General features: G+C 62.4%; 44 protein-coding genes. 15 read left to right on the plus strand and 29 right to left on the minus strand.

Translation table 11 applies throughout. The features are described from left to right. Nucleotides 1–87: 87 nt before the first annotated feature. The 17 genes from ACFWU5_RS24665 to ACFWU5_RS24745 all read right to left on the minus strand — a co-directional run bounded on the left by ACFWU5_RS24665 (nt 88) and on the right by ACFWU5_RS24745 (nt 15,368). Entirely contained in the window at nt 88–1,029 is a 942-nt protein-coding gene (locus tag ACFWU5_RS24665) for a hypothetical protein (protein ID WP_379247289.1), read from the minus strand. Between the two features lie 94 nt (nt 1,030–1,123). Further along, nucleotides 1,124–1,519, minus strand: a complete 396-nt coding sequence (locus ACFWU5_RS24670; RefSeq protein ID WP_379247287.1) for a hypothetical protein — start codon at nt 1,517–1,519, stop codon at nt 1,124–1,126. Between the two features lie 41 nt (nt 1,520–1,560). Further along, complete coding sequence (locus ACFWU5_RS24675) at nt 1,561–1,692, minus strand: hypothetical protein (protein WP_379247286.1); 132 nt, start codon at nt 1,690–1,692, stop codon at nt 1,561–1,563. A 431-nt stretch (nt 1,693–2,123) separates the two neighbouring features. Continuing rightward, entirely contained in the window at nt 2,124–2,420 is a 297-nt protein-coding gene (locus tag ACFWU5_RS24680; RefSeq protein WP_379247284.1) for a hypothetical protein, read from the minus strand. After that, nucleotides 2,398–2,628 carry a hypothetical protein gene (locus ACFWU5_RS24685; RefSeq protein ID WP_379247282.1) on the minus strand — a complete coding sequence of 77 codons (231 nt, stop codon included), beginning with the start codon at nt 2,626–2,628 and terminating at the stop codon, nt 2,398–2,400. The genes ACFWU5_RS24680 and ACFWU5_RS24685 overlap by 23 nt, the downstream gene beginning before the upstream one ends. Nucleotides 2,629–2,662: 34 nt before the next feature. After that, the gene (locus tag ACFWU5_RS24690; protein ID WP_379247280.1) at nt 2,663–3,370 is read right to left on the minus strand and encodes a PE-PPE domain-containing protein; all 708 of its coding nucleotides are present in this window, start codon (nt 3,368–3,370) and stop codon (nt 2,663–2,665) included. A 518-nt stretch (nt 3,371–3,888) separates the two neighbouring features. After that, the gene (locus ACFWU5_RS24695; protein WP_379247278.1) at nt 3,889–4,671 is read right to left on the minus strand and encodes an N-acetylmuramoyl-L-alanine amidase; all 783 of its coding nucleotides are present in this window, start codon (nt 4,669–4,671) and stop codon (nt 3,889–3,891) included. A 630-nt stretch (nt 4,672–5,301) separates the two neighbouring features. Then, nucleotides 5,302–5,448: a hypothetical protein gene (locus ACFWU5_RS24700; RefSeq protein ID WP_379247276.1), complete on the minus strand. Its 147-nt coding sequence runs from the start codon at nt 5,446–5,448 to the stop codon at nt 5,302–5,304. Between the two features lie 52 nt (nt 5,449–5,500). Next, nucleotides 5,501–7,528 carry a hypothetical protein gene (locus tag ACFWU5_RS24705; protein ID WP_379269136.1) on the minus strand — a complete coding sequence of 676 codons (2,028 nt, stop codon included), beginning with the start codon at nt 7,526–7,528 and terminating at the stop codon, nt 5,501–5,503. 324 nt (nt 7,529–7,852) lie between these two features. Then, nucleotides 7,853–8,098 (minus strand): transposase, encoded by a 246-nt coding sequence (locus ACFWU5_RS24710; protein ID WP_379269152.1) that lies wholly within the window; start codon nt 8,096–8,098, stop codon nt 7,853–7,855. Nucleotides 8,099–8,861: 763 nt separating this feature from the next. Further along, complete coding sequence (locus tag ACFWU5_RS24715) at nt 8,862–9,362, minus strand: DUF6301 family protein (protein WP_379247271.1); 501 nt, start codon at nt 9,360–9,362, stop codon at nt 8,862–8,864. Between the two features lie 100 nt (nt 9,363–9,462). Further along, nucleotides 9,463–9,723, minus strand: a complete 261-nt coding sequence (locus tag ACFWU5_RS24720) for a hypothetical protein (RefSeq protein WP_379269138.1) — start codon at nt 9,721–9,723, stop codon at nt 9,463–9,465. A gap of 406 nt (nt 9,724–10,129) precedes the next feature. Further along, on the minus strand, nt 10,130–11,752 hold the full coding sequence (locus ACFWU5_RS24725; RefSeq protein ID WP_379247267.1) for a fatty acyl-AMP ligase: 1,623 nt from the start codon (nt 11,750–11,752) through the stop codon (nt 10,130–10,132). A 33-nt stretch (nt 11,753–11,785) separates the two neighbouring features. Beyond that, nucleotides 11,786–12,019 carry an acyl carrier protein gene (locus ACFWU5_RS24730; RefSeq protein WP_379247265.1) on the minus strand — a complete coding sequence of 78 codons (234 nt, stop codon included), beginning with the start codon at nt 12,017–12,019 and terminating at the stop codon, nt 11,786–11,788. Between the two features lie 88 nt (nt 12,020–12,107). Further along, entirely contained in the window at nt 12,108–12,920 is an 813-nt protein-coding gene (locus ACFWU5_RS24735; protein WP_379269139.1) for a BTAD domain-containing putative transcriptional regulator, read from the minus strand. A gap of 633 nt (nt 12,921–13,553) precedes the next feature. Beyond that, nucleotides 13,554–14,318: a helix-turn-helix domain-containing protein gene (locus ACFWU5_RS24740; RefSeq protein ID WP_379247261.1), complete on the minus strand. Its 765-nt coding sequence runs from the start codon at nt 14,316–14,318 to the stop codon at nt 13,554–13,556. 237 nt (nt 14,319–14,555) lie between these two features. Further along, nucleotides 14,556–15,368: a hypothetical protein gene (locus ACFWU5_RS24745; protein WP_379247259.1), complete on the minus strand. Its 813-nt coding sequence runs from the start codon at nt 15,366–15,368 to the stop codon at nt 14,556–14,558. 253 nt (nt 15,369–15,621) lie between these two features. On the opposite strand from ACFWU5_RS24745, the gene ACFWU5_RS24750 reads away from it, so the two are divergent. Beyond that, entirely contained in the window at nt 15,622–25,575 is a 9,954-nt protein-coding gene (locus tag ACFWU5_RS24750) for an amino acid adenylation domain-containing protein (protein ID WP_379269141.1), read from the plus strand. An 89-nt stretch (nt 25,576–25,664) separates the two neighbouring features. On the opposite strand, the gene ACFWU5_RS24755 is transcribed toward ACFWU5_RS24750, so the two are convergent. Both ACFWU5_RS24755 and ACFWU5_RS24760 read right to left on the minus strand, forming a co-directional pair. Next, complete coding sequence (locus ACFWU5_RS24755) at nt 25,665–27,590, minus strand: AAA family ATPase (RefSeq protein ID WP_379247255.1); 1,926 nt, start codon at nt 27,588–27,590, stop codon at nt 25,665–25,667. A gap of 3 nt (nt 27,591–27,593) precedes the next feature. Beyond that, complete coding sequence (locus ACFWU5_RS24760; protein ID WP_379247254.1) at nt 27,594–28,076, minus strand: DNA-directed RNA polymerase subunit beta; 483 nt, start codon at nt 28,074–28,076, stop codon at nt 27,594–27,596. 430 nt (nt 28,077–28,506) lie between these two features. Here ACFWU5_RS24760 and ACFWU5_RS24765 point away from each other — a divergent pair, with 430 nt between their 5' ends. Continuing rightward, nucleotides 28,507–29,787 (plus strand): hypothetical protein, encoded by a 1,281-nt coding sequence (locus ACFWU5_RS24765; protein WP_379269143.1) that lies wholly within the window; start codon nt 28,507–28,509, stop codon nt 29,785–29,787. On the opposite strand, the gene ACFWU5_RS24770 is transcribed toward ACFWU5_RS24765, so the two are convergent. Continuing rightward, complete coding sequence (locus ACFWU5_RS24770; RefSeq protein ID WP_379247250.1) at nt 29,784–30,431, minus strand: HAD family hydrolase; 648 nt, start codon at nt 30,429–30,431, stop codon at nt 29,784–29,786. The genes ACFWU5_RS24765 and ACFWU5_RS24770 overlap by 4 nt on opposite strands. 50 nt (nt 30,432–30,481) lie before the next feature. Beyond that, the gene (locus ACFWU5_RS24775) at nt 30,482–31,126 is read right to left on the minus strand and encodes a hypothetical protein (protein WP_379247248.1); all 645 of its coding nucleotides are present in this window, start codon (nt 31,124–31,126) and stop codon (nt 30,482–30,484) included. A gap of 235 nt (nt 31,127–31,361) precedes the next feature. On the opposite strand from ACFWU5_RS24775, the gene ACFWU5_RS24780 reads away from it, so the two are divergent. After that, nucleotides 31,362–31,712, plus strand: a complete 351-nt coding sequence (locus ACFWU5_RS24780; RefSeq protein WP_379247246.1) for an Lsr2 family protein — start codon at nt 31,362–31,364, stop codon at nt 31,710–31,712. Nucleotides 31,713–31,788: 76 nt separating this feature from the next. Here ACFWU5_RS24780 and ACFWU5_RS24785 read toward each other — a convergent pair whose 3' ends face one another. From ACFWU5_RS24785 to ACFWU5_RS24795, 3 genes are all read right to left on the minus strand, one after another. Further along, on the minus strand, nt 31,789–32,634 hold the full coding sequence (locus ACFWU5_RS24785; RefSeq protein ID WP_379247245.1) for a helix-turn-helix domain-containing protein: 846 nt from the start codon (nt 32,632–32,634) through the stop codon (nt 31,789–31,791). Between the two features lie 43 nt (nt 32,635–32,677). Continuing rightward, the gene (locus tag ACFWU5_RS24790; RefSeq protein WP_379269145.1) at nt 32,678–33,151 is read right to left on the minus strand and encodes a hypothetical protein; all 474 of its coding nucleotides are present in this window, start codon (nt 33,149–33,151) and stop codon (nt 32,678–32,680) included. A gap of 187 nt (nt 33,152–33,338) precedes the next feature. Beyond that, entirely contained in the window at nt 33,339–33,734 is a 396-nt protein-coding gene (locus ACFWU5_RS24795) for a hypothetical protein (RefSeq protein WP_379247241.1), read from the minus strand. A gap of 150 nt (nt 33,735–33,884) precedes the next feature. Between ACFWU5_RS24795 and ACFWU5_RS24800 the strand changes: the two genes are divergently transcribed. Next, a complete protein-coding gene (locus tag ACFWU5_RS24800; RefSeq protein WP_379247239.1) occupies nt 33,885–34,307 on the plus strand; it encodes a hypothetical protein in 423 nt (140 codons plus the stop codon). Next, nucleotides 34,304–35,140 (plus strand): helix-turn-helix domain-containing protein, encoded by an 837-nt coding sequence (locus ACFWU5_RS24805; RefSeq protein WP_379247237.1) that lies wholly within the window; start codon nt 34,304–34,306, stop codon nt 35,138–35,140. Before ACFWU5_RS24800 ends, ACFWU5_RS24805 begins: the two co-directional genes overlap by 4 nt. A 34-nt stretch (nt 35,141–35,174) precedes the next feature. Here the strand turns inward: ACFWU5_RS24805 and ACFWU5_RS24810 are convergent, their stop codons facing one another. Further along, nucleotides 35,175–35,684 carry a flavoprotein gene (locus tag ACFWU5_RS24810; protein WP_379247235.1) on the minus strand — a complete coding sequence of 170 codons (510 nt, stop codon included), beginning with the start codon at nt 35,682–35,684 and terminating at the stop codon, nt 35,175–35,177. 39 nt (nt 35,685–35,723) lie between these two features. Further along, nucleotides 35,724–37,064 (minus strand): hypothetical protein, encoded by a 1,341-nt coding sequence (locus ACFWU5_RS24815; RefSeq protein ID WP_379269147.1) that lies wholly within the window; start codon nt 37,062–37,064, stop codon nt 35,724–35,726. Between the two features lie 605 nt (nt 37,065–37,669). Between ACFWU5_RS24815 and ACFWU5_RS24820 the strand changes: the two genes are divergently transcribed. The 10 genes from ACFWU5_RS24820 (at nt 37,670) to ACFWU5_RS24865 (ending at nt 46,511) form a co-directional block, all read left to right on the plus strand. Next, nucleotides 37,670–38,278, plus strand: coding sequence for a DUF5753 domain-containing protein (locus tag ACFWU5_RS24820; RefSeq protein WP_379247231.1), 609 nt, complete (start codon nt 37,670–37,672; stop codon nt 38,276–38,278). A 39-nt stretch (nt 38,279–38,317) separates the two neighbouring features. Next, nucleotides 38,318–38,995, plus strand: a complete 678-nt coding sequence (pgl, locus tag ACFWU5_RS24825; protein WP_379269154.1) for a 6-phosphogluconolactonase — start codon at nt 38,318–38,320, stop codon at nt 38,993–38,995. Between the two features lies 1 nt (nt 38,996). Then, nucleotides 38,997–40,070: an ROK family protein gene (locus ACFWU5_RS24830; RefSeq protein WP_379247227.1), complete on the plus strand. Its 1,074-nt coding sequence runs from the start codon at nt 38,997–38,999 to the stop codon at nt 40,068–40,070. Nucleotide 40,071: 1 nt separating this feature from the next. After that, nucleotides 40,072–41,199: a sedoheptulose 7-phosphate cyclase gene (locus ACFWU5_RS24835; protein ID WP_379247225.1), complete on the plus strand. Its 1,128-nt coding sequence runs from the start codon at nt 40,072–40,074 to the stop codon at nt 41,197–41,199. Further along, nucleotides 41,196–42,302, plus strand: a complete 1,107-nt coding sequence (locus ACFWU5_RS24840; RefSeq protein ID WP_379247223.1) for a hypothetical protein — start codon at nt 41,196–41,198, stop codon at nt 42,300–42,302. Before ACFWU5_RS24835 ends, ACFWU5_RS24840 begins: the two co-directional genes overlap by 4 nt. Then, nucleotides 42,299–43,375 (plus strand): hypothetical protein, encoded by a 1,077-nt coding sequence (locus tag ACFWU5_RS24845; RefSeq protein WP_379247221.1) that lies wholly within the window; start codon nt 42,299–42,301, stop codon nt 43,373–43,375. Before ACFWU5_RS24840 ends, ACFWU5_RS24845 begins: the two co-directional genes overlap by 4 nt. Then, on the plus strand, nt 43,372–44,490 hold the full coding sequence (locus ACFWU5_RS24850) for a DegT/DnrJ/EryC1/StrS family aminotransferase (RefSeq protein WP_379247219.1): 1,119 nt from the start codon (nt 43,372–43,374) through the stop codon (nt 44,488–44,490). The genes ACFWU5_RS24845 and ACFWU5_RS24850 overlap by 4 nt, the downstream gene beginning before the upstream one ends. Next, nucleotides 44,487–45,170 carry a ribulose-phosphate 3-epimerase gene (locus ACFWU5_RS24855; protein WP_379247217.1) on the plus strand — a complete coding sequence of 228 codons (684 nt, stop codon included), beginning with the start codon at nt 44,487–44,489 and terminating at the stop codon, nt 45,168–45,170. Before ACFWU5_RS24850 ends, ACFWU5_RS24855 begins: the two co-directional genes overlap by 4 nt. A gap of 208 nt (nt 45,171–45,378) precedes the next feature. Beyond that, nucleotides 45,379–45,825, plus strand: a complete 447-nt coding sequence (locus ACFWU5_RS24860; RefSeq protein ID WP_379247215.1) for a GNAT family N-acetyltransferase — start codon at nt 45,379–45,381, stop codon at nt 45,823–45,825. A gap of 41 nt (nt 45,826–45,866) precedes the next feature. Further along, nucleotides 45,867–46,511 carry an NUDIX hydrolase N-terminal domain-containing protein gene (locus ACFWU5_RS24865; RefSeq protein ID WP_379247213.1) on the plus strand — a complete coding sequence of 215 codons (645 nt, stop codon included), beginning with the start codon at nt 45,867–45,869 and terminating at the stop codon, nt 46,509–46,511. Between the two features lie 49 nt (nt 46,512–46,560). On the opposite strand, the gene ACFWU5_RS24870 is transcribed toward ACFWU5_RS24865, so the two are convergent. From ACFWU5_RS24870 to ACFWU5_RS24880, 3 genes are all read right to left on the minus strand, one after another. Then, nucleotides 46,561–47,127: a DUF6083 domain-containing protein gene (locus ACFWU5_RS24870; protein ID WP_379269149.1), complete on the minus strand. Its 567-nt coding sequence runs from the start codon at nt 47,125–47,127 to the stop codon at nt 46,561–46,563. A gap of 367 nt (nt 47,128–47,494) precedes the next feature. Continuing rightward, entirely contained in the window at nt 47,495–49,039 is a 1,545-nt protein-coding gene (locus tag ACFWU5_RS24875) for a DUF6119 family protein (RefSeq protein WP_379247211.1), read from the minus strand. Nucleotides 49,040–49,598: 559 nt separating this feature from the next. Beyond that, the coding region (locus tag ACFWU5_RS24880) for a tetratricopeptide repeat protein (protein WP_379247209.1) at nt 49,599–50,514 on the minus strand (916 nt) is incomplete at its 5' end.

Below are 50,514 nucleotides of genomic sequence, written 5' to 3' on the forward strand. Positions count from 1 at the left end.
CCCTCTTCCCCACCGACTCTGTCCATGTCGGGGGCGCGTCCCGTCCCCTCAGACCCCCGCCCCGCCACCACGTTGTAGGGCCGTCGACTAGGAAACAGTGACGACGCAGTTGACCGAGGCCATCGCGGTGCCACCGGTGGGGGTGTACACCACACCGATGGTGGTGTTGCCCAAGGTGGCGTTCGCGGCCGCGGTAACGAAGCCGGCCGCCGACACGGTCACGTTGGTACCCGCCACCGGAGTGAAGGCACAGTTGGCGTTGGGCAGCACGCCACCGAACTGGTCGGTCACCACGATCGGTGCGGAGGTAGTGGAGCCGCGAGTCACGCTGATCGGCGCAGGCACCACCGAGGAGACGGCGTACTTGAAGCCGGTCGTGGACAGCATCTTCTGCCAGCCGGTGCCACCGAAGCCGTGGGCGACGGCGTAACCGAGGTGGTCGTCCTTGAACGCGGTCAGGGTCAGCTTCTCGCCCATCAGATTGGTGGGGGTCCACTGCTCGCCGCCCCACTTGGTGACGGCGACCTTCGGCATGATCTTGAAGATGTAGATCGGGTTGGCGTCGGAGCCGTCCTTGCCGATCACGACCGCGGAGTAGTAGTTGATCTGCGGGGTCGCGGGCTGCCAGAAGCCGACCTCGCCGTTGGCCGCGGCCTGGGTCGAGGCCAGGTTGGCATTGCTGGTCAGGGCCAGGTTCAGCAGGTTGGTCTGCTGCGGCTCGAACTCGATGGTGGTGATGTCGCTGGTGATGTCATCGCGCACCGGCTGCATCTCGCCGTAGGCCTCGATCGGCGAAGCCGTCACAGCGCGGGCGAAGTTGATGCCGGCCTTCTTGTCGATCAGGCCGACGGAGTGGTACGACGCGGGCAGCGGCAGCAGATTGCCGGTGGCGTCGGTCATGCTGCCGGGGGTCACCGGGGTCGAGTTCGGCCACGGGGCCAGGAACACCGCGGCGTCCAGCGGCTTGAGCAGCAGCTGACGCTGGGCGGCCTTCAGGGTGGTCAACGGGGTGGACGAGATGGGAGGCAAGACAATCTCCATTCATGTGCCCGGTGTACCGGGCTGGACAAGGAATAGGCACGCACGCGATCGGGACGATGCGGGAGTGCCGGTGATATGCCGTCTACTGACGGCGGGCGTCGATGGTGAAGGCGAGCTCGACCATCTGGTGCAGCGGGTCGAGGTCTGGGAACTCGCTCGTCCCGCGGCTGCGACGCAGATTCGGGGCGCTGAAGCGCGGTTCAGCAGCTGCGATTTCCTCTACGTAATCGACCAGCACGCCGTTGAAGCGTGCGGCCGGGGCGTTCAGAAAGGCATCGCGCACCTGAATCGCCATGGTCTGCGCCTGTTGCCTGCTGCTGTGAAAAACGACCGCCTGCACCTTCGCCTGGTAGGTGATCGCGTTGACATCGAGCGTGCCGCCCGTGGTGCGAACCCAGATCAGCGGCAACGCGAGCTGGCTCGCCTGCGCAGGCAAAAAGCTCACGGTCGGCGCGATCGGTGTGAGCAGCCCGATCATGAACTGCTCGAAATCCGGGAAAGCACCCGCATATGGACTTGTCATGCCGCGTCACCGTCATGTGCGTAGCTGACCTCAACCTGCACGCGTAGTTCGCCAAATGCCGACTCCGGCGGTTCAGGCGAAACGAGGTCGGCGTCGGTAGTGGTGATGGACATCGTCGAATCAGTCATAGGGACTCCAGTTGGGGAACAAGTAGTGCTGTGCCATAACCACATTCGCCAACCAGGACCGCGGGCGAACAGTGCCCCGGCATCAGCTTCAGAGGCCGAGCAAGGGCAGGACAACGGGCGCGAGCGCGATGGCCAGCTGAAGCAGCTCAATCAGGACAGGGAGCATGGAGTTCACCTCCTCTCAGTCATAGGCGAAAACTCCCCAAGTGAGGAAGCTGGTAGTCCCGCCCCCAGCGAGCGAGGGGCGACGCCGGGGGCGGGACCTACGACCCTTGGACACAGCGACGACATCTCAACCGCAGACCACCTGCGGGAAACGGGCGCATCTCAAGGGGCGCAGCATGCGGCAGACTCGAAACCCGCACCGTATCGAGTGTTCTCCGGGGGCCGACCGCATGCAGTTCGGGAACGCCTCACCGAGTCGGTGGGCGTCAGAGTTCTTCTTGAAGATTCGCGGGGATCTTGTATCGGGCCGACGGAGGTTCCTCGCCGGGGACATGTTGGCGTAAGAATGCGAGCAACTCGTCGATGTGACGCTGCAACTCTCGGATCAGGCGGATCGCGTCGCGGAAGCGCCGCTGATCATCGACTGCTTGGTTCTCCAGCGCGACGACCCGCTCCCGCAACTTGGCAACTTCACGGGCTTGCCAAGCCGTGATCGCGCCAATTACGGTCGCGACGGCAATGCCGACTGCCTGAACAAATTCAGGGCTGAGCCAACTCGACACCAACCTCACCCGCCGATCCGGCCAAAGGGATAACCGCCGGCCTGATCAACACACCCGCGATGACAGGTGTGGCCAGTCCGTACAGCGTGAGCAGCGTTTCGATCCACGCCACATCGACCTGACAGCCAAGGGCATAGCCGATCACGCCGGTGACAGCTACGAGAACCGATCGAACAAGTGCTGGCTCGGGGACTTTACCACTTCGCATATTCGATTCCTTTCTGCAATTTCAGAGATTCGAATTATTCAAACGCATTGATTACCGCGGCCAAGCGATAGCAATATCCGGCTTCGCGATACACGGCGTTATGCTGCCCGCCGCGAACATAACCATCGATCAAAGTCGCGGCCGTACTCCACTGCCGCCACTCCCGCAGCGGACCCCGCGACCACGCGTGCAGGGTCAACTGCCACCGATTCGCTCGGAACCGTTCGGCCAGCCCACTCGTCCAGCCACCCAACTCAGCGAAACTGAACGCCGAGACTCCATCGGCAAGCGCACGTAACGGCGAATCCGCTGGACAACAGGTGATCCCATCGGCCGCGTGCGCTACCTCCCAGGTACGAACATCGCTGGGCCACGGCCCGTGCTCGCCGTTGATCCCGAAACCGCCCGGGTCGCCGAGCAGCGAATCACCGCACCTGCGTAGCGGGTTCGCGATGTTGGCTGCCCACAGCACGTCGCACTCAGGAAATTCCCCTCGCGCCTTGGCTTCGAGAAACCGCGAGACAACGATGGCGCCGAGGCTGTAGCCGAGTAAACCAACCGGATACTTGGCCGCCCGCACCGCAGTCGCGAGAGCATCGACGCCAGCCGCGACTGAGAAGTCTTCCGAGCACCCATCGATCCTCTTTTGAGGATTCATCGGTCCGATACTGGCGGGATAGTCCACATCGGCACCGATTTCATAGCGCGACTGATCAAGATGCCGCGTGACCTGAGCCAACATATTGTTGCTCGATCCGTAAGGTTCGCCTGTGCCTCGACAGGTCAAGACTGTAATCAATGACAGGCCTTTCAGAAACTTGGGAGATGGCAGCCTCGTCCACACACACAATTTGGGTGCGGACGAGGCCGCCGGCGCCCCGTCGTCCAGCCAGCTACACCGCGCTATCGAGCTGCGGGAGACATGCCGGGCAGGGCGTGACTGAGAACGCTTTGGTTGGACGTGTCGAACCCACGCCCACGGTGCGGGTTCGACACGATTATCCGGCCAGTACTTCACCAACACTCCGACTGGGACTGTCAGGAGATATACCCGGATTGCGGAATGCGGCGAAGCTCGAAATTCGCGATAGAAACACTTGATCGGAGGTCTGCCGCAAAGAATAGCGAAGGCAGCGAAACCGCCCTCAGCCTAAAGACATTCAGTGCCGAAGTGGCATGTTGTGTCTGGATTTATCGTATCGCACTGCGTGTGACAGGTCGAGCGGAAGTGACCAACATATTCGAGTCACACGCACAGACTCACGGTTTGACAGCTGTGTGCTGCTGTTGTTCGATCCGGTCGAGTCGAACCAGGATCTCGGCGAGCGCATCGACTGCTGTACGGCCCCCAAGCTGCGCCCAACCCCCGTACTCACCAACGTCACGCTGACGCTCGCCGCACAGTTGCTCGCGAATATCTTTGACATCACTGCCAATCGGGCCGCAGAAGCCAGCGATGAAGTCTTGGATCTGCTTGATGTCAGTCATAGCCACTGGCGCGTCCTTCTGGTTGATGATGGCCTGGACATCGGCACGGAATTCGTCCATGTCAATGCCAGCAGGGTCGATTTTTCCTTCGCGGCTGTATTCGCGGTGCGCGACACAGTCATCAGCATCTCGGCCGATGTGTTTCAGGATCGCGGCACACCCGCGCTTATAAGCATCGATCTGCACATCGGTCCAGTCCGACCCGTCGCCCCGCGACACTGCTTCGATACCGATCGTGTGAAAGTTGGCGTTGTCAGTGGGCCATCCGTGCCAGCTGCCTCGGCCAGCATGCCAGCACACGCCCGCGGCGATGACTCGGAAGCTGCCATCGCGTTCTAGGACCAGTTGTGCCAGCGGACCTTCCAAATCCGGTCGGCCGTATTGCACAATTCGCCAGTCATTGGTACCGCCGCCGGCGGTGTGGTGACAGAGAACGCCGAGAATCTCGCCGAAATCGCCGTGTCCGCGGTCTCGCCAACCATCATGCTCAATGACCGTGAGACCAGCGTCGCGCAGGATATCGGCCAACCAAAGGGGGTCGCCGCTGAGAGACATAGTTGTCCTTCCACGGCCATTAATTGGCCGTCGCAAGAGGATTGATGATGAGAATGCGCCGGTTCTCCAGCGACTGCGGCTAGGCCCGAATGAGCGCCGATTCGTTTGTCTAGCGCGTTGTTCATACCACCGCTGCACTAATACTATCGGGACCGGTGTGACAGTCCAGCCAAAGTGACCAACAGGCGCCGTCGCGTTACCAGCGAAGGCCTGTCATTGAATTCTCGCACCGGCAGTTGCTTCTACTTCGTCACGATTCAGGCCCGGCAGAGCCAGGCCCGGTAGGGCTTGTGTAACCCCAGGCTGGCCATCACGTGGGCCGATACGATCCGGGCCCAGCTGGTGTAGCCGACGAATCCCGACGGCTGTCGCGAGGACGGTGTCGCGAGGAACATGCCCATCGGCTAGCACAGCCCGGACCGATCACGAGGGTGTGAGAACTTCATCGTTACCCACCGTGCGCCGGCGGCTTCGGCGGAGCACCATGCTTCGGCTCGTCGGTCTTACGCGACCGAATCGGCTTCTTCGGTGTCCGAGCCGTGGCCGTGTACCCCCTGGGATGATCGTCAGCCCTGGGCGGATTCGCCTGTTGCAGTGTGGGTTTGGATGCAGACGACCGGCGCGAAGGACTCATGCGGGGCTCTTTCTTATCTTGCGCCGCAACCTTTTCAGCTTCTGATCCGGTACATCGCCGAGCCCGTCCAAAGAGGCCGGATGGATCTCGATGTTGAAGCCAGCCAACGGATCCGGATCACCCTGCGGTTTCGAATCACTCATCGTTTCCAACCTTTCCGATCTCTTGTGAATTTCCGCTGTCTACCTCTGCTGGCTACACGCCAACCGGGCTGAACCGCGCATCCTGCACGGCCTGCAACATCCGGATCTGCGCGAACGCCGCGTCGACATCAGCGACCCGCACATCAAATGTGCGCGGACCAGGCCCGTTATCCGTACGAGGCAACGCACCGTCGTGCAGGAACGGCGGCCGATACGCGTACCCGATCTTGCGTTCCTCAGCCTGGGCGGCACGCAACACCGACCGATCGATCACAGCCATCACCTCGATGCCGGACCCCCTACGCGGCGCGGGCCGGCCTTGCCCACCCACCAAACCACCGTCAGCCAACCGCTCAGAAGCCCAAGCCACCATCGCATCACCGACACTCCTCAACCCGAACGACTTGTTGACCGGGAATCCGATATTGATCTCGAGCCGCTGGAAAATCTCACCAATCGCCTTCACAATCCCCGCGACCGTCGACCGCACCGCACCAACCGCACCACCAACAACCCCACCCATCCCATTGAACCCAGCCATCACCGCATCAAAAGCCAAACGATACGGCGTAACATAAACCTTGAACGCCGTCATAAAGAACTCAGCCACCGGCGTCAAAACATTCTTCAACACCCAATCAAACGCAGCCCGAACCTCGTCCCAATGCTCAACAATCAACTGAACAATCGGCACAGCCGCAGAAATAGCCGCAGCTACCGTCCCCACCGGCGAAAACAACATCGCAATATTCAGCAACTCCTGCGCAAAAGCCCAGTCATCCGAGACTTTATCGATAATCGCCTGCGCCCCCGCTGAATCAATAACATCGGTCACAAACCCCGACGCCGCCGCGACAGCACCTCCAACCATTACCGCCAAATCATTCAGACCATTCTGAACGTAGCTAGTAAATGAAGTCGCCATTCGCGAAAACTCGGCGATAGTCGCCTTCAATCCGGACAAGACACCGTCATCAGTGGATGTCCGGACTGAACCACTCAAGTTCATGCCGCTATATGCCTCTAAACCTGGCGACGCTGATTCACCACTGGCATTCCCAGCACTTGCGACTGACACACCTGCGGCAACCACAGCAGCGGCCCCAACGACGCCGGCCGCTCGACCTCGTGGCGCACGACTAGTTTTGCCAGGCCAGGCGATCTGCTCCCGCTTTACCTGCGCCCGCATAGCATCGCGAGTTGCCTTGTCGGGCCTGGGGTCGCCGCCAGTCATCGGCTCAAGCGGACCAATTCCCGCTTCTCCAATATCGAAGCGATAGCCGGTGACGGTAAGTCGATCGGGACCTCGCTGCGGTAACCCCCTCTTGATTTTCAAGCCCCGTTGAACCCGAGCCTGAACCACCGAGTAAGTAATATCGGCACTACCAGACTGTAGCTGGTCCAGAATATGCAGTTCGTCGCTCAAATGCCCAAAGGTCATCTTGTGCAGCGTCAACTGATACCGTAGCTCTTCATCCACCCGCAATAGGTCACGAAGATACATCCGCGACCCTTGACGAACAATGTGCCACTTACCATGCTCGTCTTTGACCAGGCGCGTCCCCAGCTTCGGCCATTTCGACTCACCCCCCTTCGCTTCGACTACAACCAACTTCCCATTCACGATCGCGACGATATCGAGAGTGTCCCCACCTCGTCGCCCAGTCACCAGTATGCCATCTCCTGGTTTGTTCCCAGCATCGCGAATCTGTTGCTCTAGATCACGCTCGGCAACTTTGAGTCCGATGTCCTCAGTTAATTGATTCGGCGCGGCTCGAATCCTCCTTGTATGCTCAAAGAGCTTTTGGAACCGACTAACTCGCGCCTGATTCGAATCGCCACCAGCAAGTTCGTCATCTAACTCCGCCTGCGCTGCTAGATCATCAAAGTGTTCCTCGCGATCTTGCCGATGCCTCGGAATTTTCGATACATCGACACCATACCGCGAGACCTCGTTTTCATATTTCACATTCCTAACAGCTCGTCGGAACAGCGAGATCTTTCGGCGGCGTATAAGTGGATCCACCTCCAGCCGAGTAGCATCGTCAACCGAAATCGTCGACGGGTCCACTGGGGTCACAGAAAATTCATTTACTGACATTTAACACCTACATAATTAGCGGAGCGTGATTATTGTCCTGCAAATCGGTTCATGCAAATAGACACGCGCCTCGTCCACGCCAATGGGACCGACTAGGACCGGTTAGCATTTGGCGAACATTCGTGCCATCGGATAAGTCACCGAGGCAGCGGCGAATACTCACGAGTCGGCGGCTGTCAGAGCTAAGAGTTTCTACATTTCAGTGAACGAGAGAACATTCCGTAATGCTGCGAGCACCCATAAATCTTCAAAGCCCTTGATTGCGCCCAGAGGGGTACGCATAACTGTCAATTCCCACATGATTTAGATGGAACTGGTCAGGTTATGCGGGCAGTCAAGGACGGCCCACAACCAGTTGGATGAGGGCGTCGATATTCCGGGTGCTCTGTTTCGCCGCGGTCGACATGTAACTGCGTAACGCGGCGAAATGTTGCGCACCGTCATCGACCGTAGGCACCCCGACACCTTCTGCCGGAGTTTGACCATCCGGATATCATGTTCGGCTCCATTGTTATCCGCCGGGACCAGCGGATTCGTAGTGAACCGCAGGTAGTCATCATGGCGGCCTCATAACCGGCGAGCCAGGCGCGTTATGTTTGCGAGCGAGTTGGTCGCCACGACCGGAGATTGCCGCGCCCCTCGAGCACTGCTGCGAACCGGAACCGACCGACGCGCTCGGCGAGATCGCCCGCGTCGATCTCGGCACCGGCAGCGGGCGGCCCAGGTGAGCACACCGACAGTTGGTGTCGACCCGGAACCCGGTCTCCTCGAACCCGCCACGGGGACTGCGGCGATCTGGTCTGCCACACGGGCGAGGAATCCGTCGAGGTCTTCGACGGCGCGGCGGCTGATCGCTGAGATCGTGGCCTGCGACATCGCGAGCCCGAACTTTCGGCAGGGTGTGGCAGCACGCTGTTTCGACAGGAACTGCCCGGAGTACAGAAACACCGCGGCTGCGGTGGGTGCCGGGCCGTATTGCACCGACACCGCGACCCCCGGCTGGGTGTCCGCGCCGCACGGGCAGCGGGTGGGCGCGGAGTCGCTGTTCGGTGGCGCTGGCTTTGATCTCCGGCAGGTCCACGACCTGTCGGCGAGTGGTGCCGGACTATACACAACAGCACCCAGGCATACCATCGCGTTTGCGCAACACGGTCAGCGACGAATAACCCGATCCATCCGAATATACGGGCGATTACAATCAGGATGCCCTACGTGAATATTAAGCAACGACTAACAATCCGTCCCCCACCGATTCCCAGGCGAATCTTCCGACGCTCTATATTTTTACAACTCCATGTAGAATTTTTCCATACTACTCTGCATCAAGATCCTGGACTTCCATCCAGTATCGAGGGTTTAGGATCTCTAGTAGGATATATGTTCCACGCTGCAGCAGACTAATGACGCAGTCATGGTCGATCCAGCGAATCCGCTTGGGCTCCAGGTCGACGATAGTAGGCTCGCCGAATTCTATAGTCAGCTCTGCCACCATCGAGTTCATACACTCCGAAAGAGACGCTGCGACTGTCTTATTCTTAACACGAGAAATGTCGGTGACATACACAGTTATCCGCTCTAGCGATTCGTCGCGCCCACTAGGACCTCTGATATATTGCCTATTGCAGAAGACATTGGCTTTTTTAATATTGACCCGCAGGTTCGTTACCAAGAACGAAGCGCCATCGGCTCCCTGATCGGGGTACACCCAACTATTCTCTGCACAAAACCGCTCGAGGTCGCGCTGCGCCCAAGTCCATTCGAAAGAGCGCGCTATCTTCGCGACACGAACTGCACCTTCGATATCCCCCTGCATATTTTATCCTTTCATCGTCAAAGCATTAACACGGAGTCCTGCGGGGTCACTTAACCCGAAGTGATGGCAAAGCACTATAATCGCCCTGTCCACCATCAATTCATGTTACGTTTACATAGAGTTGCATGACGCTGTGCGGAGAAGAGCCCTTTCTTGAAACCAGTCCTTTCGAAGACAGTACGAACCCGGCCGACGGGTCCACCGTCAACATCGATTTGAGTATCACCCGATCAGGCACTTCATGATCGACCTGTAATTGTGCAACGCGACAGAAGGCATCAGAATTCTCGTTGGTCCACTGCCAGTCGAAATCCGCTGCCAGTTGGCCAATTCGAAGTGCCCCGTCGATGTCTGCGTGCATGCTCGGATACTACTGCCTGAGTGAAGTGATCGTTGGCCAGGTGTTGCGGGTCATGATGTTACTGACTCTGGCGAAGGGGTGAGCTGAAGCGGACGGGCCTCTGGAGTACAGGAACACCACCGACACTGCGCAGCCGAGGGAGCGCAAATCAGCCTGCGGGAAACGTGGTTCAGCGGCAGGATGAAGAGGCTGACTGCAGCGACACCCCGAAATCCCTCGCGGCCAACACAATTCAACTAACAGCAGCCAACTCGGCCACGATCAGTCAGATTCGGGCGGCCTCGTTGTTGTCGGCCCAGTCGAGCACACATCTGGTTGTATAACGGCATTTTCACGCCGCCGCTGCACTAATACTATCGACTGCGGTGTGACAGTCCAGGGAGGATGTCCAACAGCCAGCTTCGCGCTACGAGCGTGGGCCCGCCAGGAGGTCCCTGACTCGACCACGCTGCAGCTTGCCCGACGTTGTCTTCGGCACTGAACCAGCCGGGGCGACCAGAATACGTGCGGGTGCCACGCCAAGGGTTCGCAGAACCGCGGTGGCGATCGCGCGACGGAGTTGTTCCGCATCGTGGTCACTTACAGCAGTGGTCGTTTCGGCCATGACCGCGAAACGTTCGTTCGCAGTTCCGGCGTTGAGCGACACAGCAGCCACGTTTCCGCGGCGAACGCCCTCGACAGTTTCGACGGCGCGTTCGATGTCGGTGGGAAAGATGTTTCGTCCGGAGACGATGATGACGTCTTTGCGGCGGCCGCAGATCACTACTTCGCCGTGCTCAGTGAGGTAGCCGAGGTCGCCGGTGGACAACCAGCCCTGCGCGTCCTGGGCGTGCACTAGACCGTCGATCGTTATGTACTGTGCGGCAACGGATTCCCCGCGGATCTGGAACTCGCCCAGTTGTCTACAGTCGAGTTCGATGGCAGCCACGGTGCCAACGACGCGGACTTCGGTTCCGTCGACTGGCCCGCTGAGCAGCGCAAGACGCCGCCCGCTGGGATCGGGTACGGCGACAGCGTTGCGTTCGAGCGTGTCAGGATCGACTGTCTCAGAGGTGAGGCCAACGTGCCGCGGTGGCGCCGAGATGGTCAGGGTCGCTTCGGCCATGCCATACGCGCCGACGAGGGCCGTGTCGGGCCAGCCAAATCGGTCGGCTTCGGCTTGGAAACAGTCCATCGCCACACAATCCACGGGCTCGGCGCCGTTGACCGCGTAGCGCATGGACGAGAGGTCGTAGGCGGAGTCTTCCACCCGCGATAGTCGTTGGCCGAGCAGGGAATAGGCGAAGTTCGGTGCGGCGGTGAAGGTTCCGCGATGGCGGCTGATGAGCTCGGCCCACAACAACGGGCGAACAAGAAAGTCGGTGGGAGTGACGCTGATCAGGTCCATCCCCGTCATCATCGGCAGTGCCAGGAACGCGACCATTCCCATGTCGTGGTAGAGCGGCAGCCAGGAGACAGCTACCTGGTCGGGCTGGTCGAGGTCGAATCGCGCGACCATGGCCTTGATATTCGCGTGCAGGTTTTGGTGGGTGATAACTATCGCTTTAGGGGTGCCAGTCGACCCTGAAGAGAGCTGGAGCAACGCGGGGGCGGCGTCGTCGGGGTCCAACGGGTCAACCGCGGTGCCACTCGAGAGATCGCCGACACGCAGGACGCGAACGCCGTCGAACGGATCCTGATTGGAGTCGTCGACGACAACGCATTGGGCATCCAGCATCGACAACGTTGCCCCGGTCTGCTCTGCCCACTGCGCCTCGTTCGCGCGACTAGTCGGCGGTTGCAGCATGGTGAAGGCGGCTCGTCGCATCCACACCGCTTGAATCAGGGGTGCCACGTCGACGGGCGAGCTGACCAGGATTGCCACGCGCGACCCCGGACCCACACCTTCGAGAGCGAGGGCACCGGCAATAGCGCACGCCCGGTGCCGGATCTCGGCCCACGACCTACGCGTGGGCGAATTCGGTTCGCCCGTAACCATTCCCGTGTCGGTCGAGGCAGAATGGGCAAGAGCTTCGGTGAACCTACTCACGGTCTTGGGTGTAGTCCTCTATCGAGCTCGGCGTCAGCGAAGCGTGGTTTGCGCGAACTCGATCAGGCTGCCCAAGGTTTCGCACGCGCGTACCTGCTCATCAGGTAGTCGCGTACCAAGTCTCGCCTCGAATGCGGACTGCACGATGCGGTAGGCCAGTGAATCGAATCCCAGGTCCGCTACCAGATGCGAGTCTCGCGTGAACTGGTCGCGCGGGATTCGAAGGTCTTCGACAAGGACAAGGATCATCTGTTCTTCGATCTGCACGTCAATGGTTCTATCATGAGTCGGTTAAGCCAGACTGAAACATTATTAACCGTGATGACAATGTATTCATGCGCACTGGCGCATGGGCCTACATGGGCAGTACGCTCTCGAATTCCACCTGCGACCCTGCTACCGCATCCATAAATACTTCGGTTGTCGTGGCGCTGGGTGGTACCTCAAATTTTTCCCACAGCCGGGACCTGCAGAGTTCGTACCAGTATTTGACCTGGTCCAGCTCACGTCTGCGCGCATGGGTAACCATCATCGCGACGAAGGCACGCTCATCGGTGGGATCGAGCTCGAGCATCCTGCGGCCGTAATACATGACATCGGCTGCGTCATGGAGGCGGCAGGCGTCGCCGAGTAGGACCTCGAGAGCGTGCATTGCTTTGGAGCGCAACCACTCCCGATGTTCCTCCGCCCATGCTTCCGACCGACCTGGGATGAAATCGCCCTGGTAGGTGGACATCGCGTGGCGAAACATTGCCAGCGCGTCGTCGCGTGATCCCCGCCACGCCGCATCGCTTCCCTTGCGCCAAGTGCGTTCGAACTCTGAGGAATCGACCCTGACATCGCCGTCGTTGCGCAGAACGTACCCCCGAGCGCCGCCTTCAATAAGAAAGACCGTCCGATTCGCACCGAAATCGCGCGTGAGGTACTTGCGCAACGTATGGACCGCGACTTTTACCGATGAGGGACCAACCGATTTTCCGACGCTCAGCCACAACATTTCCTCGAGTTGAGTTTTCGAAATGTGTTTTCCTTCATTAGTCAAGAGGAGCGCTAAAAGTGAGGCAGACTGCGTCGATGTCCACGAAATTCCATGACCACTCGGCATTCGGAACTGATATTTCCCCAAGAGTTCGACAGATACTGCGTCCGAAACTGAAGCCGCGTGCATGGATTGGTCCCTTTTTCGTCAGAAATCGCACGACGACTGACTGTAGTGGCGTGCGGGCGGAGAGCCGCCGGGCCAATGGTAGCTACCAACCAGCACACCAGCGGTGTCACCGGTCACGCTGAGCGCCGCCACGAACGATGACACGCAGTACATCGGCCATTCGACTCGTGCACAACGTGACCATCCTTACGGCGGCGACGCGTGCAGAGGGGACGAGAACACCCCACGCAGGCGCGCGCACCGATCGGTTTGGCGGCGCCGGCCGCGATCACGTCGCGCAGTTCCTCGATCGTCGCGGCATCGCCGCGACAGACGACTCCGGCCATAATCACGCCGTCCGCTACGGCACCCTGATCTTCATTCCCGTGCGACGCCCCGGCATGCAGTGCCGCGCGCGCACAGGCCAGGAGTGTTTGGCGCGGGCATAGGTCATTACAGACCATCCGCGCGGCGACTGCGTCGGGATATTGGTACCACTGCCGGAGTTCTCCGACTTGGATAAATCCCGGTCGGCCTACGCAGGGTGGGGCCGTGGGCGCGAAGATTTCTGATGTATTCAATTGCGTACTCCAGTGAGAAGTCGAGCGCACTCAGCCCTACATGAGGTACTGAGCCAAGCAACGAGAATGGCGATTATGCGGCAGTGGTCACCGGAGGCTGCGGGAACGCGAGCGCGAGATGAACCATGTCGGGTCGCTCGGTCACCGGCCGGAACTGCATCACGACCTTCATCGGTCCCGAGGCCGTCCGAACATAGATCGGAGACTCAGCGGTGCGGTCGTAGGCCACACCTCGCTCGCGCCACAACCGATCGAAGTCTGCGTCGTCACCGAGCTCGGAGATCAAGACCCTGCCCCACTCGGGGTTGTCGAAATGCGCCATCAGACCGCGCATGAGAGCGGCGACCTGCGCCGCTTCGTCTTCCCAGTCGACCACGGTGCGACGGCCGGCATCGCTGAACAGCCAGCGCGCGACGTTACCTACGGTGCCGATGCCAGGGAAAAGCTCCTCGTAGCGCGGGGTCGACCCAAGGATGTCCCATCGCTCGTTCAAAAACGCTGCCGCGATGCCGCTCAGCTCCCGAAGTTGTTCCTGCTCGGCGGCGGTCAGGGACGCGGCGACTTCGCTCTTCGACCACGGCTTGGGGATGTGCATGCGGTTGAGGTCGCTGAGGTAGCGCCACTGAGTAGCTCCCGTCAGGGCGAGTCCGCTCGCGAGCGATCGCAGCGTCTGCTCGCTCGTATTCTTCTTTTCGCCGCTTTCAAGCTTGCGAATTAGGCTCACGCTGACATTGGCTCGCAAATCGAGCGCTGGGGCGGTCAGGCCTGCACGCTCCCGCGCCCAGGTCAGATGGTTGGCCAGCGTGGGCGCGTACAGTCCGATATCTTTTTTCGACATTCGATCTCCCAGGTGAGACAAGTTGAATGGGTTCTGATTTGATACGCCCGGAAGGGGCTCTGCGCCCGCGCCAATCACTTCCACGCCACAGATGCTCACAAGTGCTGGTGACAACCAATTTTCGCCAGCATGGCAAGTCGCAGGTAGACCTTGGTTATCTTAGCCACCCGAAACTTTCCAAGCAATTACCAAAATGTTGTATGCGGCAGCGGAATCATGGCCCGAGTCGAGCGCCGACTAGACCCCGAGAAGAGTCAGTACGTCGCGGAGGCGATAGCGCGCGGGTCCCGGCGACGGGGCTGAGATCGGTTCGAGTTTGCCCCGAGCCACCCACTGCCGCAACGTGGCAGGCTTCACCGTGGCACCGACGAAGCGAGGAAGTAGCTCAACGATCTCAGGGATCGAAGCTACGACCTCCGCCACTGTCGTCGCCAACGTCGACCGGCCGTTGTCGTACGGACGAGATCGACCACAGCGCGCGCAAATGACTGTTGACGTGCGGATATCGATGGCAAGAGGCTCACCGCACGGACAGGTGCCGACGCGGCGCTGGTCGCCTGGACTGTCGATGGCCGCCGTCGCCGCCAAGATCGCCTCGACCGCCAGAGTTAGCATTTCCGTGGGGATTTCGGGACAGTCGGGTACCGCGAGCAGTCGCCCACGTATGTAGATGGCCTGGGCAGCTGGCCCACGAGGGGCGAGGTCTGCAGACGCAGTTTCGACCGCAGACGCACATTGGTTCAAGATGTCGCAAAGATCGCGGGTCGCGTCCGACGCCAACACATTGAAAGGCAATGAGTTTTCGTTGGCGCCTGCCCGGATACGAACTCCGTAGCGCGCGCCGAAAGAATCTGACCGCGACAGCGTTGTGTCGAGTTCGGTGAGCAGCGCGGGAACCGAGTCGAGGCCGCGAACAGCGGCGGCAACGAGCTCCTGACGGAGTATGGGTGCGGGATCGCTTTCGTCCCCTGAAGGACGACTATGCGGCGACGTGGATGCCGCCGGAGTCTCGGTGAGAATTCTTCCCGACAAACCTGCGGGATGATGCATGTTCAAGTGGGTCCTTATTGACGCAGACCGGAGATCTTAGGTGGAGCCGTGCTCCCCGTGAAGTAAATATCTTCATCAAACCGTAAAGCAAGCGCCGAGCTGCCCACAAAGAGTGGCAGTTTTCGACTTGACAGCACCACAAACTAGTGATAACTGGCCATTAACCACCGGCTAACCCAGTGATGACTGGCTGTCGCTAGCGTGCGGCTGATCGGCCACCCTGCCGGTCTCCACGCATCTAGGAGCACGGCCGGTGTCTACCCCCAATCAGGCTGCATACGCGGCAGAGCCCATCGCCATTATCGGAACGGGTTGTCGCTACGGAGGTGGCGTGAACACCATCGACGCGATGTGGCGTTTCATGGTCGACGGTGCCGATGCCACCGTCGCGCTACCAACCAATCGAGGTTGGGATATCGCTCGGCTGATCGGCGACGCACGCCGACGGGGCACGGTCGCTACCGAGTTCGGCAGCTTCCTGGCCGATGCTGATGCCTTTGACGCCGACTTCTTCGGCATCAGTCCGCGCGAAGCGCTCGCGATGGACCCCCAGCAACGCCTGCTGCTGGAGACGTCATGGGAAGCGATCGAGGGGGCCGGAGTCTCCGCGGACGCGCTGGTGGGATCTGACACCGGCGTCTACTTCGGGGTCATTCAGCAGGAATACGGTCCGCGCCTGGCCGATCTCGAACTCTGTCGCGGCTATCTCGACACCGGCACGACTGCCAGTGTCGCGAGTGGTCGGGTCGCCTACGCACTCGGGCTGCGCGGACCTGCTCTCAGCATTGACACGGCCTGCTCCTCCTCGCTGGTCGCGATTCATACAGCCGCCCAAGCGCTGCGCGCGGGCGAGTGCAACTTGGCTCTAGCCGGAGGCGCGACCGTGCACGCCTCCCCCAGCATCATGGTCGGGTTCTCGCTGATGCGCGTGCTTGCCGATGACGGCCGCACTCGCCCGTTCTCCGCGGGTGCGGCCGGGTTCGGGCTCGGCGAGGGCGCCGGTGTTGTTCTCATGGCGCGACTGTCGGACGCGATCCGCGATCGCCGCCCTGTCCTCGCTGTCCTGCGCGGCAGTGCCGTTGTCTCCGACGGGGCGTCGGCAACGCTGACGATGCCCAGCCAGGCTGCACAGGAAACCGCCATCGCCCGCGCCCTGCGCGGCGCCGGGCTGACCGCCGCCGACATCGATGCTGTGGAAGCGCACGGCACCGGAACTGTGACCGGCGACCCGATCGAGATCGCCGCACTCGCGCGGGCATACGGAGTCCACCGCGAGCCCGGACACCCGCTGTTGATCGGGTCACTGAAGGGCAACTTCGGCCATACCCAGGCCGCGTCCGGGGTCGCTGGGGTGATCAAGATGGTCGAGTCCATCCGTCGCGGCATGCTCCCACCGACGGCACATTTCCGCCAGGGCAGCGCGATCACGCATCCAGACAGTCTGCGGGTCCTCGACACCGTCACCCCATGGCCAAGTGGTGCGAACCCGCGCAGGGGCGGTGTGTCGGCCAACGGGATCTCTGGGGTGAACTGCCATCTCATCCTCGAGCAGGCGCCCTCCGCACTCCCTTCACCTGGGATCGGTCGTCCGGTGCCGATCGTCGTCACCGGCAAAACCGATGCCGCAATGCGCGCGAACGCGGCCCGTCTGGCGGCCCACTTGCGTGCCAAGCCTGATGTGGCGCCGACGGACGTCGCGCACACGATGACGTTCGGCCGCTCGCAATTCCAGCATCGAGCTGTCGTGGTCGGCCGCGACACTGTTCAACTCGCCCAACGCCTCGATCTCATCGCCGACGACGTACTCGGCCAACAGGCCACGATGCCCAGGACATCCGGCGCCGTCCTTGTCTTTCCCGGCCAGGGATCGCAGTGGGCGTCCATGGCGCAAGAGCTGCTCGCAACCTCGCCGATCTTCTACGATGCGGTCAAGGAGTGCTCGAACGCTTTCGCTGAATTCCTTGACTGGTCGGTGCTGGACGTTCTACGTGAACAGCCGGACGCGGCAGACCTCGACCGGGTCGAGGTCACCCAACCGGTGCTGTTCACGGTCATGGTCGGGCTGGCTCGGGTGTGGGAGTCACTGGGCGTCACGCCGAGTGCGGTGATCGGACATTCCCAGGGCGAAGTCGCCGCAGCGCATATCGCGGGAATTCTCGATCTACGCGACGCCACAATGACGATCGCGCGCCGCGGTGCGGTGATGTCGGCGATCACCGGCCGCGGTGCGATGGTCTCGCTGCCTTTGTCACTCACTGCGGCGACAGCTTTGGTGACACCCTATGGCTTGGGCATCGCGTGCGTGAATGGGCCAGAGTCCACCGTTGTCTCAGGGTCAAGCGCCGCTATCGAGGCCTTGCTGGCCGAATGCGCGGACAAACACATCGACGCACGGGTTGTGCCGGTGCCGATGCCGTCGCATTCAACACACGTCGACGAACTCATTGACCCGATCCGCGCTGCACTCGCCTCGCTCTCACCGCGCGACTCGACTATCACCTATTTCTCGCCTGTGACCGGAAATGCTGTCGCCGGCAGTGACCTGGTCGCCGATTACTGGTTCGCCAACGCGCGGCAGACGGTGCGCTTCGACCTCGCGGTCGCCGCCGCGTACCGCGCCGGACATCGCGTGTTCATAGAAGTGAGCCCCCACCCCGTCCTGGCCGCAGGGATCAACGAGATCATCAACGCCGACGCCGACGCCGAGCCAGTGCTCGCCATCGGCACGCTCAAACGCGATCACGGCGGCATCGACAAAATGCTCCTCAGCGCCGCCGAGCTCTACCGCGCAGGCGTGGACATCGACTGGGCCGACTACCTGACCCACTGCGGTGGCTCGGCTGTCATACTTCCGACGTATCCCTTTGATCGCAAACGCTTTTGGATGATGCCCGATGACGGTGTCGCCAGGCTCAATGTCCGCTCCTGGGACGGTAGCTCTCGGCATGTACCGGCAGCCGAGTACACCGTCGTGGAGCGGCCGTCGGATCACACGACCCTGAACCAGGTGCGTTCGGTGGTCGCGCAGATTCTGGGTTATACCCCGGCGGCGACACTCGATGTCGACCGTTCCTTCAAGTCCCTCGGTGTCGATTCCCTAGCGGCAGTCAATATCCGGACGCGGCTGCGCGCCGCACTCGGTGTCGAGGTGCGCGTTCGCGACATGAGCGAGTACCCCACGCCCACTGCGCTGGCGACCTACCTCGATTCGGCGAATGCCAACCCGGTACACCACGTCGGAAAGGCAAATGCGGCGCCGACGCCACAGGACTGGCCGCTGATGCCCTACCAAACAGACCTGGTGGCTGCCGGTGCGCTGCTTCCTGACCGTCCGGTTGTGCAGTCGTTGCAGCACCTACGCATCATCGGCGCGACCGACGTCGATCGCCTCGCGTCGGGAATCCGCGACCTCTATCGCCGCCACGACGCGCTCCGAATCGAACTCACCGACACCGTCGCACCGAGGCAACGCTTGCGGACGGTTCCTGAACACATCGAGTTCGTCGACTTCACCGACCACCCACATCCTCGAGCGGCATTCGCAGCCTGGATCGGCGACCTCGCCGAAGCTGCGTTGCCAGCCGATGGACCGCTCACCGAATTCGCCATCGCGCGGGACCGTAGCGACTCACTCGTCGTGGTGCTCCGGTTCCACCATGCGGCACTCGACGGATGGTCAGTTTCCCTAGTGGTTAGCGAGTTGATCGGCGGCTACTTCGGCACCACGCACGGACTCACACCCACAACAAGCTATCTGGCAGCCATCGATGACTGGCAGGCCTACCGTGAATCTGCCGCCTATCACAGCGATCTCGAAGCTTTGACCACTCGGTTCGCTGCCCTCTCCCCCGCGCTGTTCACGCGCAAGACCCTGGCGCCCCGGTCTGCGATCGGTCGACACAATCTGCGTTTGAGCGCGAATGACGTGGCACCGACGCTGCGGGCCGGGTCACTCGTCGCACGCGTTGTCACCGCGATCGGGGTCTACCTCAACCGCGTGCATCCGGTCGGCGACAGCATCGTGGGTGTCACCCTGCTCAACCGTGACTCCGCCGCAACGCTGACAACGGTTGGCGAATTCGCCAATATTCTGCCCGTTCACATCGCACTTGCCTCATTCGCGACGGTCGGCGACCTCGTTGACGATGTCGCTCACCAATTACACGATCTGCAAGATCGACAACGGCTTCCCTATGGAGACCTCGCTCGCGCAGTGCGGACCGCCTCGCCCGAGACGACAGCGCTGTTCGATGTGCGACTGACCTATAACAAATTCCCCACCGACCAGCACTTCGCGGCCATCCGTGACGACGTCACCACGGTGACCGCAGGCTACGCGATGGACGCGGTAAACATCATCGTCAACGAGTACGCATACGACGGCACCGTCGACGTCGACGTATTTTACGCCGGCGACGTTTTCGACACCCACCTGTCGATCACAGACGCCGTCGGCGCGGTCCTGTCCACCATCGCCACCACTATCAGCACTCCCCACGCTCCTGTCACCGTACTGGGCGCACCGAACCGCCGGGATACCCATGCGCTCAACATGTTCGAACAAGGAACGGTAGTCGGACTCGCCCCCAACGACACTCTCGCAAGCCTGACCGATCAGGCAGTGCGTACCTATTCCGAACGCACCGCGCTTCGCACGATGTCGGCCGCGGGAGAACCTGAGCAGTGCAGTTACGCCGAGTTCGGGCGTCGAGTACACAACCTCGCCGCCACTCTGCAGGAAAAAGGTGTAGCAGCAGGAGAATTCGTTGTGGTCGTGCTGCGTCGAACTGCGGAGCTCGTCGTCGCCGTCCACGCGGTACAGGCCGCGGGCTGTGCCTACGTGCCGATCTCACCCGACTATCCCGTCGCACGAATCAAGCAATTGATCACTGACAGCGGTGCACGATTCGTCATCACCGACGCTGCCCTCGTCACCGACGTGAATGAAATAGCTGAGGTGGTCTCACCCTCGCCCACCCGAGACCGGGCGCATCTCCCATCAGTTGCGGTCGAACCCGACGACCTCGCCTACATGATCTACACCTCGGGAACGACCGGACGCCCCAAAGGCGTCATGGTCGAACACCGAGCCGCCGTCAACCGGCTGCAGTGGATGCAACGCCGATACCAGCTGACCCGCGATGATGTTGTCTTGCACAAGACTCCATTCACCTTTGACGTGTCGGTATGGGAGCTGATATGGCCGCTGCACGCCGGAGCGCAAATGTCTATTCTGCCCGACAACGCCCACACTGACCCGCGCAAAATTGTCGACACCATTGCTCGCGACGGGGTCACCGTCCTCCATTTCGTGCCATCGATGTTCGATGCCTTCCTCGATGAAGTAGCACGTCACCGAACCCCCATACTGCGTTCGCTACGCCTGATCGTGTGCAGCGGCGAGGCGCTGCAAGCTGCCTCAGTCCGCAGATTCGGTGAGCTGTTCAGCCAGTTAGGGCTAGGAAAGACACTGCTCGCTAACCTGTACGGACCTACCGAGGCCACCGTCGACGTGTCCTCCTTCGAGGTCACCGCTGACATGGCGACATCGATCGACGTCGTTCCGATCGGCACGCCGATCGACAACATCGAACTCCTCGTCCTGGATCGGACCGGACGACGAGCCCCGCTCGGCGCACCGGGAGAGCTCAACATCGTCGGCGTCGGTCTGGCGCGCGGCTACCACGAGCGCCCCATCGAATCCGCTGCTGCCTTCGTTGACGACGACACCGTTGCCGGCGGCCGCCGATACCGGACCGGCGACTGGGTTCGCTGGCGCGCTGACGGAAATCTCGAGTATCTCGGCCGGTTCGACGACCAAGTCAAGATTCGTGGCAATCGCATCGCCCTGGGTGAGGTCCGCGCCGTACTCGCCGCAGCGCCAGACGTGAGCGCTGCGGCCGTGTTCAACGAACCGAATGCCAACGGGGACAACGGCCTGGTCGGCTACTACCGAGGCTCAGCAAATACTGCTGCGGTCGAACAGTTCTTGCGCGACCGTCTTCCCGCGTTCGCTATCCCGGTTCTGGTGCCCGTGACGTCTATCCCCGTCACCCACAACGGCAAAGCTGACCGTGCAGCACTATCGCGGCTCCGACGCGACCTGCCTCCGCTGCGTCAAATGACCGCGCCCACCACCGAGACCGAGGTCCTGCTGGCCGACGCCTGGCACGAGGTGATGGGTGCGCGACCTTCCGACCTCGACACTGACTTCTTCGGTGCCGGCGGAGATTCACTTCAGATCTTGCGACTGCGCGCCGCGATCGAAAGCCGTCACTTGTCCATCGATCTCGAGCAACTCGCTGATCAACCAACGATTCGGCACTGGGCCCGTCTCGTCGAACACCAGACTGTCACCGCTCCGGCAGCTGCGTTGCCGACGCGACTTGGCCTCGTTCCGATCACTGATCGCGCGATCCTCGCCCACTCCGAGGACGCGTTCCCAGCATCGTCGATGCAACTGGGAATGCTGTATCACGCTCTGCAAGAACGCCATTCGAGCAAGTACAAGGACGTCTTCCGCTACCAGCTGACGATGCCATGGAAGCCGGAAGCCTTCGCCGAGGCCACCGAAAGCATCACTGCGCGCCATCCGGCGCTGCGATCGAGTTTTGATCTGGTCAGCTATAGCCAGCCCGTGCAGATCGTGCGTCGACAAGTCCCGACGCCGTTAGTGATTGTCGATGAGCTCGTCGACGATCACGCCGAGACAATGCGGACCTACCCCTACGACATCACCGCAGCTCCGCTGTGGCGACTCCGTGTATGCCCCGGCGCTGGCGACGCCGTATCCATCACGTTCAGCTTCCACCACGCGATCCTCGATGGGTGGAGCGCGGCCACCGTGATCTCCGAGCTCCTCCAGACCTACCTGTACGAAATCGGCCAAGTCCCCGCGCCTTCCGACCTGACACCCTCTCCCACGACACCCCTCTCGGAATTCGTTCGCGCTCAGCAGGACTGCATCGCCGACGGCGCGGCGCAACGGTATTGGCGCTCGTACCTCACCGGCGCCGTCCCGTCGAGGCTCGAGTCGGCGCTGGCGCATGAGCCCGTTCGGGCTACCGGGACAACCACCACGACAGCGACCTTGCCGCGCTGGTTCGCCGACGGCCTGTTCGCAGTCACCGCGCAACGCGGCATTCCAGCGAAGAGCGTGCTGCTGACCGCGCACTGCTGGGCCATGGGTCACCTCACGGGCACCGACGAACTGGTCACCGGCATGGTGACCCACGCGCGCCCGGCCATGCCGGGGATCGAGTCCGTCGCGGGAATGTTCCTCAACACCGTTCCCGTCCGGTTCACGCGGTCGGTGACCACGTGGGACCAGGCAGTCCACCAGGTTCGCACTGCGGAGGCCACCGCTCGGCCACATCGGCGATACCCGCTGCAGGCGATCCTCGATCAGCACGGCGACCTATTCGACACTGCCTTCAACTACGTCAACTACCGGCAAGTCAGCGAACTACTTGACACTGACGCGATCACGTTGGACGCGTTCACTGCCTACGAGGAGACCAGCTTCGCGCTGATGGTGACCGCCGCGGTCCACCCCGCCAGTCACCAACTTCAGCTCAATCTCGGCGCGGCGCCTAATGGGGTGACCGAGCGGCAACGCCACGACTACGTCCGCGCCTTCACTCACGCATTAGGGACCATTCTGCGGGAACCAGGTTGCGCACCAACCAATTTCGCGACTACCAACGTGATGGAGCGTTTCGACCATGCGTGCGCGCTCTTCCCTGACGCCGTCGCATTGGCTGATGACCACGGGAACTGGACGTATGCGGACCTGGCCGCACACGTTGACCAAGCGCGCCTACAGCTACACCGACGCGGTGTGCAGCGCGGGCACCGCATCGCACTGAGGATGAGTCGTTCCCGGGAACAGATCGCGGTCTTGCTAGCCACACTTCGAGCGGGCGCGGCCGCAGTCCCGATCGACCCCGATTCCCCGCAGTCGCGGAGCACGGCGATGCTCGCCATCGCCGGACCCGAGTTCATCATCGACGACCACGACGGCCACGCCCTCATCACACCAACGACGGACCACCACGACTCATCACTTCCACCGGCACTGTCGCCCAGCGACCTGGCCTACGTTCTGTTCACCTCCGGGTCAACGGGCGAGCCCAAGGGCGTAGCGATGCACCACCACGGACTGGCGAATCTTGAATCAACCCAACGCAATTCCACTGGCGTTGGCCGCTGCACAGCGCAACTCGCGCCGCTGACGTTCGACGTGTCGTTCCAGGAGATCTTCTCCACCTTGTGCAGTGGCGCGACATTACGACTCATGTCGACCCAGCAGCGCACCGACCCTCGCCAGCTACTGCGGGTATTGACGAGCGAACAGGTCGACCGCGTTTTCCTGCCCTTTGTGGCGCTGCAGTCCCTGGCTGCCGCCGCCAAGGCTACCCAGACCTACCCCGTTGGCCTGATGACGATCGTGTCCTCAGGCGAACAGCTCAGGATCACCGACGAAATCCGCGAGTTATGCGCCGCCAACCCCGCGGTCACTCTCGACAACCAGTACGGCCCGACGGAAACCCATGTCGCACTGAGCAATCTGCTCCACGGATGTGCTGCGGAGTACCCCACACAACCGGCTATCGGCCAGCCGATCGCCGGACTGGATGTCCACATTCTCGACGATCAGCTCAGGCCCGTGCACGCGAACGCTACCGGCGAGATCTATCTGACCGGACTAGGTGTCGCACGGGGATACCTCAACCGGCCCGGCCTGACCGCGCAGCGGTTTCTCGCCGCCCCGCGCGGCACCGTGATGTATCGCACCGGTGACCTCGCGGTTCGTTCGCCCGAGGGGGACGTCCGTATGGTCGGCCGTGTCGATGGCCAAGTCAAGATTCGCGGGTTCCGCGTCGAGACCGCCGAGGTAGAAGCAGCACTGGCAGTCAGCGCGCCCACCGCTACACATCACGCTGTCGTGACGCGAGCCGTCCCTGACGGGCAGACCATCCTCGAAGCCTTTCTGGCCGGCACCGTAGCCGGGACCGACCTCGTCAGCATTCAGGCCTCGCTTCGCGCACAGTTGCCGCACTACATGGTCCCCGCTCGAATCCATGTCATCGACGCTTTGCCACGCACCGCAAGCGGTAAACGCGACGACCGGCGGCTGCGTGAACTGGCCGCCGCCGACATTGCTCCCGCCGAAGCGCCCACCCAGCCCGACAGTCTGACCAAGCGGGTTGCCGAAGCGTTCACCGCCGCGGTGGGCGTGGGCGAGTTCGGGCCCGACACCGACTTCTTCGCCGGCGGCGGCAATTCCATTGCAGCACTGCATATCGCGCTCTCCGTTCAACGCCAGTTCGGCGTGGAGATCGGGCTCGACCAATTCCTGGTCGCACCGACTCCGGCGCACATCGCCGCCTTGATCAGCGCCAAACACAGTGGTGTGCAACCTGATTCGGTCAGCGCGACGTTGTTACGCGAGGGTACCGGCCATCCTCTGTTCCTGGTCCACCCCATCGGCGGAAGCATCATGCCCTACGTTGCCCTGGCACAACGACTGCCCGGCGAGCGTCCCGTCTATGGCCTCCAAGCGCCTGGTTTCACTCCAGACAGCCAACCACTCGACACTGTCGAAGCACTCGCTGAAAACTATGTGCGCGCCATCCGCTCCGTGCAGCCGTCCGGACCCTATCTGCTTGGCGGCTGGTCGTTCGGTGGATACATCGTCTACGAGATGGCACGCCAGCTGGGTGCGCCCGAGGTCAGCCAGCTGATCATGATCGACACGATCGTCGCCGATGCCACCGCGGACCTGCCGGTCACCGAGCCCGAACTCATCCGCTGGTTCTTCATGGACCTCATGTGGGGAGCCAACCCCACCACCAGCGACTTCCTCAACAGCGAAGATCTCTCCGCGACCACCGATCCCGACGCACTGTTCACGGCGATCGTCGCTGAGGCCACCACCGCGGGACTGCTCCCCGACCGCGACGCCGAACGCATCGTTCAGCGCATGTATGCGGTGTTCCGCGCCCATGTGCTCGCCGCGGCCCGCTACACCATCCAACCGACCCCGATCCCGATAGTCCTGGTCAAAGCCACCGATCCACTCCCGGCGACCTCGCGGCCGTGCACCGAACACTGGGTAGCCACTCCGACAGCCCTACCAACGGTTGGCGCGCCTTCACTCCATCCGTCCACACAATCGAAGTCCCCGGCAACCACCTCACCGTGATGACCGATCCTCATCTGGACCACCTCGCCGCCGAACTACACGCCGCACTGACGGTCTGACCTGCGTCAGAGCAGTTCGCAGGATCGAGGCTAGCTAGCGAATGGAGGCATTGGGGAAGGGTCGCTGCCGTCCGGCGGACCTGTCTCGACATGGGTTCTGACGAGTTCGTTGTAGGCGGCCTCAATGTCGGGCGCCTCGATCGCGACAATCTCTTCGTTCGAAGGTTCGCCACCATCCAACGACCGCGAAAGTCGAAGGTCGCGCACAGCGGCTGCTTTCGCGCAGAGCTCGCGGGCGAGGCGTCCGTTGCCGAGATCGTCGACAACTCCCGCTGCGACAACATGTTTGAAACACCGGTGCAGCGCTTTGGTCGCCTCATCGCCTGCGACGTTCCCATGGCTGTGCAAGACCGCTTGGGCGATCGCGGTGAGATCGGTCGGCGAGTACGAGGGGAAGTCGACCTTGGTGGTGAATCGCGATGCGAGTCCGGGGTTGCTGGCCAGCATTTCGGCGATTTCACGCGGGTAGCCCGCGAGGATGACGACCAGGCGGTGGCGGTCGTCTTCGGCGCGTTTCAGCAGTACTTGCAGTGCTTCGTTCCCGAACGCGTCGCCGCCGAGATAGCCCTTGTTGTTCAGCGCGTAGGCCTCGTCGATGAACAGGACCCCGTCGAGAGCGGAGTCGATTACCGCGGTGGCTTTGACGGCCGTGGCACCGAGCACCTGTCCGACCAGATCGAGGCGCTGCGCTTCGATCAGATGGCCTCGTTCGAGCAGTCCCAGGCCCGCGAAGATGTCTCCGAGGATCCGCGCGACGGTGGTTTTCCCGGTGCCTGGAGGGCCGACGAAGACGAAGTGTTGCAGTGCGGGATCTGCGGCGATGCCGCGACTTCGGCGAACCTGGGCCATACGCACTTGCGCGACCAACGACTGGATCTGCTGCTTGACCGGTTCCAACCCGATCATCGCGTCGAGCCGTGCCAGCGCGTCGGCGAGCAGCTTCTCCCGGTCACGTACGTGAGGCTCGGCGGCGATCGACGGCACCTGTGCTGGACCGACGGGCACTGGCGATGTCACGGGAACTGGGCTCAGGGTAGGCACCGCAACCAGGTTCGTCGGCACGATCTTGTCGAGCAGGCCCGGAAATTCCGGGGCGTATCGGTAAGCGGCCTGGAAGTCGCGTTGCGCCAACTCCTTCCGACCGAGAGCTTCATTGGACAGACCTCGTATGACACGGATTTCAGCCTGAAATACGCGTTCGGCGTGCATCGCCCGTGGCAGTTTGCTCAGAACATCGAGCGCCTCGTCGAAGATTTGTTGGGCCAGCAGCGCCATCGCAGCGTACAACTCGACTTCATCGCGAATGAACTCATCGGTGACACCGTGCGAGGACGTCAGCACGACGGTCCAGTCCTGGCTCATGAACGCGTGCCGAGTTCTCAGGAGGCGAACCGGGTCGTCGTCGACCGTCGTCGCCGCGAGGAACTGCGCTGCCGAGTCGAGCTTCCCGTCGCGGAGCAGCTTGGCGACAACGGCCAACCACAGATGCGCTTGCGTTTCCAAGCCGTACGTGACGTAGAAGCCAAGGTCGAACCGCGACGAGAGGTTACGGCCGAACTTCGACCGGAGGGCTCCGAAGGAACCGCTATGGCTGGCCATGGCCTTGATCGCCTCGTCGCGACGTAGACCGACGGCGTGCATCCCGAGCCACACATCCGCAGCGGTGGGATCGTGCTGGACCGCGGTCGCGAATGATGCCTCCGCGCGGGCCAGGTCACCATGATCGAGATGGTTGACCCCGTCGAGCCACCATGCCTCCACGGGACTCAGTTCCCTCGACGGCGTCCGCCTGTGCGACCGCATCACATCCACTCCCCTTATGGCCTCAGCTCGGTCAATCTCCGCCACCCGCGAAAACCAGGCTAGCGTTCCGAGAAACGTGAGGTCCACCGGAGTCGTTGGCGGACATAGCTTGTCAATGCTCGCCGAGCCTGCGCCAGGTGGCGGCGTGGGCACGATTCAGGATGGTCGAAGCTTCGACACTGCCAGGCACTCGCGCACGCAGTCGAGAACGGTAGTCCCGGAGGGCCGAAAAGGGGTTGAGGCAGGAGCGATCCAGGTCCTGGAAACTCTCTGGTCCGGCGCGGGCGACGGCAAAGCGATATCTCCGTCGCGGATGACCACCACTCGCGCCTGCCACAGCCGTGCCAGCACGGCGGGATCGAGAATCGGGCGTAGATCAGAACGCACCAGGTAAATCCACACTCCAGCGCGAGGCTGGCCGATGATCGGGCACGGCCCCTCGTTGCGGCGATCGAGTTCGATCTTCACTCGCTGCGCCAGATCGGCGGGCATCATCACAGCCCCGGTCGAGCCGGCACGCATCGTGATCCTCCCCGTTGCCTGGTCGACAAGAGTCGGCAGACCGCACACGTGCCGGTAGTAATGACTGCGCGAGCGTGGCGAATCAGCAACGGCAAAGGGGTCATCGGCCTGGTTCATCGCAACCCTTCAACCGTGGACGTCGCGATGCCAGTGAAGTTCGCGGTCCGACACCAGGTCTCTCCTGATGCCCACCGATGCAAAGCGACGGCGACCGGGAGCGAGGGCAGGACACCGATGTAGTCGGCCGGCGCCGGCCCGAATGCCGCTGCGTATCGGCCTGGGGTGCGCCGAGGCAGCGCACCCCAGCGAACGAGCCCAAGTCGCTCGAGATTCTCGAGCATTTCGGAAAGTGAAGGGGTGGGCTCGTTCATCGTTTACTCCGTCTCGGCCGACAATCGTGATTCGAGCTGGCACCTGCACGGAACCTCGGTAACCAGCAGCTCAAGACTGATCCCATCGGGCGGTCGAAAGAAGGACAAATATGGGGACATTTGAAGTCCGATGGGAAACACTGACCTCGCCAACGTCCTGATAGCGGACTATTCTCGTGTGCATGGGAAACAGTGGGAACGCGGCGCTACGTGCGGCGCGCCAGGGGCTGGGGTACCGATCTCAGGCGGCCCTGGCTGATGCACTGACCGAAGTCGCACGCACGATCGGCCTTCGAATCGAGGTCGCGGCCCGCACAGTGCGGCGTTGGGAGTCCGAATCCCCACCGTGGCCGCATCCAGAGCACGCAGCCGCGCTGGAGGCGCTGTTCAAACGTCCCGTGGTGGAACTGGGATTCATCCCACCGTGGCCGAATGATGCAGAGGGGCAAGCACTTCGAGGACAAAGTGGTGCCACCGGGCCTCGAAAGTTGTCCCAGTATCGCCGGGTCGCGGGTGGAACAGAACTGCCAGCGTCTGTCGCGAAGAACTATGCGGCGATCACGGTCGCCCATCGCGGGATGTACTGGTCACTACCCGCGAACCAACTGCAACGATCCGTCGCGGATCACGCCCGGATGGGGGCCGACCTCCTCCCGCAGATCGATGTCAGGGCGGCAGTGTCGCTCGCCAAGGCTGTTTCCGAATCGGCACTGCTCGCAGGACGTCTCGAGTTCTTCGACCTTCAGCAGCCCGAGGCCGCGCAGCGCAGTTTCGTTCTCGCGCTCCAAGCCGCGCACGAAGCAGCTGACGCACTCCTCGGATGCGTAGTGCTGGCGCACATGGCGTTCATTCCCGCGTTCTCTGGAGAAGCGAAACGAGCTGAGGAAGCAAGGGAGCGCGTTCGCGCGGCACGGGCATTCGCCCGCCGCGCCAACGGGAACCACGAGCTGACGGCGTGGATCGATGCGGTCGAGGCCGAAGTGGAAACACGCTTCGGCAACACCCGGCAAGCGCTGAGCCTCATCCATCACGCCGAACAGTCGTACGCGCTGCACGATCCGCAGCAATCGCCGTCACCGGAGTGGTTGGACTGGTTCACTCCAATTCGGCTCGCCGGCTTCAAAGCGAACACCTTGATATCGGCGGGAGACGGTCGCCAAGCGCTGGACACCCTGCGTCGAGTTCTCGACGAACTTCCTGCGGAATCGGTGAAACAGCGGTCGGTCTATCTTGCCGACGCTGCAGCGGCATGCGTGTTGGAGAAGCTGCCCGAGCAGGCATGCGGCTACCTCGAGGATGCACTGGACGCGATCGGAGAGTACTGGTACGCAACGACTCTCGACCGCATCAAGGCCGTTCGCCAGGGGCTGCGCAAATGGGACTCGCTCCCCGAGGTACGCGCACTGGACGAGCGGCTCTACGACTGGCACACAACCGTCAACTCGATTTCCGGTTAGCGCTCGGCTTCTACAATGCCCGGCAGTTCGGAAAGGCTGTTGATCCTCCAGTCCGACAGGTCGTGAACGTCGTCCCTATCCCGGTGGATCCAGCCCCACGGCCCGCGCTGAATATAGGCGGTTCGCATCCCAACCTTCACGGCTGGCGTGATGTCGTTGTCGATGCGATCGCCGACGTAGATGATCTGCGACGCGGGGCATCCGGCGACCTCGACAACCTTCTCGAAGAACGCGACGTCAGGCTTCTGAACTCCCCAGTCATCGGAAGTCGCGATGGAATCAGTCGGCAGATCGAGCCCGCGCAGTATGCCGCCGGCGCGGGCCGTTTGGTTGCCGACGATGCCCACCCAGATCCCCATCTCGCGGAGGTTCGCCAGGGCCGGGCGCACATCGGGATAGAGGTCACCCTCCCCGAACCACTCCGGCTTGCCTGCCGCAGCACGCGCTTCACGCTCGCTCTCGAGATCGAACCCAGGCTTGAACACCTGGAACGCTTGCCGATAGTCCAGCCCTTGGGCGATCACCGCCCCGAACACCGAAGCGAACGTATGACGGGGCACGCCCAACCAATCGGCCCAAGTGCCATACTCCCGCGTCTCGTCCACCAGGGTCTCACCGACGTCGAACACCACTGCCTTGATCACCAAAAGCTCCTACTCCACACACCTGAGAATGCGGTGCCAACGTGCCAGCATCAGTCTAGGGGCGCAGGGCTGTCAGCTCCGAGAGGTTCTGATACAGGACGCCTTTCACTGGACAATCGGGGCCGACGGTCAGGGAAGAAGGCATTCGGGTATGTGCCCGACATCTGGCCAGCGAGTTCCCGGGACGCAGTGTCGAGTTCATCGAACGCCTGCAGCAGACGCACCCCTTCGACCGCCGTCGACTGATGGATGGCCAGTACACGATGGAACCCGATGATGGGATCCTCGATGCCGAAGATCTTGGCCGTCGCGTGTATCGCGTCGTTGCGGACATCCGCCCAGTCACTGATGGCCTCGATGACCGCGATAAACGAAGGGTCGGTTTCGACCGCCGGGTTGTCGGTCTTCTCAAAACCGTTCAGCAGCTTCCCACAAAGGCGTTTTGCCGTATCCCTGCCGGTGGGTTGCACCTTGCGAATTCGCCAGTATCGGCTCGCCAAACGATCGCTGAGAAGCGAATCCAGAACCGCTACTGCTTCGAGGTAGTGGCCGGTCTCAATCGATTCCATCACCCAATCGAATGCTGCGGTGTAGCGACGTGCGCGTCGGGCCCCGAAACCTGGATCGTGAGCGAGCTGTCGAGTCTGCTTGTTCCCCAAAATATTTCCCTCCACGACACCGATGGCTGCACTCACAGTTTATTCATCGTGACTGTCGGCAATACCGTTAATAGATGCACAGCATCGCCCCCGCCAACAGCACATATCCTAGCCCGTGGCCGAATCCCGTTCTGCAGCAGTCGATCCGATACACTCCTGGAGTGCCTTCCGGGAGTGACCCGCCGCCTCGGTCCTGACACTAGGCGTGCTCGGCACGACCCGCTCTACTACGATCTGTGTCACACCCTGTACCCCAAAGAAAAGGATTCCTATGGCCCGCAAAGTCGTTGTCAGCCTCGTCGATGATTTCGACGGCACTTCCGAGGCCGACGAGACCGTTACGTTCGGGGTGGACGGGGTCGCGTACGAAATCGACCTGTCCGACGCGAACGCAGCCAAGCTGCGCGAAGCGTTCGACCAGTGGCTCCCGTACGCCCGCAGAATTGGCCGCGCCAAGACGTCCGCAGGTCGCCACGCAGCGAAGTCACCGGCTGGCGTCACCGCCCGCCGCGACGACCTCACCGCCATTCGCGCTTGGGCCGGCGACAACGGCCACACCGTCTCCAGCCGCGGTCGGATCTCCGGCGATGTCATCGCCGCGTACGACGCCGCATCCGTATAGGCGAACAGTCGCGCCGAGGTCTTCCCACCTGACCTCGGCGCGACCGTCGTGAGCCAAAAGGCCCCGATCGGGGCCATTACACCGCTTGTTCAGTACCCTTCTTCCGGACGTGAACCATCGCATTCCAGATGAGGGCACGCGCCGGATCCCCGACCACGGACTGAGCAGCGAGACGCTCGAATATCCTTTCATACAGCGAGATCTCGCCAGGTTGCCTGATCGCCAACCCCGCCGAAGCCGTCTCCAGTGCAACCTCGACTTGATCGAACATGAGGAAGTCGGGCGCAGGGCCGGGAAATACCGCGTCCTTGGGTATGAGACCGATCGTGACACGGGTCGAGTTGGTGCAGGTGAGCAGATGTTCGAGTTGACCCTCCAGCACGGCGTTTCCGCCGACTGCCGTGTAGAGAGTTTGCTCGGCGATGATGAAGTGCATGCGTGCACGCCCCTGGCGCACCGCATTCTGGCGGTTCATCCGCGCCTCGACTGCCGCCTCAACCGACTCGCCGGATTCCACAAACTCGAGACAGGTCCGAAGTACTGCTGTCGCGTACTCCGTCGTTTGTAGTAACCCGGGAATCAGCGTGGGGTCGTAGCCCCGGATCATCTCGGCTGCCGCTTCGATCTGACCCGTCCGTTCCTGGACATTTCGCGATTTCATCCGCCGCCATTCCATGTAGGCAGTATCAATATTTTGCGAGTACGCGAGGAGATCCGAGAAATCATCCTCCGAATCTGTCAATCGGCACCAGATATGAAGATCAGACCGCGACGGCAAACGCTGACCGAGTTCATACCGAGTGACCCTGGCGCCACTCCATCCGGCGAGAACCGCGAGAGCGACACCGCTGAGATCCGCGGACATCCGCAACTCTCGCAGCCGCGCACCGAATGCCTGCCGAGCGAATTGATCCTTGCTCACGTCTGAAACCAATAGTCCCCCAATTGATCCGGTGACCGGCAGGTCACGACCCGAGCACAGCCGACGGCTCGTCCGGCCGGACTTCAACCCCCATCGGAACCTCGATGCACAGCTCGTGGTCAGGCACGTCGAATTTGTTGAGCACCTCCGCGTCGACGACAGGAGTACCCGTCAGCAAGAACGTCCCCTTGCCGGTGTCGTCGAGCTTGACATTGAAGCAGGTCCCCCGTTCGAGAAAGGTCAGCAATTCATATGGAATCTCGACGTGCTGATCCTTGCCCGGAACCCGCCAGCCCTGAACGATGTAGGTTCCACGTTCGGTCGCGTAGAGCGTCGGCGATCCGTTGTTCCGAGTGCTCTTGCCGAGAAATCGAGTCCGCATACCATCAGTCCTTTGTGTAAGTCGTTGTGGCAGCGATGATTTTGAGGTAGCGGCCAGCATCACGTCAAAGATTTCGTGTTTCGCTGTCAATTTCTGGTAATTGCCCAGGTCGCGAAAAGTCGCGCCGCGCTTCACTGTTGGGCGCGAGTGAGTCTCGCGCAGGCTGTTCGGACGATGGAACCTCTGGAAGCGAGGCGTTCTCGGTAGGTGCCTGGCCAGCTGGCGCGTCCGGCCAGAAGAGGGCACGCAACGCTTGGATCCCTTCGCGCGGAATTCGATACATGTTCAACCTCCATCGGGTGCTGTGAGCGGGTAGCAGCAATCAGGCCGTCTCGCAGCCGCCGATGATGGCCCGAAGCCACCGCGGGTATCTCCGTCGCGAACGGACGAGCACGACGTCACACAACAGGGCAAGGTTCGGGGGTATCGCCCCCTCGAAATGGGCTGCGCTAGGCGCGAAGACCACGTCGACGTCGTACTGGTGGACAAGTCGAATGAGTTGGCCGATCGGGTCGTCCCGCGGTTCGCCGTGCACCATCCGCAGCAATCGGCATCCGTGCGCCTCGGCGGATCTGGTGATGATGTCTGTCGCCGCGGACACACGTTCTTCGAGTAGGTCGATCCGTAGGTAGCCCAGCGCGTTCCGATGGGCGTGAGGTCTGGCCACCGCCTGATGCAGGGCGATGTCGGCTACGAGATCGGTGTTGTATCCAGCCATTTTGCCCCATCTCGCTGAGTTGTTCAGTGCCCCTTGCGATGTCGCGGGGCCTGAATCAGTTTGGCCCACCATACCTCAGGGCGTTCCATGCCGTTCTGAATAGACTCATACCTATTGCCTCTACCTGCTTGTTCTGCGAGACTGTCTTCTGTGACAGAACTTTTGAGCGTGCGACACGCAGTGGTTGCGTTGCGATTCCTCGGACGAGACACCCGCAACGGTGGATCACCGACGCTGTACGCCACCGATCGCGACAGCTACATCGTTCAAGGCTGGAAGGTCGAGGGCCGAGGCGATCGGGTCGTCGAGATCCCCCATTCCCTGCTCGCGCATCTCGAGCACGGAACCTGCTTCAGCGTCGAATTCGAAGACACCGGATCGGGAACATTCCTGCTGTCGGGGGTACCGCTTGCCGACCTCGCAACCCTGGCGATCATCAGTCCACCGGAGCACGAACAGTGCATCGAGGTTGCGATGCGCGCCCAAATCCGGCCCGTCGGCGATTCCTCACAGGGTCGAACGTTCACCACCGACCGGGAGTCGAGCGGTGACGGCTATCGTTTGAGGCCGTGACAACTGCTCAACAAGACCTCGAACAACTAGGAGCACGGCTGCGTGAGCTCCGCGAGCACGCGAAGCTCACCGGCCGCGAATTGGCGCGCCGTGTGAACTGGTCGAACTCCAAGGTGAGTCGCTTGGAGAACGGGGCCAACATCCCCACCGAGAACGACATCAGGGCATGGTGCCTAGCCACCGACGCCCATCTGAGCGTCGCCGGCCTTCTGGCGACTGTTCAACGCATCAACACCTCCTACACCGAGTGGCGCAGGAGAAGCTCGCAAAGCCTGCAAAACAACCTCGCCGAGCGGGAAGCCACCGCCAAGAAGATCCGCGTCTACGACAACCAACTCGTCCCCGGCTTGGTACAGACGCGCGCATACGCCACGACTGTTCTGGACCGCTGCATTGCGTTCGTCGGTGGTTTCGACGACTTGAACAGCGCCGTCCAAGCCCGCCTCGATCGGCAAGCCCGACTGCAAGCCGGCTCACAGCAACTCGAACTCGTCGTCTACGAGGACGCGCTCTACACCCGGGGATTCGACCTCCCGACAGTGCTCGAACAGCTTGAATTCCTTCTCACCGCGATGGACGAACCCCGCATAACGCTCGGCATCATTGCTCAGCCCGCCGAGTTCCAGTGCCCGACAATGCCATTCACACTGCTCGACGCGGACGAGGTTCACCTGGAAACTCCCACCGCGGCGATCACGGTCACTCAGCCTGGGGAAATCGCGCTGTACGAGAAGACTTTTCAGCGACTTTCCGATGCTGCTGTCACAGATTCTGATGCACGGAAGCTGATCCAACGGGCATTGGACCGCGTCATCGATCCCCAACGCCGCTGACAATCAACTCGGCCGCACGACCATCAGCTGAGTGTCAGTCCGAGCTGAGAGCCTTCAGCGCAGCCATCCACGGCAGCGGGCCGGTGTCGGCATCGTCGCTGATGCGCACGAATCGCACGCCCCACTCCGCGAGACGGGCTTTTGCCTCGCGTACGGCCGGGAAGTTCATCTGCTCCCGCTTCGAGTGTGGGATCGCCACCACCGGCAAGCCAGCTCCGACCGCCTCTACCAGCAGCGCAAGCGGCAACGTGTCACCGATGCCTGTGGCCCATTTCGCCAACGAACTCGAGGTCAAGGGCGCCGCGATGATGGCATCGGCTGAGGGCAGCAGATCATCAGTTCCGGGTTTCTTGAACTCCGAGCGCACCGGATATCCGGTCTGCGCCGCCAACGCGTCAGCGTCGATGAAACGGGCGCCATTGGGCGAGGCGACGACACATACGTCCCAGCCGTCGGCTTGCGCCAATGCCACCAGCTCGCCCACCGTGTCGGCCGGTGACGCACCGGTCACGATCGCGTACAGCACCCGAGTGCGCTCTCTCATGAGCCCCATCATGGCAGTCGTGCACAGGGTTTGCCCGACCTAGGCCATCACTACGCCTACACGCTGAGCAAGCTTGCCCAACTCGCCAGTTGTGAGGCCGTGCTTGGCTTTGCCCATCATGAAGCCGACGACCTCTTGCACGGTATCCACGTTCCGAACCTGCTCTGGCGCTATGCGTTCAGCTCGCAGCAGGGCATCGAGAGCGACCGTGTAATCACCACGCGACGCGGCCGCGCGCCCCACCTCTACGAAGTACTGCGCGGCCCGGCCCGCGGTCGGCAACGTCTGAGGATCCAGGTTCTGCGCGAGGGCCAGCACGGTGTCTGGCTCGCGCGCCTCCATGGCCACCGACATTTTCCACAGCGCTACGTTCGACGAGCCAAACGTGGTGTTTCCGATGATCGATGAGCTATCTGTCGCGACGGGGCGGTCCAGCCGTGCGGCGTACTCGGCGGCGTGATCCAAGTGATCGTGTGGATCCCCGCCGAAAGCGGCCGTCGCCAGCGATGCCTGCAGGTGCAGCATCCCCACCGTTTGGATATCGTTGGCGGTCCGTGCTCGCGGGCCCACCATGGCCGCAGTGCTTTCCGCACAATCCAAGGCGGCTTTCATCGAGCCCGGTCGAGCCAGCAGCACTTGGCTGCTGACGAACGTCGCAGCGGCGAACCCGGGCAGGCTGTCGATGGTGCGCGCAGCGTCCTGGGCTGCCCGCGCGGCCGACCAAGCCAGCGCAAGATGACCGCGGGCTCGCATCACCACTGAGGTGTCGAAAGCTACCTGCACCAACGTGTCCCACGCGCTGCGCTGTTCGACAGGGCGGCCTTCGAGGGCGTGGCGGTACAGATCGGTGATCAATGGCGCCAGTATCGCCGCGAGAGCGGTGTACTCGCCCGCCATATTGAGTCGTGTGACAGCTCGGCTTGTGGCGATCAGCGCGGGGATCGGGCGCAACGGCCCGGCATCGGCGACATTGCCTGCCGCCCAGAAAGCGGTCTCGATGTCGGTAACCAGGGCGGGGAAGTCGTCTACGTCCACCAACACCGTGTCCTCGTTCGACGAACCTTCCCCCACTGCGCCCGCGTCAGGCACACCGAATCGGTCACGGATGAAACCGTCGTGCGGCAGTAGCGCACCGGCGGCTGTTGGTGGGACATGGCGCGAAGACATTGCTCGTCGGTTCTTCCACGCGACCTCCCCTTCCGCCACGATCTCCTCGAATCGTGCCCGGTCTTCCGAGGTTGTGCGTTGGGCGTAGGTCGTGTCCAGGATCGACTGCGTCACAGAGCGGGGTTTGACCGCACTGAGCCCCGAGCGCCAATTGTTGACCGTGGTTGTCTCGACGCCCAGCAGTGCGGCGAACTGCCGGATCGACTTACGCATCGCCTCTTGAAGCGCAGCAGCTTCGAAGCCGGTCCATTCCCGCCCTCGTATCATCGCCGCCCCCTACTTTTCAGGACCTGACCTGGGAAATGCCCACGGTACGCCTACGGTAGGCCACCGCTGCGCGGTTCCCGCCGATGCTACTGGCGGACCACGATTGAAACCAGAACCCGTCCTGGGGAATCCGCGGCAAACTGCCAGCAGGTGCCCCTCATTGCTTGGAAGCATAACCAGGGAGGCCTTGGTGATCGAATGCACGCGATCGATCGTGAGGCAGACCCGACAATGAACAACGGCGGTCGGTCACCGCGCCCTGACGAGCCCGACATTCGCCTCACAGTCGAATTAGCCGGTATGCAAGTGCATTTCGCCGCGTGTCTGACGGCCGCTCTGGTGTTCGTCTGCGACGTGGCCGGCAGCCGCCCCGGCACCGTTTCCATCTACCCCGGGCACTGCACCGGATTGCCCCGACTCCCCAACGAGCGACTGTTCCTCCAGCCCTAACCCGCGCACAGCGACCCGACAACGCCCCCGACTCACCTGACCACACCCAGTGGACACTCCATCTTCTATCACCATCGAAATATCTAGGAAAGGTTATGACCATGTCGAAGAAGAGCTGGTACGACATCACCGATGGCGGGCTGGAAACGTTGCAGCGCAGCCTGATTCCCATCGAGGCCAACACCAAGAATCATCGCAGCTACAACCCCAAAATCATCCCCGGGCTACTGCAGACCCACGACTACGCTCGCGCCATCCTCACCAAATGCTCGGCCGTGCTGAACCTGGCCGACGACAGCGAGGCAACCGCGATCGCACGCATGGAACGCCAGGCCGTACTCGACCTGCCCGAGCACGAGTTCCACATGCTCATCGACGAGAGCGCGCTGCGACTCACAGTCGGCACCCCTGAGGTGATGGCCGCCCAGATCCAGCACCTGACAGAGATACTGACCGCCCGCGACCACGTCAAGATCGGCATCATCGCCCTCGGTGCCGAATTCGTCGCGCCTGCGATCAATTTCGTCATCAAGGACACGATCGTTGTCGACAGCGAGGGGATCACCGGGCCGATCGAGTACACGGAGAGCGGCGAGATCGAACTGGTCGAGCGGACCTTCGATCTGCTCGCGGCGACGGCTGTCTACGGCGAGGAGGCTCACGCCATCCTGAGTCGGGCACTGGCCAGCCACACCGCCACCGGCATCTGATCCGTCCAGTGCCAGGAGATGTTCATGCCGCTGACATGTATGTTCCGCGACACACCCGCCGATCTAGCCTCGGCGGCTGCTGATCTGATTGCCACACACGTTCATTCGGCGATCAGCGCCAGGGGCGAATGCCTCATCGCAGTCGCCGGCGGAACGACACCAGTGTCGACCTACCGCGAGCTGACGAGGCGCGATATCGACTGGGCCAAAGTAGTTTTCGTTCAGACCGACGAGCGGGTGACGCCACAGCTAGCCGACCGATCGGATGGGTTGATCGAGAGCGCCCTTGGCCTGACCGACCCGGGCCATCGCGCTACCTGGCACCCGATTCCAGTGAGCGGCGACGGTCGCGAAACTGCTGCGGCGTATGACGAACAGCTGTCGCTACTGCGCGCCGAGGGTGTTCCCGATATCGCGGTGCTCGGCTTGGGAACCGACGGTCACACCGCCTCGATCTTCGATCACACTCTCCGCGAAGACCCGTACCAGCGGGTGGTGGCCACGACCTATCACGGCGAACAGCGAGTAAGCCTCGGCCTGAACTATCTACAGGCCGTGCCGACTCGCATCCTGCTCGCCACCGGAGGCAGCAAGCGAGCGGCGCTGGCGCAAATCCTCACGCCCGCAACGGGGGCTGCGGTGACATCGGCGGCTGTGGTACTCGGCCAGGACGGGTACATCCTGGCCGATGCCGCAGCCCACCCGGGCCAGGCGTGAAATGGGAAACGTAACTGACGCGAACCGTCCGGTGATCGTGTTCGATCTCGGCGGGACGTGGTGGCGTTGCGCGGTCGTGTCCCCCGCCGGAGAGCTCACCGATCACGACCGGCACCCGGCCGTGACGAAGGCCGGCACCGGGAGCAATACCGACTCTTTGCGCGAGCTGATGGTGCAATTTCTTCTCGCTCAGACCCGTCGGCTGCTCGAAATTCATCCCGGTGCCTCCGATGTGGGGATCTCGATCGGTGCCGCGACCAACGGACACACCGGACAGATCCTGGCCAGTGCACCGCTGTGGGGCGACAGTGCCGACCCCTTCGATCTGCGAGCGGCGTTACGGGAGAACGAACCACGAACCCGGTGGTGGGTGGTCAACGACGTGACCAGTCTCGCGCTGGCCATCGCCCACCGGCCAGCGGTCCGTGCGATGGGCGTGAAAACCGTTGCGGCGGTGACAGTCAGCAGCGGGATCGCCGCGCGCACGATCGATGTGGAATCCGGTGCGGTGGTCTTGGACCGCGTACACGGGATTCAAGGCGAAATCGGGCATCTGCCAGCTGTTGTCACCGCACAGCTATCGACCGATCCGCCAGTGTGTGATTGCGGCGCTGTCGGGCACGTCTCCGCAATCGCGGCGGGAAAGGCGATCGACCGCCGTCTGGCGCAGCTGGCCGGCATCCTGGGCGCGGACGCGAACACCGAACCGACGCCGCTGGCTCGACTGCGGACCGCCTTGGAAGCCGATAACGCGTATGCCACAACGTTTCTCGACTCGGTGACCGCACCACTGGCGAAAGCACTGCTGTATCTGCTGACCATCGATCCGCGCATCGATCACGTGTTCATGTCCGGCGGGGTCGTCGACACGCTCACCGATCACTACATGAACAGCATGTACCGCTGCCTGGAAGCTGACGGTCTCTACCTCGTCTCCACTCACCAGCCCACTGTCTTTCGCGACCGGATTTCGCGGCTGGAATCCGACGGGCTCGATCCACTGCGCGGTGCCGGGCTTTTCGCTCGCACGCGATCGCTACCGGCAACCGCCGGGCCCGGGGAAAGGAATCACTGACATGGACCGCGTCTGGGGTGTCGCTGCGACACAAACGATCTGCTACCGAATCCGACGAACACGAGACTGCCTGGACCCCGACAACAGCGACCTGGCCGACGCGGTAGGCATCGGCAATCGCCGCACCCTGGTCTTCGTCGACTCGACGGTCATGAGCTTCTTCGGTGACCAGATCCTGGCCTACTTCGACACCTACAGCGCACGCTGCACCGTGGTGCCGATCGAAACGACCGAGCGCACCAAGAACTCCGAGACCGTGAACCGGATCGTGCGCGAGTACGACAAGTTCGGACTCAGCCGGCGTCGCGATGCTGTCGTTGCTGTCGGCGGTGGGGTCCTGACCGATGTCGTCGGGTTCGCCTCGAGCATCTATCGCCGCGGAGTGCCGTACGTCCGGGTGCCGACCACCCTGTTGGGCATGGTCGATGCTGCGGTGGGAGTCAAGACCGGGATCAATTTCAACGGCCGTAAGAACCGGCTCGGGACCTATTACGCCTCGAGCGAGACACTCGTCGATCCGTGCTTCCTCGCGACGTTGCCGGCCCGTCAGATATCCAACGGGATGGCCGAAATTCTCAAGATCGCGCTGGTCAAAGACAGTGGGCTGTTCGAACGTATCGAACGGGAATGGAGCACCGCGCCCGGTTTCGGGGCCGACACCACCATCAGTGGTCCCATCATCGATGCCGCGATCACCGCGATCGTCGAGGAGCTGGAACCGAACCTGTGGGAAGACAATCTCGCCCGACTGCCCGACTTCGGCCACACGTTCAGCCCCTCGTTCGAGCTCGCGGCGAGACCGAAGCTGTATCACGGCGAAGCGGTCGCGATCGACATCGCGCTGTCGTGCGTGCTCGCCCAACAACGCCAACTGATCGACGATGATTGCTTGGGCAGAATCTTGGCGCTGATGGCTCGCGTCGGGCTGCCGTTGAGCCATACCTGCATCACCGACGAGATGCTGAGAGCGGGCTTGGCCGACTCGATACGGCACCGCGACGGCAACCAGAACATCCCGCTGCTCACCAAAATTGGCACCGCGATCTTCGCCCAGGACATCACACCCACCGAGCTGGCCGTCGCAGCCGATGCGGTGCGCCCGCTGCATGCCGAATTGTGCGCCGCATGAGCACCACCGCCGCTGTCAACCGAGTCCTTGTCCGCCGCGGAGATCGACTGCACCTTCGGCGCAGCCTGGTGCCCGGCGCATCCGAACTACCCAGACTCCGTCGCGTCCTGCGGGTCGGTGTCTGTGGCACCGACCTGCAGATGCAACGTGGTGCACGCTCTGACCAAGCGACGATCCTGGGCCATGAAGGTCTCGCCCTGAACCCGGACAAACGAGGTTGCGAGATCTTCAATCCTGTCGACCCGAGAAACCAGGACGTGATCCTGGGCCACAGCTACGACGGCATCCTGCGCGATTATGTGCCCGCCGCGCTCCCGTGCGGGGTTGTGCCCGCGCACGAGGGCCTCCCGGTCGATCTCGGGGCGCTGGTCGAACCCGTCGCTACCGCCCTCTACGGGTGGGAGCTGATGGTCGAGCACCTCCGCCCGGAGGCAACGGTCGCGGTCTTCGGTAGCGGTTGCGCGGCGCTTCTGGTGTCGATGCTGGGCGAGCACCTCGGGTACCGAATGCAGCTCGTTCACCGGCGCCGCGCGCGCCTGCGCTACATCGACGAACTCGGTGTGCTGCGCGCGAGCACGCTCACCGATCGGGTGCAACCAGCCAGCGTCGCAGGCGCATTCGTGTGCCTGCCCCGCGAGGCGACCTTCACCGCCATCGGTGCGGCCGCCGCGAGCCTGTGCGACAAGGGCGTGCTCGACCTGTTCGGCGGCGTCGCCGCGGGACTGCGGCACCCGGCACTGCCCGGCATCGATTTGTCGGCGGTTCGGCGCGCCAACGTCTGCGGGCAGTCCCCCAGTACCCGCTACGTCCAGGTGTTCACAACCTCGGGCAAGCGGGTACGGGTGACCGGGCACCGCGGAACGTCACCAGCCCACCTCGATCAGGCCCAACGCCATCTCCTCGCCGCTCCCAGCAGATTCGGACGGCTCATCAGCCACGTGATCTCCCTCGACGAAGCCGCCGAGGCCATCCCCGGCATGGCCCGAGGCGAACGACCTTTCGGCGAGCACGTCAAGGTCGTCGTCGACCTGACCATGTCCGGGCCCGCGCGCGACGCTGACACCTCGACCACCGTGGCCGATCAACTGAAGGCGCTCAGATGACCGCACTCGACGTGCAGTCCTATCGGCGCATCGAGCACCGCGATCACACTGCCTTTCTCACCACCGCCACCGTTGCCGATGCGTCCTGCGGGCTCGGCTCCGCCAATGTTGTTCTGGCACCTCGTGTGGTCGGTGTCTGCCGCTCGGATCTGCGGGAGATCAGCGGTGTCCGGTTCGGGCGTCGCGACTTCGGCCACGAGATCGTCGGCAGCGTCTTCGACTGCAGCCCAGCCGTGGCCGACCTGCGGGGGCGCACGGTGGTGTTCGATCCGCATCCCACGCTGGCCCATCGGACATCCGGATTCGGCGAACTCGTCGAACTCCGCGGTGAACCCCACCAACTGCGTGCCGCACTGGTCCCGGTCCCTGACGGGCTCACCGACCGGGTCGCTGTGTTCGCAGAACCGCTGGCGTGCGCGGTGCACTGTGCCACCCGGATGCATACCGTGACTGCCGAACTCGGCCTGAAACCAGACACTGTCGTCGCGGTGTTCGGTGCGGGGATGGCCGGGATCCTGATCAGCGCTGTCCTCACCGCCACCGGCCACCGGTGTGTCCTGCTCAATCCCAGCGACGCGCGTATCGGGTTCCTGCGCCGTCGACGCGCCCTGCCCTCGCGGGTCTTTGACACCCACCGGCACCGTCCACCGTTTCAGCGCATCGTCGTGGCCACTGCCGCCGCCACACCGCATGTGCTGGCGACCTGCGTGGACATGCTCGCCGAAGATGGACTGCTCCTGCTTTTCGCGGGCACACAACCCGGTGACCGGCTCGACACCGTCGACATCGACTACCTGCGCCGAACCGAAGCCACCCAGTCCTGCGGTTCGCGGGACCGGTACCACCTGGCGGGCACTCACGGAGCCGGCCGTGCCGATTTCCATACGGCTCTGAATCTGTTGCAGCAGGCCCCCGAAGCCGGGTGGTCACCATGGATCTGTGTCAAGCGACTGACCACACAAGTCCTCGGACTCGCCGCGGCCCCCGCCTATCTCACCGCCAGCGCGACCCACGGCGGCATCGGCAAAACGATCGTGCAGATCCGTCCACCCATTCCCCCGGAGCAGCGATGAAGATCCCCCGCTACAACCACCGTGCCCAGTTCGCCGACCTGCCCGCCACCACCGAGAAGATCAGGCACGCGTTAGCTACCGGTGATTACATCCTCGGTGAAACGGTTGCCCGCTTCGAACAACGATTCGCCGACTACCTCGGCACTGCCCACGCGATCGGTGTCAACACCGGCACCGACGCACTGACTTTCGCCCTGACCGCGCTCGGCGTCGGACCCGGCGGCGAGGTCATCACCGTCGCGAACACCTTCCACGCCACCGCCGCGTCCATCGCCGCCGTCGGAGCCAAGGTCGTGCTCGTTGACTGCGAACCCGATACCTATCTGATGGATCTCGACGCGCTCCACGCAGCGTGCGGGCCGCGCACCACAGCCATCCTCGCGGTCCACCTGTTCGGGCGCAGCCTGGACATGGACCGGGTCACCGCCATCGCCGCTCTGCACCAGATCCCCCTCATCGAGGACTGCGCCCAAGCCGTCGGAGCCACCTGGAACGGCCGACGCGTCGGCACCTTCGGCGCTGCCGCAGCTTTCAGCTTCCACCCGAGCAAGAACCTCGCCGCGGCCGGCGACGCCGGAGCCGTCGTCACCGACAACCCCGACATCGCCCACAAGATCAGGATCCTGCGCGGCCTCGGACAGGACGGACAGCACAACCACGTCACGCTCGGGGCGAACTCCAAACTCGACACGATCCAAGCCATCGTCCTCGACGTCAAACTCGACCTTCTCGACAGCTGGAACACCCAACGCCGCACCGTGGCCGATCGCTACACCCAAACCCTGACGCACGCCGACATCGCGGTTCCACCGCCATCGCAAAGCCCCGGCGACCACGTCTACCACCTGTATCAAGTCCGCGTGCCTCATCGCAATGCCGTGCTCGCACAACTGCGCTCGCACGGCATCGACGCCGTCGTCCGCTACCCCGTGGCCATCCACCACCAACCCGCCTTCGCACGCTACGGGTTCGACGGACAGTACCCACATGCCGAACACCAGGCAGCCAACACCTTGTGCTTGCCGATTCGCCCGGACTTGTCACCGGCAGAGGTCGACTTCGTCTGTGACCGCCTGACCACCGCAATCACCCACCCCCAGAAGGCTCTCGCATGAACGTATCCATCGCACCGGCACTGATCGGCGCAGACCCCCTGGCCTTGCGCGAGGCCATCGACGGTGTCACGGCCAGCACCGCCAAGTACCTGCACCTCGACATCATGGACGGCCACTACACCCCCGCGATCAGTTTCGGCATGCGCACCGTCGCCGCCATCCGCCGGCACACAACTCTGCCCCTCGATGTCCACCTGCAAACCCTGCAACCCCAGCGCTACATCGACGACCTCATCACCATCGGCGCCGACCGGGTCTGCTTCCACGTCGATGCCGTCACCGACGTGGGTACCGCACTAGACACCCTCCAGCAGGCCGACATTCGCACAGGGCTGGTGCTCAACCCCGACCTCGGTCTGGAACTCCTCGACCCCTACCTCACGCGACTGGACTTCGTCGTCCTCATGACCAGCCGCCCCGGCACCAGCACCTTCGACTCCACGGTCATCGACAAAATCCGCACCCTGCGCACCACCCTCCACAACCTGGACCTCGACACCGTGGAACTCGTCGCCGACGGCGGCATCACCACCATCACCGCACCGCAGACAATCGAAGCCGGAGCCGACACCCTCGTCGCGGGCAGCGCGATCTTCAGTTCCACCGACACCGACCTGACCACCGCGGTCCACCGCCTCGCCCGACCTGTCCAGACCACCGCCACCGTGCGGGAGCACTGACTGGAAACCCGCGAAGTTGCGCGAACAAGCCGACCAACGAGCTCGTGTCCGGTGCAGGTCCACCGGGTACTCCACGGATACTCTGGTGCCGACGTCGCCGCTGCCGCATTGGAGAAATCCCGGCGGATGTGTCGAAACCTGTTCCAGCCCTGCACTTTTCGGCCAGTTCGAAACGTCGATTCCGTGATCCAGCACAGAAGGAGCCCCCTTGTCGCAGATACCCGAGGTGGTGGTGATCGACATCGTGACCCAGGTAGACGACCAGACTCTGGCCTCGATGACAGCCCTGCTGCCCCAACTGTCCACCACCGCAGCACCTTTGACCCGCGACCGCCTGGAGTCGGTCATCGATTGCCCGTCGACGCGGCTGCTCACCGCGCGTGTCGACGGCAAGATCGTCGGCGCGCTCACACTGGTCATGTACACGATCCCGACAGGGCTGCGAGCACGCATCGAAGATGTCGTCGTCGACCAAGCCGCCCGCGGACTCGGCGCCGGGCGAGCCCTGACCACCGCTGCGCTGGCCATCGCGAAAGACCATGGAGCCCGCACAGTCGACCTCACGTCGACCCCGACGAAAACCGCAGCCAACCAGCTCTACCAGCGGCTCGGATTCGCCCCACGCCAATCCACGACCTACCGCATGACCCCCTGAACTCCCACTGCGACAACGCCGACCAGACCGAAGGACCCCGAATGGACACCGCTCAACCCACAGCCGAGGCCCAGATTCGGCAACACGCGATTGCCCTGGCCGCCCTCGCGCACAACGGCCTGGTCTTCGCCACCGACGTCTTCGACCGGCAACGCTACGAGCAGGCCCAGCAGATCGCCGTCGACCTGCTCGCCCTGATCAGCAACGGCACCGCCCAGGACCTGGCCCAGAACGTGTTCCTCGAAAAGGGGTACATGACACCCAAAGTCGACGTCCGAGGCGGTGTTTTCGACGACCAGGGCCGCATCCTGCTCATCCGCGACCGCAGCGACGAAAAATGGACCCTGCCCGGCGGCTGGTGCGACGTCCTCGAACCACCCTCACTCGCCGTCGAACGCGAAGTCGAAGAAGAATCCGGAATCACCGTGCGCGCCAGCAAGCTCGTGGCCCTGCACGACCGTGACGTACAAGGCCACCAGCCCGCCTTCCCTTACCACGTGTACAAGCTGTTCTTCCTGTGCGAGACCCTCTCCCACGGCCAACCCAGCCCCGTCGAGACCATGGAAATCGGTTGGTTCGACATCGACAACCTGCCCGAACTGTCGACCACCCGTGTACTCGACAGCCAAATCCGGCTTCTCCACGAGCACTGGAACAAACCAGACCTGCCAACCCTGTTCGACTGACCGCTCGACACTGCCGCCCGGCAGACAAACGGACCACCCACGCGGAGTGTCAGAGGTTCTGTCTGACCATCCAGTCCCTGCGATTGCCTCGCCATATAGCGAGTAACAGTGCGCCGTCTTCCGGAGCTCGTTTGGCAGGGCAGACGTCGAAATGGGTGATCCGACACTCGTCCGTGGGGTTGGCACCGCCCAAGTTAACCGCTGTGCCGTCCCCAGCAACGCGCCAGCGTTTGCCCGGTGGGATCTTCGACGTCGGGTAGGCGCCGGGTTCGAGTAGAAGCCAGCGCCCATGCAGCGTTCGATGCCATAAGCATTCGGTCTCGCAGTATTTGCAGGTGCTTGGCGTGCCTTCTCGGATATCGGCGGCTGGTGCGACACGGAGCTGGTCGGCTGTTAGCTCGACGTCGATCTTCTCTGGTTCGCGGTCGGGGAAATTGACCGCCTCGTCCCAACACTTATCGCAGGCAACGGTCCGGAGAGGAACGGGTCGTTCCTGCGCTCCCTCACCTACCCCACAGACCATGCACGCCAGAATGCTCACAACGGAGATACTCTCATGATTACATTGCGCGCCAATGACTTTCCTCTGCGCCGACTCGATCCTACGGCCGAGCATCGGACTATCGATGGCAGGGAGCCCGCTCAGTCGCGGGCGGCGTCGCTCCTGACGCGACTCGGCGAGAAGGTGCGATCAACCATGCGAATCCCCCGCTTTCGCGATCGGTGTTAACCGCCTCAGGTCAAGGCGTTCTCCCTGCCAACCGCTGAGATGCGGGACTGGTGCAGGATCCGGTGACGGTGTGACCTGCCCCAGCCCCTGATGATGACTCAGCTCCACGACGTCGACACGCAAATGAGCACGACCTGCGACGTCATGGACCGCCAGACCGGCCTGTACCCACAGCGCCCAGCGAACTCGATCGCCAACAATTGGCGCGTCTCCATCTCGCCTCCCGCGTCCGGGGTACCGGACCGGCCTATTTCTAGAAGCTTAGCGTCGGGTCACTTCCGGCGTGCCTGCTCAGTTTGATGACCGGGACAACTCCGACGTCGAGGCACAGCTTTGCCCAGTCGGCGATCTTCTGCTTCAGGATCACCGATTTGGTGTCGGCAATGTTGGCGGGCGGCCTCTTTGCCTGGTAGCCGAGCCACAGGCAGTATCGTTCAGGTTTGGGTAGGTCGGTGACGGTGGCTTTGTTCCGGATGAGTTCCAGGACCGTTGTCGCCTGGTCGCAGACATAGCCGAGTTTCTGTGCCGTGCCGAACTTCACGGCGAACACGGTCTTTTCGAGGCTCAGGTCCCATGCTTCGACCGGCGTTCCGGACGCGATCACCGCAAGACTGAAATCCTTGTCGGCCTTCTTATAGCCTGCCCCGCCAACCTGATCGGAATCATTGAATGACGGTTCGGTTCCGGTGAGCACGGCGAACATCTCCTCGGTCGGCTCGACCTTGATTTCCCGCACGTACTTATCGATGAAAGCCAGATAGTCCTGATTAAATTGCTTCCAGACTCCGCCGGACAGTGTCGCCCTGTGCAAATCGACCGTGTAGTCCAGCGCCTGTTTCAAGGTTAGGTGCGGCTTGTGCCAGTCACCGTCTTCCGTGAACCTTGTGATTTTTATGGCAAATATTTCGTCACGTGCCAGTTTCCGGGAACTTATGTACAGGCGGAGGTCTTCGATGGTGAGGTCGTGGTCGAAGCCTTTCTCCGGGAACAGCATCGACCTTTTATTGCGGGCTTTCAAGTCAAATTTTCCGGGCTTTCCGAACAGAGAGTTGAAGTCGGCGTCATACAGATCCAAGCTGTTTGTGGTGAATTCCTCCTGGTCGCCGGTCCCGAGGATCGCATCGAGGAGGAGGTTGTCCAGCGCAGCGAGCAGTTGCTTGTCCTTTACGGGTTTCTCCCGGGGCAGACGGAACAGTTCCGGTCTTTTCAGCTCGGCCTCGATAGACGACAGAAACGCGGGGATTCCTGATATGTCGATAGGAGGTGACAGGGCGACAGATGTGCTGAAACTACCGGCCGATCCGTACATCTCTTGCTTCGATTCGATGATTGCCGCACGGATCTGGTCGATCGACTCACCGCCCTCGATGTCAAGATGCGTGTGCGACCGATAGACCCGGCTCTCCCTCTTCCTGATGCTATGGGACCGCTTCGTCCCGGTCTGCTTGACATCGCCCTTGTTGGCGATCCGTTTGGCCAGGTCGAGCCCGAACTCGTAGTCACACAGCGACCGGGCCTGGTGGTGGCCGGATCCATATGACGCGGCGTAGCACGAGGACTCGTTGTAGAAGATGTGCAGGCCCGCATGCTCCTTCCTGGTGGGAACCTCCCGGTTTTGGAAGAACGACGCGTACCGCTTCACCCATCCCGCGACGGCATCCTCGCCCTCTTCGAACCAGAATTCCGAGTGCCAGCCGATGTCGGTGTACGCGAGGATCAACGTATAGCCGTTGTCTTGGAGAAGCGCGCGAAGTGCATCCAGCGAATTTCGTGGAATCTTGAAGATGTTCAGTTCCATCCCGTGGCTCCCGGCCGTTGCTCGTAGTCGAACGTCGAGCGCCGTCACGGCAAGCCACGGTGCACACCACCGCGATCCGCTACCCGGGCGGTACCCCGCCTCGAAAGGTACCGCATCTCAACGGAATCAGCGACGGGCACAGTCCAGCCTGAGCCAGTCGGTCGAGGGGACGGGTCGACGCCATGAGCCGGGATGTCGCGAGTCGGCTTTCGGGGCGATGATGAACGACCCCCTTCGAATCCCCGATCGCATGCCCTCGGGCTGCCCGTATGGTTACCGGCCTTGACTGCACTCGATGTGGTCCGCAGTGCAGCAGGACAACTCGGCTGCTACCTTGTCGGTAGAGTTTGCGGCGGCACGTTGTCATCCACCGCCATCGTCGCATTGACACGGTCACAGTCGAGGTTCCTACGCAACCACGATCCCGGAGTGCATGGGCTTGTGTCGATGGAGGGAATCAGGAGATCCTTGACTGCATCCGATTGAATAGCCGTCGGAAACTTTTGAATAATCCTACTCGAATAATTCGATACGATAGACCCCTGACCGGCCTCTACGACTATTCCGGGTATCCTGCGGCGACGGCTTTGCCGTACCACAATGCGGCCAGCTCATGTTGGCCGCGGACCTCGTGGACGATCCCGAGGCCGTACATCGCACCAGCATCCCCTTTCGACGCACCTGGTAACAGAACCTTCTCAGCACTGTCGAGCTTTTGCTGAAAGATGTAACACACTGTCAGCGGTCTTGTCGCCAACGTCATACCCGCGTTTAGTGCCGCTATTAGGTATGCCTCGGCGCTCGCATGCTGGCCGGACTGAAGGAGTCGCGTTCCGACCGCGAGGTTCGATTCAGGGTGCCCGGCGTCTGCAGCGGTGACGAACCACCGCATTGCTTCATCTGATTCACCACGGCTGTCCAGTTGCCGAGCCAGATTGAACATCGCGCGCTGGTCTCCTCGCTCCGAGCCTCGGCGAAACCAGTATTCGGCGGACGTTGAATCGAAGTCCTCCAAGGACAGGCGACCGAGGCTGTTCATCGCGTGAGGGCTGCCGGATTCAGCGGCGGTCGAGTACCAGTACTTAGCTCCTGCCAGCTCTCCCTCGCTTTGGAGCTGGCTTGCGAGATTCTCCTGCGCGAGGACATATCCAGCTTCCGCAGCCTTGCGATACCACGATTGGGCGGTGGCCCGATCTCCCTGTTTTGAGAGCACGGATCCCAAGTTGTTCATAGCGGCGAAATCCCCGGCGGTCGCACCTTTTGTGTACCATTGTTTCGCTTCATCTAACCGCCCTTTTTCGAACATGACGTTCCCCAACCCGGACATCGCTTGTACAAATCCCTGTGCGGCTGCGGTGCGATACAGGGATTCTGCTGCATCTAGTGCCGCGTCCGGAAAGGTTGATGCGGTAACCGCTCGGGGTGGCGGGTTGATCCGTGGCCGGTGACCGGTGATGCTGCCCAACGGCGGTGGT

It is taken from the genome of Nocardia sp. NPDC058640, assembly GCF_042716995.1.
Classification (GTDB): Bacteria; Actinomycetota; Actinomycetes; order Mycobacteriales; family Mycobacteriaceae; genus Nocardia.

Excerpts from the sequence above, each read along its gene's own strand:
- ACFWU5_RS24670 (WP_379247287.1), bottom strand. The coding sequence starts at position 1,519 with ATGATCGGGCTGCTCACACCGATCGCGCCGACCGTGAGCTTTTTGCCT.
- ACFWU5_RS24675 (WP_379247286.1), bottom strand. The coding sequence starts at position 1,692 with ATGACTGATTCGACGATGTCCATCACCACTACCGACGCCGACCTCGTT.
- ACFWU5_RS24685 (WP_379247282.1), bottom strand. The coding sequence starts at position 2,628 with ATGCGAAGTGGTAAAGTCCCCGAGCCAGCACTTGTTCGATCGGTTCTC.
- ACFWU5_RS24690 (WP_379247280.1), bottom strand. The coding sequence starts at position 3,370 with ATGTTGGCTCAGGTCACGCGGCATCTTGATCAGTCGCGCTATGAAATC.
- ACFWU5_RS24695 (WP_379247278.1), bottom strand. The coding sequence starts at position 4,671 with ATGTCTCTCAGCGGCGACCCCCTTTGGTTGGCCGATATCCTGCGCGAC.
- ACFWU5_RS24700 (WP_379247276.1), bottom strand. The coding sequence starts at position 5,448 with ATGAGTGATTCGAAACCGCAGGGTGATCCGGATCCGTTGGCTGGCTTC.
- ACFWU5_RS24715 (WP_379247271.1), bottom strand. The coding sequence starts at position 9,362 with ATGCAGGGGGATATCGAAGGTGCAGTTCGTGTCGCGAAGATAGCGCGC.
- ACFWU5_RS24720 (WP_379269138.1), bottom strand. The coding sequence starts at position 9,723 with ATGCACGCAGACATCGACGGGGCACTTCGAATTGGCCAACTGGCAGCG.
- ACFWU5_RS24735 (WP_379269139.1), bottom strand. The coding sequence starts at position 12,920 with ATGCACGCGGCTTCAGTTTCGGACGCAGTATCTGTCGAACTCTTGGGG.
- ACFWU5_RS24740 (WP_379247261.1), bottom strand. The coding sequence starts at position 14,318 with ATGTCGAAAAAAGATATCGGACTGTACGCGCCCACGCTGGCCAACCAT.
- ACFWU5_RS24745 (WP_379247259.1), bottom strand. The coding sequence starts at position 15,368 with ATGCATCATCCCGCAGGTTTGTCGGGAAGAATTCTCACCGAGACTCCG.
- ACFWU5_RS24760 (WP_379247254.1), bottom strand. The coding sequence starts at position 28,076 with ATGAACCAGGCCGATGACCCCTTTGCCGTTGCTGATTCGCCACGCTCG.
- ACFWU5_RS24780 (WP_379247246.1), top strand. The coding sequence starts at position 31,362 with ATGGCCCGCAAAGTCGTTGTCAGCCTCGTCGATGATTTCGACGGCACT.
- ACFWU5_RS24795 (WP_379247241.1), bottom strand. The coding sequence starts at position 33,734 with ATGGCTGGATACAACACCGATCTCGTAGCCGACATCGCCCTGCATCAG.
- ACFWU5_RS24810 (WP_379247235.1), bottom strand. The coding sequence starts at position 35,684 with ATGAGAGAGCGCACTCGGGTGCTGTACGCGATCGTGACCGGTGCGTCA.
- ACFWU5_RS24815 (WP_379269147.1), bottom strand. The coding sequence starts at position 37,064 with ATGCGTAAGTCGATCCGGCAGTTCGCCGCACTGCTGGGCGTCGAGACA.
- ACFWU5_RS24820 (WP_379247231.1), top strand. The coding sequence starts at position 37,670 with ATGTCGAAGAAGAGCTGGTACGACATCACCGATGGCGGGCTGGAAACG.
- pgl (WP_379269154.1), top strand. The coding sequence starts at position 38,318 with ATGTTCCGCGACACACCCGCCGATCTAGCCTCGGCGGCTGCTGATCTG.
- ACFWU5_RS24830 (WP_379247227.1), top strand. The coding sequence starts at position 38,997 with ATGGGAAACGTAACTGACGCGAACCGTCCGGTGATCGTGTTCGATCTC.
- ACFWU5_RS24835 (WP_379247225.1), top strand. The coding sequence starts at position 40,072 with ATGGACCGCGTCTGGGGTGTCGCTGCGACACAAACGATCTGCTACCGA.
- ACFWU5_RS24840 (WP_379247223.1), top strand. The coding sequence starts at position 41,196 with ATGAGCACCACCGCCGCTGTCAACCGAGTCCTTGTCCGCCGCGGAGAT.
- ACFWU5_RS24845 (WP_379247221.1), top strand. The coding sequence starts at position 42,299 with ATGACCGCACTCGACGTGCAGTCCTATCGGCGCATCGAGCACCGCGAT.
- ACFWU5_RS24850 (WP_379247219.1), top strand. The coding sequence starts at position 43,372 with ATGAAGATCCCCCGCTACAACCACCGTGCCCAGTTCGCCGACCTGCCC.
- ACFWU5_RS24855 (WP_379247217.1), top strand. The coding sequence starts at position 44,487 with ATGAACGTATCCATCGCACCGGCACTGATCGGCGCAGACCCCCTGGCC.
- ACFWU5_RS24865 (WP_379247213.1), top strand. The coding sequence starts at position 45,867 with ATGGACACCGCTCAACCCACAGCCGAGGCCCAGATTCGGCAACACGCG.
- ACFWU5_RS24870 (WP_379269149.1), bottom strand. The coding sequence starts at position 47,127 with ATGCTCGGCCGTAGGATCGAGTCGGCGCAGAGGAAAGTCATTGGCGCG.
- ACFWU5_RS24875 (WP_379247211.1), bottom strand. The coding sequence starts at position 49,039 with ATGGAACTGAACATCTTCAAGATTCCACGAAATTCGCTGGATGCACTT.